The 57,671-nt window shown below is 55.2% G+C and carries 54 protein-coding genes, 1 pseudogene and 1 riboswitch (1 of these 56 running past the window's edge); of the genes and pseudogenes, 12 read left to right on the forward strand and 43 right to left on the reverse strand.

Annotated features, from left to right (window positions below):
- Positions 1–90: 90 nt before the first annotated feature.
- Both GTO91_RS14270 and GTO91_RS14275 read right to left on the reverse strand, forming a co-directional pair.
- A complete protein-coding gene (locus GTO91_RS14270) occupies positions 91–804 on the reverse strand; it encodes a hypothetical protein (protein WP_161259410.1) in 714 nt (237 codons plus the stop codon).
- Positions 805–835: 31 nt separating this feature from the next.
- The gene (locus tag GTO91_RS14275; protein ID WP_161259411.1) at positions 836–1,927 is read right to left on the reverse strand and encodes a site-specific integrase; all 1,092 of its coding nucleotides are present in this window, start codon (positions 1,925–1,927) and stop codon (positions 836–838) included.
- Positions 1,928–2,134: 207 nt separating this feature from the next.
- Between GTO91_RS14275 and GTO91_RS14280 the strand changes: the two genes are divergently transcribed.
- Positions 2,135–3,040 carry a tyrosine-type recombinase/integrase gene (locus GTO91_RS14280; RefSeq protein WP_161259412.1) on the forward strand — a complete coding sequence of 302 codons (906 nt, stop codon included), beginning with the start codon at positions 2,135–2,137 and terminating at the stop codon, positions 3,038–3,040.
- Positions 3,041–3,339: 299 nt separating this feature from the next.
- Here GTO91_RS14280 and GTO91_RS14285 read toward each other — a convergent pair whose 3' ends face one another.
- From GTO91_RS14285 to GTO91_RS14335, 11 genes and pseudogenes are all read right to left on the reverse strand, one after another.
- Positions 3,340–6,432, reverse strand: coding sequence for a DEAD/DEAH box helicase family protein (locus GTO91_RS14285; RefSeq protein WP_161259413.1), 3,093 nt, complete (start codon positions 6,430–6,432; stop codon positions 3,340–3,342).
- Positions 6,433–7,597: 1,165 nt separating this feature from the next.
- Positions 7,598–8,554: a tyrosine-type recombinase/integrase gene (locus GTO91_RS14290; RefSeq protein WP_161259414.1), complete on the reverse strand. Its 957-nt coding sequence runs from the start codon at positions 8,552–8,554 to the stop codon at positions 7,598–7,600.
- A gap of 148 nt (positions 8,555–8,702) precedes the next feature.
- A complete protein-coding gene (gene guaA, locus GTO91_RS14295) occupies positions 8,703–10,244 on the reverse strand; it encodes a glutamine-hydrolyzing GMP synthase (protein ID WP_161259415.1) in 1,542 nt (513 codons plus the stop codon).
- Positions 10,245–10,331: 87 nt separating this feature from the next.
- Positions 10,332–10,871, reverse strand: a complete 540-nt coding sequence (gene hpt / locus GTO91_RS14300) for a hypoxanthine phosphoribosyltransferase (protein WP_161259416.1) — start codon at positions 10,869–10,871, stop codon at positions 10,332–10,334.
- Between the two features lie 153 nt (positions 10,872–11,024).
- Positions 11,025–11,336, reverse strand: coding sequence for a CC/Se motif family (seleno)protein (locus GTO91_RS14305; RefSeq protein ID WP_161259417.1), 312 nt, complete (start codon positions 11,334–11,336; stop codon positions 11,025–11,027).
- 98 nt (positions 11,337–11,434) lie between these two features.
- A complete protein-coding gene (locus tag GTO91_RS14310) occupies positions 11,435–12,142 on the reverse strand; it encodes a hypothetical protein (protein WP_161259418.1) in 708 nt (235 codons plus the stop codon).
- A 185-nt stretch (positions 12,143–12,327) separates the two neighbouring features.
- Positions 12,328–12,819 carry a MogA/MoaB family molybdenum cofactor biosynthesis protein gene (locus tag GTO91_RS18240; RefSeq protein ID WP_161259419.1) on the reverse strand — a complete coding sequence of 164 codons (492 nt, stop codon included), beginning with the start codon at positions 12,817–12,819 and terminating at the stop codon, positions 12,328–12,330.
- A gap of 80 nt (positions 12,820–12,899) precedes the next feature.
- Positions 12,900–13,328, reverse strand: a pseudogene (locus tag GTO91_RS18245) (MOSC domain-containing protein); the annotation flags it as partial.
- A 2-nt stretch (positions 13,329–13,330) separates the two neighbouring features.
- Entirely contained in the window at positions 13,331–13,810 is a 480-nt protein-coding gene (gene moaC, locus GTO91_RS14325; RefSeq protein WP_161259420.1) for a cyclic pyranopterin monophosphate synthase MoaC, read from the reverse strand.
- Between the two features lie 83 nt (positions 13,811–13,893).
- Positions 13,894–14,877 carry a GTP 3',8-cyclase MoaA gene (gene moaA, locus GTO91_RS14330; RefSeq protein WP_161259421.1) on the reverse strand — a complete coding sequence of 328 codons (984 nt, stop codon included), beginning with the start codon at positions 14,875–14,877 and terminating at the stop codon, positions 13,894–13,896.
- A 63-nt stretch (positions 14,878–14,940) separates the two neighbouring features.
- Complete coding sequence (locus GTO91_RS14335) at positions 14,941–15,153, reverse strand: hypothetical protein (RefSeq protein ID WP_161259422.1); 213 nt, start codon at positions 15,151–15,153, stop codon at positions 14,941–14,943.
- A gap of 214 nt (positions 15,154–15,367) precedes the next feature.
- Between GTO91_RS14335 and GTO91_RS14340 the strand changes: the two genes are divergently transcribed.
- Positions 15,368–16,369, forward strand: a complete 1,002-nt coding sequence (locus GTO91_RS14340) for a patatin-like phospholipase family protein (protein ID WP_161259423.1) — start codon at positions 15,368–15,370, stop codon at positions 16,367–16,369.
- Between the two features lie 102 nt (positions 16,370–16,471).
- On the opposite strand, the gene GTO91_RS14345 is transcribed toward GTO91_RS14340, so the two are convergent.
- The 3 genes from GTO91_RS14345 to GTO91_RS14355 form a co-directional block, all read right to left on the reverse strand.
- Positions 16,472–17,806: an ammonium transporter gene (locus tag GTO91_RS14345; protein WP_161259424.1), complete on the reverse strand. Its 1,335-nt coding sequence runs from the start codon at positions 17,804–17,806 to the stop codon at positions 16,472–16,474.
- Positions 17,807–18,057: 251 nt separating this feature from the next.
- Complete coding sequence (locus GTO91_RS14350) at positions 18,058–18,396, reverse strand: P-II family nitrogen regulator (RefSeq protein WP_161259425.1); 339 nt, start codon at positions 18,394–18,396, stop codon at positions 18,058–18,060.
- Between the two features lie 26 nt (positions 18,397–18,422).
- A complete protein-coding gene (locus GTO91_RS14355; RefSeq protein WP_161259426.1) occupies positions 18,423–18,998 on the reverse strand; it encodes an ANTAR domain-containing response regulator in 576 nt (191 codons plus the stop codon).
- A 345-nt stretch (positions 18,999–19,343) separates the two neighbouring features.
- Between GTO91_RS14355 and GTO91_RS14360 the strand changes: the two genes are divergently transcribed.
- Complete coding sequence (locus tag GTO91_RS14360; protein WP_161259427.1) at positions 19,344–20,144, forward strand: sulfite exporter TauE/SafE family protein; 801 nt, start codon at positions 19,344–19,346, stop codon at positions 20,142–20,144.
- 89 nt (positions 20,145–20,233) lie between these two features.
- Here the strand turns inward: GTO91_RS14360 and pyk are convergent, their stop codons facing one another.
- The 8 genes from pyk to GTO91_RS14400 form a co-directional block, all read right to left on the reverse strand.
- Positions 20,234–22,024, reverse strand: a complete 1,791-nt coding sequence (gene pyk / locus GTO91_RS14365) for a pyruvate kinase (protein ID WP_161259428.1) — start codon at positions 22,022–22,024, stop codon at positions 20,234–20,236.
- Between the two features lie 128 nt (positions 22,025–22,152).
- Complete coding sequence (locus tag GTO91_RS14370) at positions 22,153–22,320, reverse strand: hypothetical protein (RefSeq protein ID WP_161259429.1); 168 nt, start codon at positions 22,318–22,320, stop codon at positions 22,153–22,155.
- Between the two features lie 35 nt (positions 22,321–22,355).
- Positions 22,356–23,318: a 6-phosphofructokinase gene (gene pfkA / locus GTO91_RS14375; RefSeq protein ID WP_161259430.1), complete on the reverse strand. Its 963-nt coding sequence runs from the start codon at positions 23,316–23,318 to the stop codon at positions 22,356–22,358.
- 146 nt (positions 23,319–23,464) lie between these two features.
- The gene (accA, locus tag GTO91_RS14380; RefSeq protein ID WP_161259431.1) at positions 23,465–24,472 is read right to left on the reverse strand and encodes an acetyl-CoA carboxylase carboxyl transferase subunit alpha; all 1,008 of its coding nucleotides are present in this window, start codon (positions 24,470–24,472) and stop codon (positions 23,465–23,467) included.
- Positions 24,472–25,266 (reverse strand): acetyl-CoA carboxylase, carboxyltransferase subunit beta, encoded by a 795-nt coding sequence (gene accD, locus GTO91_RS14385; RefSeq protein ID WP_161259432.1) that lies wholly within the window; start codon positions 25,264–25,266, stop codon positions 24,472–24,474. Before accD ends, accA begins: the two co-directional genes overlap by 1 nt.
- Before the next feature lie 108 nt (positions 25,267–25,374).
- Complete coding sequence (locus tag GTO91_RS14390) at positions 25,375–25,575, reverse strand: putative signal transducing protein (RefSeq protein ID WP_012281256.1); 201 nt, start codon at positions 25,573–25,575, stop codon at positions 25,375–25,377.
- 27 nt (positions 25,576–25,602) lie between these two features.
- A complete protein-coding gene (gene mtrB / locus GTO91_RS14395) occupies positions 25,603–25,836 on the reverse strand; it encodes a trp RNA-binding attenuation protein MtrB (RefSeq protein WP_012281257.1) in 234 nt (77 codons plus the stop codon).
- A gap of 135 nt (positions 25,837–25,971) precedes the next feature.
- On the reverse strand, positions 25,972–29,709 hold the full coding sequence (locus GTO91_RS14400) for a DNA polymerase III subunit alpha (RefSeq protein WP_328793819.1): 3,738 nt from the start codon (positions 29,707–29,709) through the stop codon (positions 25,972–25,974).
- Positions 29,710–29,913: 204 nt separating this feature from the next.
- Here GTO91_RS14400 and GTO91_RS14405 point away from each other — a divergent pair, with 204 nt between their 5' ends.
- A complete protein-coding gene (locus GTO91_RS14405; RefSeq protein ID WP_161259434.1) occupies positions 29,914–31,146 on the forward strand; it encodes an AAA family ATPase in 1,233 nt (410 codons plus the stop codon).
- Complete coding sequence (locus GTO91_RS14410; protein ID WP_161259435.1) at positions 31,143–31,646, forward strand: hypothetical protein; 504 nt, start codon at positions 31,143–31,145, stop codon at positions 31,644–31,646. The genes GTO91_RS14405 and GTO91_RS14410 overlap by 4 nt, the downstream gene beginning before the upstream one ends.
- A gap of 94 nt (positions 31,647–31,740) precedes the next feature.
- Here GTO91_RS14410 and GTO91_RS14415 read toward each other — a convergent pair whose 3' ends face one another.
- The gene (locus GTO91_RS14415; RefSeq protein ID WP_161259436.1) at positions 31,741–32,274 is read right to left on the reverse strand and encodes a YbaK/EbsC family protein; all 534 of its coding nucleotides are present in this window, start codon (positions 32,272–32,274) and stop codon (positions 31,741–31,743) included.
- Between the two features lie 383 nt (positions 32,275–32,657).
- On the opposite strand from GTO91_RS14415, the gene GTO91_RS14420 reads away from it, so the two are divergent.
- Genes GTO91_RS14420 through GTO91_RS14430 form a run of 3 tightly spaced genes read left to right on the forward strand, consistent with a single transcriptional unit; the run spans position 32,658 to position 35,146 of the window.
- On the forward strand, positions 32,658–32,894 hold the full coding sequence (locus GTO91_RS14420) for a FeoA family protein (protein WP_161259437.1): 237 nt from the start codon (positions 32,658–32,660) through the stop codon (positions 32,892–32,894).
- 24 nt (positions 32,895–32,918) lie between these two features.
- Positions 32,919–33,731, forward strand: coding sequence for a FeoB small GTPase domain-containing protein (locus GTO91_RS14425; RefSeq protein WP_235919617.1), 813 nt, complete (start codon positions 32,919–32,921; stop codon positions 33,729–33,731).
- Positions 33,719–35,146 (forward strand): ferrous iron transporter B, encoded by a 1,428-nt coding sequence (locus GTO91_RS14430; RefSeq protein ID WP_161259439.1) that lies wholly within the window; start codon positions 33,719–33,721, stop codon positions 35,144–35,146. Before GTO91_RS14425 ends, GTO91_RS14430 begins: the two co-directional genes overlap by 13 nt.
- Before the next feature lie 86 nt (positions 35,147–35,232).
- On the opposite strand, the gene GTO91_RS14435 is transcribed toward GTO91_RS14430, so the two are convergent.
- Together GTO91_RS14435 and GTO91_RS14440 are read right to left on the reverse strand one after the other, a co-directional pair.
- On the reverse strand, positions 35,233–36,228 hold the full coding sequence (locus GTO91_RS14435) for an MBL fold metallo-hydrolase (RefSeq protein WP_161259440.1): 996 nt from the start codon (positions 36,226–36,228) through the stop codon (positions 35,233–35,235).
- A 102-nt stretch (positions 36,229–36,330) separates the two neighbouring features.
- Positions 36,331–37,737 carry an aspartate ammonia-lyase gene (locus GTO91_RS14440; RefSeq protein WP_161259441.1) on the reverse strand — a complete coding sequence of 469 codons (1,407 nt, stop codon included), beginning with the start codon at positions 37,735–37,737 and terminating at the stop codon, positions 36,331–36,333.
- A 129-nt stretch (positions 37,738–37,866) separates the two neighbouring features.
- On the opposite strand from GTO91_RS14440, the gene GTO91_RS14445 reads away from it, so the two are divergent.
- Positions 37,867–38,361 carry a GNAT family N-acetyltransferase gene (locus tag GTO91_RS14445; RefSeq protein WP_161259442.1) on the forward strand — a complete coding sequence of 165 codons (495 nt, stop codon included), beginning with the start codon at positions 37,867–37,869 and terminating at the stop codon, positions 38,359–38,361.
- Between the two features lie 18 nt (positions 38,362–38,379).
- Here the strand turns inward: GTO91_RS14445 and GTO91_RS14450 are convergent, their stop codons facing one another.
- From GTO91_RS14450 to GTO91_RS14470, 5 genes are all read right to left on the reverse strand, one after another.
- The gene (locus GTO91_RS14450; protein WP_207709034.1) at positions 38,380–39,252 is read right to left on the reverse strand and encodes an NAD-dependent deacylase; all 873 of its coding nucleotides are present in this window, start codon (positions 39,250–39,252) and stop codon (positions 38,380–38,382) included.
- Positions 39,253–39,664: 412 nt separating this feature from the next.
- Positions 39,665–41,341: an AMP-binding protein gene (locus GTO91_RS14455; protein ID WP_207709035.1), complete on the reverse strand. Its 1,677-nt coding sequence runs from the start codon at positions 41,339–41,341 to the stop codon at positions 39,665–39,667.
- A 182-nt stretch (positions 41,342–41,523) separates the two neighbouring features.
- On the reverse strand, positions 41,524–41,820 hold the full coding sequence (locus tag GTO91_RS14460) for a DUF3784 domain-containing protein (RefSeq protein ID WP_161259443.1): 297 nt from the start codon (positions 41,818–41,820) through the stop codon (positions 41,524–41,526).
- Positions 41,821–42,005: 185 nt separating this feature from the next.
- Complete coding sequence (gene metX / locus GTO91_RS14465; protein WP_161259444.1) at positions 42,006–43,181, reverse strand: homoserine O-acetyltransferase MetX; 1,176 nt, start codon at positions 43,179–43,181, stop codon at positions 42,006–42,008.
- 15 nt (positions 43,182–43,196) lie between these two features.
- The gene (locus GTO91_RS14470) at positions 43,197–44,492 is read right to left on the reverse strand and encodes a homocysteine synthase (RefSeq protein WP_161259445.1); all 1,296 of its coding nucleotides are present in this window, start codon (positions 44,490–44,492) and stop codon (positions 43,197–43,199) included.
- Positions 44,493–44,597: 105 nt separating this feature from the next.
- A riboswitch (SAM riboswitch) is annotated at positions 44,598–44,719 on the reverse strand.
- A gap of 276 nt (positions 44,720–44,995) precedes the next feature.
- On the opposite strand from GTO91_RS14470, the gene GTO91_RS14475 reads away from it, so the two are divergent.
- The gene (locus tag GTO91_RS14475) at positions 44,996–45,904 is read left to right on the forward strand and encodes a ComEC/Rec2 family competence protein (protein WP_161259460.1); all 909 of its coding nucleotides are present in this window, start codon (positions 44,996–44,998) and stop codon (positions 45,902–45,904) included.
- A gap of 255 nt (positions 45,905–46,159) precedes the next feature.
- Positions 46,160–47,359 carry a VanW family protein gene (locus GTO91_RS14480; protein ID WP_161259446.1) on the forward strand — a complete coding sequence of 400 codons (1,200 nt, stop codon included), beginning with the start codon at positions 46,160–46,162 and terminating at the stop codon, positions 47,357–47,359.
- Between the two features lie 141 nt (positions 47,360–47,500).
- On the opposite strand, the gene GTO91_RS14485 is transcribed toward GTO91_RS14480, so the two are convergent.
- The 3 genes from GTO91_RS14485 to trmL form a co-directional block, all read right to left on the reverse strand.
- Positions 47,501–48,358: an MTAP family purine nucleoside phosphorylase gene (locus GTO91_RS14485; protein WP_161259447.1), complete on the reverse strand. Its 858-nt coding sequence runs from the start codon at positions 48,356–48,358 to the stop codon at positions 47,501–47,503.
- Between the two features lie 228 nt (positions 48,359–48,586).
- Positions 48,587–49,687, reverse strand: a complete 1,101-nt coding sequence (locus GTO91_RS14490; RefSeq protein WP_161259448.1) for a 6-phosphofructokinase — start codon at positions 49,685–49,687, stop codon at positions 48,587–48,589.
- Positions 49,688–49,839: 152 nt separating this feature from the next.
- On the reverse strand, positions 49,840–50,301 hold the full coding sequence (trmL, locus tag GTO91_RS14495; RefSeq protein WP_161259449.1) for a tRNA (uridine(34)/cytosine(34)/5-carboxymethylaminomethyluridine(34)-2'-O)-methyltransferase TrmL: 462 nt from the start codon (positions 50,299–50,301) through the stop codon (positions 49,840–49,842).
- 578 nt (positions 50,302–50,879) lie between these two features.
- Here trmL and GTO91_RS14500 point away from each other — a divergent pair.
- The gene (locus GTO91_RS14500) at positions 50,880–52,805 is read left to right on the forward strand and encodes an aconitate hydratase (RefSeq protein ID WP_161259450.1); all 1,926 of its coding nucleotides are present in this window, start codon (positions 50,880–50,882) and stop codon (positions 52,803–52,805) included.
- A gap of 58 nt (positions 52,806–52,863) precedes the next feature.
- Here GTO91_RS14500 and GTO91_RS14505 read toward each other — a convergent pair whose 3' ends face one another.
- The 8 genes from GTO91_RS14505 to GTO91_RS14540 all read right to left on the reverse strand — a co-directional run.
- Positions 52,864–53,286 (reverse strand): GNAT family N-acetyltransferase, encoded by a 423-nt coding sequence (locus GTO91_RS14505; protein WP_161259451.1) that lies wholly within the window; start codon positions 53,284–53,286, stop codon positions 52,864–52,866.
- Between the two features lie 188 nt (positions 53,287–53,474).
- Positions 53,475–53,924 carry a GNAT family N-acetyltransferase gene (locus GTO91_RS14510; protein WP_161259452.1) on the reverse strand — a complete coding sequence of 150 codons (450 nt, stop codon included), beginning with the start codon at positions 53,922–53,924 and terminating at the stop codon, positions 53,475–53,477.
- 236 nt (positions 53,925–54,160) lie between these two features.
- Positions 54,161–54,619 carry a C-GCAxxG-C-C family protein gene (locus tag GTO91_RS14515; protein ID WP_161259453.1) on the reverse strand — a complete coding sequence of 153 codons (459 nt, stop codon included), beginning with the start codon at positions 54,617–54,619 and terminating at the stop codon, positions 54,161–54,163.
- 44 nt (positions 54,620–54,663) lie between these two features.
- Complete coding sequence (locus GTO91_RS14520) at positions 54,664–55,161, reverse strand: metallophosphoesterase family protein (protein ID WP_161259454.1); 498 nt, start codon at positions 55,159–55,161, stop codon at positions 54,664–54,666.
- A 281-nt stretch (positions 55,162–55,442) separates the two neighbouring features.
- Positions 55,443–55,820 (reverse strand): hypothetical protein, encoded by a 378-nt coding sequence (locus tag GTO91_RS14525; protein ID WP_161259455.1) that lies wholly within the window; start codon positions 55,818–55,820, stop codon positions 55,443–55,445.
- 170 nt (positions 55,821–55,990) lie between these two features.
- Positions 55,991–56,272 (reverse strand): DUF503 domain-containing protein, encoded by a 282-nt coding sequence (locus GTO91_RS14530; protein WP_161259456.1) that lies wholly within the window; start codon positions 56,270–56,272, stop codon positions 55,991–55,993.
- Between the two features lie 137 nt (positions 56,273–56,409).
- Positions 56,410–57,498 (reverse strand): PRC-barrel domain-containing protein, encoded by a 1,089-nt coding sequence (locus GTO91_RS14535; RefSeq protein ID WP_161259457.1) that lies wholly within the window; start codon positions 57,496–57,498, stop codon positions 56,410–56,412.
- Positions 57,495–57,671 carry part of the coding region annotated (locus tag GTO91_RS14540) for a hypothetical protein (RefSeq protein WP_207709036.1) on the reverse strand (this coding region is incomplete at its 5' end). 747 nt of the annotated region lie beyond the right edge of the window, so 177 of the 924 annotated nt are shown. The genes GTO91_RS14540 and GTO91_RS14535, both read right to left, overlap by 4 nt.

The following is a 57,671-nucleotide window of genomic DNA, read 5'->3' on the forward strand; positions in this document are numbered from 1 at the left end:
ATACAAAAAAAGAAGAGAAACTCTCTTCCTTTTTCACACGTACTTATTCTATTGAAGCCTGATTTTGTGCATTAACAATTATTTTTTAGTTCATTGTTTTTTGTTGTCAGGAAATCTAAGTCCAAACTCTTTGTATTTTTTTGATATTTTTGTGTTTAAATCACGAGTTTCATTACTGTAACTTTGCAATGATCCAGTTGGATTTATGGCTAAATTAATATATTGATCGTAATCAGAGTACAAATCCATAATAGCATTGTATGATTGTTTGTACTTTTCAGGTGGAGCATCTAAAGACTTAATGTCTTTATAAACTGTTTCTTTTGTATTTTTAAGTAGATCTACGTTGCCGTTTTTATCGTAGTATTTATACAAGATTTTCAGTGATTCGTTAAAGTCGCTGGTATAAAGAAAGTATTCTCCTGTCTTATTCTTCAGTTCCGACTCAGGTACACCTATATCACTTGCCATTTTGCTCATGTCCATCTTGTTCCATATCGTATCATGCCAAACTTTCTGATATGAATTACACATCTTTTCAGCTAATGCAGCACTAAAAATCATTTCGTTAGAAATAAGGTCTAGTTTTTGACCATATTCTTTTTCTCTTTGATTATAATTAAACACAATTCCAAACGTTGCGATTAACACTAGAATTACTCCACCAATAATAAATAATTTTGTTTTTTTCTTTTTATCTCGTTCATTAACCTCTATGTCAAACGACTCTTCTGCTGTTGCTATAGATGCTGCTTGTTCATCGTTAGTTGTTAATGGCAAATTATCTAACTGTTCATTTCCCATTATTAATTCCTCCTGCACTTTCTAATTCTAATTACAAATAATCAAATATATCCAAGCTTCGAATTTTAGAATCCAGATACCTGCTTTTTGTTAAAAAATCATTTTCTTTGAAAACATAACCTAAACACTGATAATAAATTGTTTCTTTGTATTGTGTAAATTCCTGAATGATTTCCTGATTAATATTACTCTTAATCATTTTAATTATCGTATATTTACTAATTCCTTTGATATCATCCCTCCCTATATGCCTAATTAAAAATTTTACAACAAAAGCGGGGCTTGTTATTTGATTAGATCCATTAGATAATTTTCCATTTCTAAATACAAACAAGTTGTCAAAGTCCGAATTAATGTTTTTTCTAACTAAATAGTACTTCTGTAATTGACTACATAACTTATTAGGCAGGTGCACGGTGTAATTATTTATTTTAAGTACATTACACTGTACATTGAAATCCTTAATAGTAATGTTGGTTAATACAGAATATCTTGCCCCAGTAAAAAGTAATAACTTTATAATTAGTGCTCTAACATATTTATTGTAGTATTTGTCATCTTCTAATAATCTTTTTTCGTTTAAAGCTAATCGATTAATGTCATTATCACATACATCACATAATAATCTAAAATCCTCGTCCAAAATTGGCTCTTGTGTTTCTACTTTTTCTATTAAGTCTTTGCCCTCACAAACTTTTTCTATTATTTTATTAAATTGTTCATCGTCTTCTTCCCACAAATCAAATGTATATAATAGTTTTTGGTTCTTATGGTCTATCGATGACAAATATTTAAAAAATTCGGTTACAACAGTTACGTAATTATGCAGTGTGCCTTTTTTTCTAACCCAGAACGCCGGATTAAAGTGTTTACGACTTTCATCAATATAAAAAACCATACTTTCTTCTATGTCTTTGGGTTTGAATTCCATTAATAAATCTTTCCAAGAGTCATCTTTTAAATTCCGTTTTTCTAATAGATAATCATAAAACGCTTTGATTTTAGGATAATAAACTCCATCATTTTGATTGGTGTTTATATAAACCCCATTTGCATCTACACCTTTTTTTAACAAAAAATCATCAATGGCAGCCAGAAGTGTTAACCTAGCAACATCACTCACTACATTCACCCTCCGCTACAGTTATTTTCATAAAATAATTCTTCTTTAGATGTAAAATTCCTCCTTCATATCACTCGCAATTTTTAGGCGCAGAAATATGATTCTGTCTTGAATTTTTCCTTGAAACCAGCTATATTTATCGTAGAACACCTACATTCCTACCTTTTTATTCATCGTAGAATACTGTTAAGAGGAGTGTTATGAGAGATGGACACTATTGCTTCCTTTCTAGACTGGCTTCATTCAGAAGGAAGAGATCCCAAAACAATTCAGGCGTACAAGATCATTTTGAACCAATATATATCATGGTTCAGTGGCACTTACGAACATAGCCACATTCAAACGTCTAAGCCTATTGATATCAAGGAGTTCATCTCTTATCTGAGACACCAAAAGAATCGCTCCCAAGCCACGATCAATAAATCCACCGCAGGGTTAAAGACCTTCTTTAACTTCCTGGCCGATCAAGGCATCATTACGGACAACCCAACCACACGTATTAAGATCCAAAAGATTAGTGCTGCTGTCTCCTCCCATAGCGGACAAACCAAATGGTTGACAAAGCAAGAGCAGGAGAAGTTCCTCTCTTACGTTGACTTGGAACGCAATGAGTTTAAGCGGCTGAGAAACCTAGCTGTAGTGGATATATTGCTTTATTGTGGTTTAAGGGTTTCTGAGGTACAGGACTTAAAGCTAGATGACATTAGGGTGAATGGAAACATAGAGATTACCATTCGTGAAGGCAAGCATGGGAAATATGCTGTCGTGACGATGCTAGCCAAACACGCAAAGAATCTTCGACAGTGGATAAGGCTTAGACAGTCCCTTACAGATGGGAGATACGAGGGTTCCCCCTATGTCTTCGTTAGCGAACGCTCTGGACAATTCACGGTTAAAGGCATCCAACAGATGATTGACAAATACGCTGCTCTGGCTGGAATGGACAATGTATCTCCTCACGCATTCAGACACTCATTCTGCAAGAATCTGGCTAATGCTGGCGTGAACATCGAAACGATCAGAAAGCTGGCTCGTCATGAGAGCATTCAGACAACATCCATTTATATCGATCCAAGTAAAGAAGAACAAATAGTAGCGTTGAGTATGATGTAAATTGATTAGAGGAATAGTCACACGACTACTCCTCTAACTTATGTCCAAAATAAGCCGTCTGATTTATTTAGTCTCTAATTTTCTCGCTGATTCTCTCATTTACTGTTGATTCAACAGTATTTCATCGCTGTTGTGTTCTGGTAACAGACTTATTTAGGTAAAAGTGTTCTTTACGCTTCGTCAATCAACACCATATAACCCCCCTGCCCCCTGCCTGTAATTATTATTCTATCATTAGAACATGCCGTATGCAGCCATCTCCAAGATACCCCCCCTATTTCTGATCTCTATATATAGGGTTAGGGGGAGTATTTTTTTACAATAACATTTTTCCTTCCATCTCTTTTATGATTATCTATTGTGTAACTATAGCTTTCCATCAACGCTACCGCTTTCTTTCCATTAATCATTTTTGAAAAGGCTTTATCCTTAATTCCAAGTGCCTCTGCAACTTCTGCATATGTTAATACTTCTGCTTCAGTGTTTGCTAAGAACTCGGCAAATAATTGAAGGTTTTTAGCTCTACCATCCGAAAAAATTTGTTTATTAAGCCTGTTCTTTGGATTCCATTTCTCAACTCTTGCCTCAGGAAAGTAGTTACTAAGTAATTCAAGAATGATCTTATCTTTTGATGATATAAACACTTTACAGGATACATCCCTGCTGTTATCTCTCAGTGCCGTTCTGGTAATCTCTTGAACATAATCAGATAGGGTATCGAGAACCTTAAATTTCTCTATTTCTTCGTTGTCGAATCTTCTGGTTTGATCAATAGGAGTTACTGTAAATAGTTCTGTTTCATTTGGTTGTGATATATCGTATGCATTGGAATAAAATATCTCGGATTTGTGAAGAAATCCTTCGATAATGCAAATCGTGCAATCTCTGAATTCATTCGATCCTTTAGTTCCACCGAAAGTACCTATTTTAATTCTTTTCTTATCAATATACTTCCCTAGCTTTTCTTTGATCTCGCTTTTAAGCGTTTTTGTGCCTGCATAATACGCATGATCCCTGAACATGGCTAAGTAAATGTTTTCCTTCGGATAGTCTAGCGCAATATCTTCTACATCGCATAAGAACGCATTAACATCGTCGTTATCCATGTTGCTTTTTGTTCCGGTAAGATAATCACACTTATAGAAGGTCAAGTTTTTATATTCTTTGATCATCGGAAAATTAGTAAATGTGCAATACTCATTGTACTTATACAATGGACTTACTAAAGCCGTTCCATCGAATATGATTGTAGCGAAGTTTTTCTCTGAGGTATAATCTACGTAATGAGCGGCTGCAATAGATTTTTTGTCTCTTTCGATGATTCCTCCGTTAGTTAGTAAATCGCTTATAAATATTGGCACATTATACAATTCCGTTTGTAACTCAAATACTTGTCGAAATTGCTTTGTAAACGAATGGGAAAACGAGAAATCACAATTAACTGGTTTGATTTTTTCACGATCTCTTTCATAGTTTCTTTGAAATATATTTGCAACGATTAAAGCAGCTTCCTGTAATTCTGCTAAAGCCTTTTTATACGGATTATTGTCATCATGTGATTCCGAGGTAAAATACCCATTTGCAAGTTCATTAAACTTATCGGTGATCAACCTCATGTAGTGATAGAACATTTCTTCTGTTAAAGTATTATTGCTTATTAAATGTGGTTGTTCATCAATGATTAATGTTTCTCTTGCGAATTTTTGCCCCAATAAGTTAAAAGAATTGTAGTTGGAGGATATCTTATTATTTCTCGCGTCTTCATAAAGTCTCTTATGTGTAAGGACTACTATAGGATATTTCTTTTGTTCCTCAAATTGATTATAGTACCGACAATTCTTTTTATGTCTACATACATAATTACCTTTCCTTACGGGACAACTTTTGTGCTTTTTTTGATTGCGATTAGCGTTATCTAGACAATCTAGTTCATCAAATCCGTATAAGGGATAGGCTACTTCTTTGCCAATATAGTTGTTAAGTTCAGTAGCAAAGTCAATAACATCGTCGCGTCGCTCTTTAACAACTAAACAACCGAACGAACCATCGCTCATAACCTTATGTTTAATATACACTTTTATGATCGTTGACTTCCCTGAACCAGTAACCATATTGATTAGCATTGGTTTATCATCCCGCTTCGCTTTAAGCAATATATTAAAAGCACTGTATATCTGTTCCTTATGTACATCACTGATCCATTGCTGTCTGTCGTTAAATAGATTAACCGTCTCATTAAGTAATTGTTGAACGATGTTTTCTTCCTCGTTTGTTAGCACGAACTTTTCTGATTGTTTAATATCAATCGAGTTCTCTTTCCATTCAGCTAATTGTTGTTCAGTATCTATGTCATAAAGGAGATTCGACCATCCAAGAGATTCCGCTAGTTCATCTAAGAAAAATGTTGCGCCACATCCAGCACAGTGGAATAAGAGGTTTTCCTTAAACAATACTGCGGACGGATTATTATCTTTATGCTCTGGCATACAACAGTGGCATATAACTTTGTGTTCGTTTTCACTAACAACCATTACCCTTTCTTTAAATCGCTGAATAATATTTGTTATATTTGGTAAATCTGATACGCTATTATTTCGGTTTTGTTCATAACTTTTCATTGCATCAATAATTAACTTATCGTCGCCTATTGGTGGTAACAAATCAATGAATTCTTTTTGATCGTAAATCACATCATTTTTGGAAACTAAACGTATTGGAAATGGATCATACATATCCTTTCTATGAATAGAATATGGCAATCTTAGCAATCTGACTTCATTTACACATTTCGGATCGGCGTCAAATTCTTTAATAAGTCGAAGCTGAATATCTCTGAATAGCTTTATGTCAGCATCTTTAACCTTCCAATATACATGAAAACCGTTTTTTGTTTCAATAAGCAGAGTTGGTTTTATTTTATGGTTATTTATTTTGAGAAATACATCCATCTTCCATTCCTTAATCGCTTGTTTATCTTTTTTTATTTCGTTAGGTGCATCTATGTCCACAAACTGGCAAATTATCTTTCCCCCATTTATAATATCCTTGTTTGTCGCAAAGGAATTTTTAGATTCCCAACTTGGACTGTTTGGTGTCCAAAACACGCCAAAAAACTCAGGAATACCATCCGTACAAGAATTAATAAGGTCAGCTATAGTAGAATAATGTAATTGTTTCTTATCCTCCGGTTTGTAATATTTTCCACCCTTACATATGACGCTTTTCTTGTATTTATACTCCTTCCATTTGCCTTTTCTGAATACCATTCTTTTTTCTTCTTGAAGAAAACATATCTGAAAAGGGTTTTCTTCAAAAAACCACTGTAATAACTCTTCGAAAGGAAAATCCCTGTTTTGAACTAACAACAACGTATCTTCTGAAAGGAAATTCATTAATAACCCTCCTGTTTAACACATTAAATTTTTGAAATATATTATTTATTATACGGATTACACCGCAATATGTCAAGTATAAAATTTATTTAGGCAGTCTTTAATCAATGTAATATCTTCTTAGTTGAGAAAAAGCAACGTGAACCACGACAAAGCTATATTATTTTTGCATTGTAAAAACGTATTTTAAGGCAACGACTTAAATAAAAATCCCTGCCTTAACGGCAGGGAAGATCAAATACTTATCTAGTGTACCACTTGATATTGATACCAACAGTTCTTCCAACAAGTTTCACTTTAAGTTTTCTTAAAAATGGAGAAGAATTTCTCTAGAAAAACCCTTTTAAAATCTCGCCTATTGAACATTCAGGACATGGGCAGCCACACAGGTTTGTAGTCGATTTCCGATATTATTCTTATCTCCTTTTCAACAACCTGGGCGCATGTAAAATTTTGTAAATACATGTGTTGCGAATTTTCGAATGGGAAAGTCCTGACATGATAAAGTTGATTATTTTTCAGGTAGGTAGGTTTACCCCTCCCCTTTCATTCGAAAGGCTTAGAAAGGATTCTAGAGCCTTTTAGAGTGCATTTCACATAGGCGATACCTTAAATAAAAAATCCCTGCTCTATGGGGAGCGTCAACCTTAGATTGTTACATGCGTGAGATAACAAGAACAAATAGAGCAGAAACAATAAAAAATCACTATCTTTTATTGTTATCAAGATAAAAAGCTTTTTCTTACTACCGATCTTGACAATCACTAGTGAAATCACTTCCTTAGAGATGTTTTACCCAACCAACCAAGAACAACGATTTTTTATTAAATATTACACCTCCATTTTAGAGTTTCATTTGTGCTTTATGCATTAATTTTATCTTAACCAATTAGCTTTTGTCAAGTAATTTTTATGCCTTTTTTATTTTTTTACCAGCACAAAATAATGTTTATCTTTTGTTTTTTTAATTCTCTTTTATTTTAACTTAGTTATTTTTAATTAAATCGTTAAAATAATGGTTCTTAAATCGTATTTTTACTGTATTTATAAATTGTTGTGTTGGTTTTTAGAATTTATGCTCAAACCCTTCTCCGCACCAACCACACCAAATCAAAGCACTAATTAAAAAGATACCTGCCTTCTTTTACGGCAGGTAAATTATCATTTATCTGTTTATTTTTATTCTTTCACGTTCAACGCGTATGCTTTCTAGGGGGCAAAATTCATCGAAATTCTTCTTCAAGTCATCTCCGTAGAGGTTTAAATAGTGATTTACCATTTTTAACGATGAATGACCTAAAATTTTTTTAAGAGTAAATATATCACCTTTATTTAAGATCCACCTTTTCGCAAAGGTATGTCTAAATAAATGTAACGAGAACTTTGTTACTCCTCTTTTGAGACAATATTTTTTAATTCCATTCTGAAGGGTTGTTCTTGGCATCTGTTGTCCAAATTCATTACAGAATAAAAATTCCTCTGAAGAACTTGGTTTTCTGAACAAAATATATTCCCCTATAATTTTTGACAATGACTTGCTTATCGGAATATATCTTTGTTTTTTGCTTTTTGTCTTCTTTAGTAAAATCATTTCGTTTTCTAAATCAATGTTTTCAACCTTTAAGCACCGAAGTTCCAATGCCCTAACTCCTGTTGCTATTAAAAAGTTAATAATAACCCAATTTCGATATTCAGCAAATGAATCGGTAACAGGTTTTTTTAATAAAATCATTAATTCCGAGTCCGTATATACTTCCTTTACACATTCCTCTGTTCTTATTGATCGAATCATAAACTTTGGTATTATGTTTAGTTCCATTCCATGGTGTAAAATTGGAGAAAGATTTCTTAAATATGTATTTACTGTGATAGGCTTAATTCCTGTCTCTTTCAGCCAACATGTATAATCTTGAATAACGTCACTTGATATTTCACTTGCTTTAACATCTTGATTTCCTAGAAACTTCATGAATTTCTGGAATCCATATTCATAACCAAATATGGTGTACTCAGTTAAGTTTATTACCTTGCATTTCTTTACAAAATGATCTTTGAGCTGTGTTAAAGTCATCTCCGATGTTTTAGTCATCGTCATCCTTTTTAATCCGTTTTTTGAATTCATTTACCCCATCCTCTCCCTTTTATTGAGTGAGTCGGGAAAAAAATAGTGGTCTAAGACTTCCGCAAAACCAGCGAGAAATCAAAGACCACTACTTTTAGTGGATGAGGGCTAAAAACCCAATAAAATCAAGCCAGACAAGACTTAAAACTTACTCCCACTCAATCGTCCCCGGCGGCTTCGACGTGATGTCGTAGACCACCCGGTTAACCCCCTTGACCTCATTGACGATCCGGTTCGAGATCTTTTCCAGCAGTTCATAAGGCAGCCGCGCCCAGTCGGCCGTCATGGCGTCGTCAGAGGTGACGGCGCGCAGGATGGCCGGGTATTCGTAGGTGCGGCAATCGCCCATGACGCCGACGCTGCGCACGGTCGTCGGCAGCACGACGAAGGACTGCCAGATCTGCCGGTAGAGACCGGCTTTTTTGATCTCCTGGAAGACGATATCGTCAGCGTGGCGCAGGATGTCCAGGCTTTCCTTGGTGATCTCGCCGAGAACGCGGATGGCCAAGCCCGGTCCGGGGAAGGGCTGACGCCAGACGATGTCTTCGGGCAGACCCAGTTTTTGGCCCACTTCCCGCACCTCGTCCTTAAAGAGGGTGCGCAGGGGCTCGATCAGTTCGAATTTCATGTCCTCCGGCAGGCCGCCCACGTTGTGGTGGGTCTTGATCGTCTCGGCCGTCGAGGTGCCGCTTTCGACCACGTCGGGATAGAGGGTGCCTTGCACCAGGAAGTCCACCTGGCCCAGTTTGGCTGCTTCCTCTTCGAAGACGCGGATGAACTCGTTGCCGATGCCTTTGCGCTTCGTCTCCGGATCGGAGACGCCGGCGACCTTGGCCAAGAAGCGTTCCGACGCTTCGACGGCGATCAGGTTCATGCCCAGTTCACCCCGGAAGGTCTTGACGATCCGCTCCGATTCGTTGAGACGCATAAAGCCGTGGTCGACGTAGACGCAGGTCAGTTGCTCGCCCACGGCCCGGTGAACGAGGAGCGCGGCTACGGAGGAGTCGACGCCGCCCGAGAGGGCGCAGAGGACCTTGCCGCCGCCGACGCGGGCGCGGATGGCCTCCACCTGCTCTTCAATGAAGTTCTCCATGGTCCACTCGCCGGTGCAGCCGCAGACGCCGAAGAGGAAGCTCCGCATCATGTCCATGCCTTGGGGCGTGTGACGCACCTCGGGGTGGAACTGGACGCCGTAGAAGCGGCGCACCGGATCGGCCATGGCCGCGAAGGGGGCGTGGTCGGTCTTGCCGGAACTAACGAAGCCGTGGGGCAGGACCTCCACCTTGTCGCCGTGGCTCATCCAGCACTGCACATCGCCTTCCATGCCGGCGAAGGGGCCTTCGGAAGCGGTGATGGTGAGGGCCGCCTTGCCGTACTCGCGCGAATCAGCCCGTCCGACCTTGCCGCCCAGTTGGTTGACCATCAGTTGCATGCCGTAGCAGATGCCCAGGATGGGGATGCCCAGGTCGTAGATGGCCGGGTCGACAGCGGGGGCTTTTTCTTCATAGACGCTAGCCGGGCCGCCGGTGAAGATGATTCCTTTCGGATTCATCTCCCGGATGGCGTCGACGCTGATCGTAAAGGGGTGCATCTCACAGTAGACGTGCAGTTCCCGGACGCGGCGGGCGATCAGTTGGTTGTACTGGCCGCCGAAGTCGAGGACCAGGATGGTTTCATGGGGCTTCGTCAAGGTGTTCGCTCCTCTCAAAAAGTCCTACCGATTCATTGTTTCTCGGTAGATTGTTTCCTTAACAAATTGTTCTGTCGATGGCTTGTCCTACTTCTCGTAAACTTCCCGCTTCAGCACGGCCACGCAGGGAATGTGGCGGTACTGTTCGGCATAGTCGAGGCCGTAGCCGATGACAAACTCATCGGGGATGGTGAAGCCGTTGTAGTCGGGGGCGACGGGTGTCTTGCGGCGGCTGGGCTTGTCCAGGATGGTGCAGACCTTCACCGATGCGGCGCCGCGGGACTTCAGGTTGTCCACCAGGTAGTTGAGGGTCAAGCCCGTGTCGACGATGTCCTCGACGATCAGGATGTGCCGGTTTTCGATGGCCCGGTCCAAATCCTTCAGGATCCGCACGGCGCCAGAGGATCGGGTCCCTTGACCATAACTGGAGACGGCCATGAAGTCGATCTCGATGGGGATGCGGATGGCCCGGATCAGGTCGGCCATGAAGACGAGTGCGCCCTTGAGGATGCCCACGACCAGGAGATCCTTGTCTTGGTAGTCGGTCGAGATTTGTTCGCCCAGTTCCCGGACCTTGGTTCGGATTTCTTCTTCGCTGACCAGTACGCGATCGATGACCTTGTCCATTGCTGAAGCCGCCTCCTGAAATACGAAAATAAGGCCGGCTCTCAAGACCGGCCATGCAGACGTGACTATCAGGTATACTCTTTGTCGAATCTCTAAAATTATACCAACGAATGAAAAATCATGTCAACAGAAAAAGCCCTGTTGCCCTACCCCTTACGCCAACCGCCAACCCTTCACCGCCAGTTTCGTCCGGAGGAGGCCCCGCGAGAGGTCGATGGAGAGCGGATGGCTGCAAGCAAAGCGTTTGTCCTGGTAGACGGTGACGCCGTCTTTTTCGAAGCAAGCGTACTCGGCAGGATCCTGCGGGCGGGGCGGCCCCACCTCGATCTCCGGCGGCGCGTCCAGGTGGATGCAACAGCCGACAGAGAGGTTCATGGGGATATGGATGATGCCGCCCTTTTGTTCGATGAAGGCCCTTGCTTCCGGCGTGAAGGACCAGTCCTGGAAAAAGCCTCGCTGCTGCATCGGTGAATCGCCCCTTGTGTCTTTTGCCACTATTTTGACACCCATTCGGCATTCGCACAAGTCCCGCAACCAATCCTGCTTCAAGCCACTGTCCGTTTCTACCGTCCCGCCGCCGGCGGCAGGTTGATGGTCTGTTTGCCGTCGTAATCGGTGAACTGCAGCATGAGGATCAGCCGGTCGCGGGGAGCGTTGCGGCTGGTGGCTTCGACGACGACCTTGCGGATGAGGTTCTTCTCGGGGTCGACCCAGATGCGGTAGTAGAAGTCTTTCCATAGGGTGGTCAGGAGGCGGTTGGACACCTCGGTGCGGCACTCCATGAGCAGGCACTTGTCTTCACCCACGCTATCGATCCCCGTCACGGTGACGCCTTCGATGTTTTTGATATCCAGGGCGGTCAGCGGGCTGATCTCGGAGAGCAGCAGGTCCTGGGGACCGAAGCGGCTTTTCTCAATGGTGTACCAGTTTTTCTTGACGGGGTCCCAGAGGTAGAACAGGTTGCCGGACGTAAAGATCTCCGTCGACGACTGGAGGAGCGTCCCTTTTAGGTGGAACTTCTCCCCTTCGGCCCGGTCGCCGGAAAAGCGGCTGATGACCTCTTCCCGCCCGTCGACGCGGATGAGGAAGGTGCTCTCAAAGGAAAAACTGGGGCTGTGCAAGGTGCCCGCCACAGCGCGCTTGACGACAGTCATGGGATCCTTGGGATTCCAAAGCGCTTCATGGGCCTGCCACATCAGGTAGCCGCCGCCTGCGCCGAGGAGCAAAAACAAGACGATAAGGCCGGCGCTCCACCGCCACCAGCGTCTCATGGGGATCCCCCCTTCCGGAAAAAGCCTCCCTATGGGAAGGGTATTTTCCGTTCGAGGGGGGATAGAACCGGAGGAATTTTCCTTCGTCACCCGCAAAAAGGACTCGTCTGCAAAATAGGATCAACAAAAAAGAATCCCCCCGCGCGCAGAGAGGATTCTTTCGCCATCTTGCTTATGGGCCTCGTTTACTTGCGGGCGCACTCGCTCGCCTCGCCCTTGAGGATCTCGATGCCGTGGGGCAGCGCCGGCAGGATGATGTCGAGGCACTCTTGAACAGCCTTGGGGCTGCCGGGAAGGTTGACGATCAGCGTCCGGCCGCGGATGCCAGCGACGCCGCGGGTGAGCATGGCCCGGGGCGTGATCTTCATGCTCTCGGCCCGCATGGCCTCGGCGATGCCAGGCGCGAGCCTTTCCACCACGTCCATCGTCGCTTCCGGGGTCACGTCGCGGGGCGAGAAGCCTGTCCCGCCTGTGGTGAAAATCAGGTCGAGGCCGAGGTCGTCGGCCATTTCCCGGAGGGCGGCGGCGATCTGGTCCCGCTCGTCGGGAACGACCTTGTAGGCGGCCATGGCGCCGCCGATGGACTGGACGGCTTCGCCGATCAGCCGTCCAGACCGGTCCTCCCGTTCACCGCGGCTCCCCTTGTCTGAGGCGGTAAGGATGCCGACACGGATCATGGGCGCTCCTCCTCTCCGGCGGCCTTTGCACCTGGATTTTTCTCTTGCTGCGTCTTCACACCAGCCGCCGCTTCACTGGGCATCACTTCAATCGCATCGCCGACCTGCACAGGTCCGCCCGAGATCACCCGGATAAAGATGCCCTCTTTGGGCATGACACAGTCGCCGGCCTGGTAGTAGATGGCACAGCGGGTATGGCACTCCTTGCCGATCTGGGTCACCTCGCCGACGGCCTCTGCTCCTAATCTCAGCCGCGTCCCGACCGGGAGCACGGTCAGTTCGATGCCTTCCGTGGTGATATTTTCGGCGAAGTCGCCGGGATGGACGTCCAGGCCGAGGTCGCGCATCTTTTGGATGCTCTCGATGGCCAGCAGGCTCACCTGGCGGTGCCAGGGGCCGCCGTGGGCGTCGCCGGCCAGACCGAAATCGGCCGTCAGCATCCCCTGGCCCACATTTTTTTTGCGCATCCCTTTTTTCTCGCTGCTGCAAACGGCTACGATCGTTGCCACGGTCATTCCTCCCTGATGAAGTGCCCGCTCTTCCCCCCTGTTTTTTCGACAAGCCGGATGTCGCTGACAACCATGCTCTTGTCCATGGCCTTGCACATGTCATATATGGTCAACGCGGCCACGGAAACAGCAGTCAACGCCTCCATCTCGACGCCGGTCTTGCCGGTCGTTTTGACACGGCTCTCGATCTCCACCGTCGAATGGAGCTCGTCCAAGGTGAAGGTCAGATCGACACCGGTCAGAAAGAGAGGGTGGCAGAGGGGGATCAGGTCACTCGTCCGCTTGGCGGCCATGATGCCAGCCAGGCGGGCCACTGACAGCACGTCGCCTTTGGCGATCTGGCCGTCCCGGATCCGCCGGAAGGTATCCCGGTGCATGAGCACCCGCCCGCGGGCCACCGCCTCCCGCCGGGTGTCGCCCTTCAGGCTCACATCGACCATGCGGGCGCCGCCTTTTTCATCAAAATGCGTCAAAGGATCCATTCGCTACCTCCGCTGTTATCACTCATCATTAGAAAACAACTGCTAATGGGCTTCTAGGCCAGCCATATCGCCCGGCCCCCCCTTCAGCCCCCGATCTGGGACATCCGGCGTGTCCGATCGCCCCATCCCTCATCCAGCATGCTGTGTTGATAGGGTTTTGCCTCGACGGCTTTTTGAAAAATCAGGGACAGCAGGCTGTCGGGAGCGCCCCGCCGCATGGGGGCTTTCAGGTCGATCTCCTGGCGCGAGTGCAGGCAGGGGCGCAATTTGCCTTCGGCTGTCAGCCGCAGGCGGTTGCAGGCGGCGCAGAAGTGTTTCGACATGGCGCTGATGAAGCCAACCGTTCCGAGGGCGCCCTCCAGGGTGTGGTAGCGGGCCGGACCGCCACCCCGGATGCCGGGGTGGTTGCCCAGTCGCAGCCCTTCTCGGGCCATCTTCGCTTGCATCTGTTCAATGGAAACGAATTGACCGCGAAAGCGGGGGTCGCCCTCCCCGATGGGCATCAATTCGATAAACCGGACATGAATGGGCCACTGCAGGGTGAGGCGGGCGAAGTCAGCCAGTTCGTCGTCGTTGACACCGCCCATGACGACCACGTTCAGCTTCACCGGATGCAGGTCGGCCGCCAGGGCCGCCTCGATGCCTGTCCAGACATCGTCGACACACCCGACCCGGGTGACGGCTCGAAAGCGTTCGGGCCGCAAGGTGTCCAGGCTGATGTTGACGCGATCCAGGCCCGCCGCCTTCAGGTCGCCGGCGAAACGGGGCAGCAGAATGCCGTTGGTGGTGAGGGCCACGTCTTCGATGCCGGTGATCGCCTTCACCCGAGCTACGAAGGGGACGATCCCCTTGCGCACCAGCGGCTCGCCGCCGGTGATCCGCACGCGGCGGACGCCCTGTGCAGCGGCGATGGCGATCAACCGTTCAAACTCTTCGAAACGGAGCACCTCCCGGTGGTCGACCAGGGGGAGTCCCTCTTCCGGCATGCAGTAGACACAGCGGAGGTTGCAGCGGTCGGTGACGGAGACACGCAGGTAATGGATATCCCGGGCGAAGGCGTCGATCATTTCGGCCACCCCGTCTCTTGTCATTATTTCAGCAGCAGAGAGAACGCCGGGGGCGTGCGCATTTTAGAAACAGCCCAGTTCACAGTGGCGGATCTTGATCTTCAACTCGTTGGCCAGTCGTCCGATAAGACTGTAGGGGACGCCAAAGGACTCGGCGATGTCCCGGGCGTCGGTGCAGGTCAGCCGGTTATCGGCGACCGCTTCGCCCATGGCTTTTTTGATTGCCTCGATCGGCGCGCCGCCTGCCGGCGTCGTTTTATCTGCATTCTTGGTCATATCGATCCTCCTAGAGCCTTCTGCGACGGCTCGTCCGACTCGTGCAGCGAAAAATTTCCAATATTCTGAAGCGCACTTGTGATGTTTTTAGCATACGTGCTGAAGGCCTGTTCGTCAAGGCTTTCCAGTTCTGGACCTGTTTTTTCAGATCCCCTGGAAACACATTTTTCCCCTCTCTGCTACATAAGAATCTGACGTGGAGAGGGTGATGGCGATGGACTGGGCATTGGTGCTCAGCGGCGGCGGTTCTCGCGGCGCCGCCCATATCGGCGTGATCAAGGCACTGGAAGAGGAAGGCCTGCGGCCACCCCTTGTCGTCGGCGTCAGCGCCGGCAGCATCGCCGGCGCCCTCTACGGCACAGGCTATAGCGCCGATGACATGATAGCCATCGCCAAACGGGCCTCCCGGCATTTTCTCTTTGACTTTGACTGGCGCTGGCTCACCGCCGCCTTGCTCGGTCTCTTTCGTCTGCTCCAGGGACGGCCCAATGCGGCGCTCTGGCCTGGGCTCCCGACAGGCCTCCTCGTGGGTAACCAGTTGGAAAAACTGTTTCGCCAGATCTGGGGGCAGCGGACCTTTGACCAAACAGAGCCCCGTGTCGTCGTGACGGCTGCCGATCTGATCACCGGCGCATCGATCTGCTTCCTGCCGAAGGACCTGGCGCCGGTAGATCCCCTTCCCTACCGGCGTTTCCTCACCGGCGTCCCCATCGCCCAGGCCGTCCGCGCCAGTTCGAGCATCCCCGGCGTCTTTCATCCCGTCCGGTTGAAGGAGTATTGTCTCGTTGACGGCGCCGTGCGGGCCAACCTGCCGACCGACCTGGCCCGCAGCCTCGGCGCCAAGGCGGTCATCTGTGTCAGCCTGCGCGATCCTGACACACCGGCCGTCCCGCCCGACAACCTGATCGGGACGATGCTGCGTTCCATCGACATTATGGGCTATGAGATCGACTTGTGCACCATCTTAGGCGGCGCCGATCTGGTCATTGAACCTGCCCTGGGCCGCATGGGTGTCTTCGACTTCAACGCCATCGACGAGGCCGCCCAGGCGGGATATGCCGCCGCCATGGAGGTCATGCCGTCGATTCGGCGGATCCTGCAGGCGCCTCCCGTTCAGCCGGAAGCCCCCTCGGTGACAGAGCACCGGACAGGGCAGGGGCTCGTCATCCGCATCGGCAGAGGGAGTCAAGCCAGTGAGAATAAAAACTTTTCATGAAAAAAGGGAGCGGCATCCGGCGATGCTTCACTCCCTTTTCCTTTGGAAATATTTTCATTTCGACTTCCGATTACGATTAGCTGACCAGATTACGCTATGCCCCTATGGCTTGGAGGAACTCAACTGAGCCGGTCCGGCGGAGATTTCCGGAAAGCCCGGAAGACTGCCCACTGGCAGGCCGCCCGCATGGGCGCCGGTGAAGTTCGGCACGTCCGAATAGGCGGCGATGCCGTGTTCCGCCAGGTCCATGCCGTCGATCTCCTCCTCGGGGCTTACTCGGATGCCGACGGTGGCCTTCAGCAGGGCAAAGACAAGATAGGTGGAGGCGAAGGCGAAGAGGGACACGGCGAGGACGCCGAGGGTCTGAACGCCGAGCAGTTCCATGCCGCCGCCGTAGAAGAGACCTCGTTCGGTGTGGAAGAAACCGACGGCGATGACGCCGAAGGTGCCGCAGAAGCCGTGAACCGCCACGGCGCCGACGGGATCGTCGGCACGCAGGTGATCAACCCAGCCGACCGCCTCAACGACGAGGACGCCGGCGATGGCGCCGATGATGGCGGCGGCGACGGGCGAGACGCTGCCGCAACCGGCGGTGATCGCCACCAGACCGGCGAGACAGCCGTTGATGACCATACTGGGATCAGGCTTGCCCCATTTAAACATGGTGTAGATGGCGCCCATAGTGCCGCCGGCAGCCGCCGCCAGGTTGGTCGTCACGGCCACACGGGCGATGTTCATATCAAGACCGGAGAGGGAACTGCCGGGGTTGAAGCCGAACCAGCCGAACCAGAGCATGAAAGCGCCCAGCGCGGCCAGGGGCAGGTTGTGACCGGGGATGACGTTGGGGCTGCCATCGGCGTTGAACTTGCCCATGCGGGGTCCCAACACCAGGATCGCCGCCAGGGAGGCCCAACCGCCTACGGCGTGAACGGCGGCGCTGCCGGCGTAGTCGACCATGCCGAGCTTGGCGAGCCAGCCGTTGGCGTTCCAGACCCAGTGACCGGCGAGGGGATAGATGATGGCGGTGGCCAAAAAGCTAAAGACGATATAGGGGCCGAATTTCATCCGTTCCGCCACGGCGCCGGAGACGATGGTCGCCACGGCGACGGCGAAGGCCGCCTGAAAGAGCCAGTAAGCGTAAAGGGGAATTTTCAGACCCAGGTGCTCCGCTTCCCCTTGCAGGAAGAAATCGCTGACTCCAATGATACCGGCCTTGTCCAGGCCATACATGACGCCGAAGCCGACGGCCCAGTAGCCGAGCATGCCGACGGTGCAATCCATGAAGACCTTCATGATGATGTTGATGCTGTTTTTGGCCCGGATGAAACCCGCCTCGAGGGCGGCAAAACCGGCTTCCATGAAAAAGACAAGTGCGGCGGCCATCAACACCCAGATGGTGTCGATCCCCATGGCCAGTTGTTCGGGCGTGGGCGTCATTTGTTACTCCTCCTCTGAATCACTAAGACCGCTAAAAAGTGATTTGAACCCTGCAAAAACAAAGACGCCCTAGACCCCGCGAAAATGGTTTCGCCGGGTCTAGGGCGTCTCTGCCCCTGCATCACTATACCTCTTGTGCCATTATAGGTCCCGAATCTGGCTTTTGCAAGCAGATTTTTCCGCACTATCTCTGCTTTTTCTAAGCAATACGTCAGTGACAAGCAGGGCGCCGATGATTCGCTGCAAATCCCCTACAGGGCGACGGCTCCCCGCTCGCCTGTCCGGATCCGCACCGCCTCTTCGATGGGAAGGATAAAGATCTTGCCGTCTCCCACCTGCCCTGTCCGGGCGGCTTCGACGATAGTCTGCACCACTGTTTCCACTTCGCCATCCGATACGGCCAGTTCCAGTTTCACTTTGGTCCGCAGTGTGATGGCATACTCCTGACCGCGGTAAACGCCAGTCTCTCCCTTTTGTCTCCCGCATCCCATCACCTGGGTGAGGGTCATGCCCCGGATGCCGATGGCCTCGAGGCGTTGTTTGACCAGATCCAGGCGTTCTGGGCGAAAGACCGCTTCAATCTTTTTCACTCGGTTCACCTTTCCTACGAAATTCTTTATTGCATGTCGTAGGCGACGACGATCGCCTCCGCCACGGCTTTTAGACTCATCCGCTTGTTCATGGACTGCTTCTGGATGCGCCGGAAGGCCTCGGCCTCGTTGATACCCAGGTTGCGCATCAAGATCCCCTTGGCTTTTTCGACGATTTTGCGCGTTTCGATGGTGTTCTTCAACTGCCGGATTTCCTTTTCCAGCCGGCTGACTTCCCGGAAACGGCTGACGGCCAAGTCGATGATCGGCTGCAGGGACATCTCCTGCAGCGGTTTGATCAGGTAGGGCAACAGGGTGTCGGCCTCACGGCTCCGGTGACTCTCCCGGCCTCGTTCCAGGAGCAGGACGACCGGGCAGAGCCGTTCATCTTCAATCATGTGTGCAACACTTTCACCATCCTTCATCGCCGGTTGAACGGAGATGAAGACGAGATCAGGGGTAAGCCGGCGGATCAGTTTCAATGTACCGAGACCGTCTTCGGCTTCGCCAACGACCATCTGACCCAGGGCGTGCAGAAGTTTTTTCAATTCCACTCGCTGCGTCTCGTCGGGATCCCCGAGTATTACGCGAAGTCCTTGCATGGCCTTGCCTCCAACTTATGCCTCTCTATCACTATGTCCCTAAAAATATTCTGTTTCCCCCGCATCATCATCATCAAATGCTAATTAACATTGGGCAGTACTTATATTGTAACGACCTGCGCCGTAGGCGTCAAAGGGTGTCTTCCATAAAAAGGCCGCCCAAGGGTCTTTTCTTATGGAAAAGCGAATCACATCCTCACCCATTCCCTCGTGGCGAGCATTGTTGCGCTCGCGCTTTTTTTCGCTTATATGGCTTTTCGCGTGGACGAATATTGCCGTTCAGGGATATAATGATACCGTCGTCTTCCCGTACAAAAAGATAGAACTGCAATAGGAGTAATGGTCATGGACTTCGCGCTGCTTTTCATCACAGGCCTGGGAGCCGGAACACTTGGCTCTCTGATCGGCGTGGGCGGCGGTTTCATCGTCGTTCCCGTGTTGCTGCTCCTCTTCGCTTATCCCCATACGTGGACAGTGGCCACGTCCCTCTTCTTCATTTTTATCAACTCGCTCGTGAGCAGTTACAACTACTCCCGCCAAAAGCGGGTGGACTTCGCCACCGGGATCCCCTTTGCCGTGAGCACGATTCCCGGCGCCCTCGCCGGCGCCTACCTGGTGCCCTATCTGTCGGGAAAGGCCTTTGACACGGCCTTCGCCGTGCTGCTGCTGCTGGTGTCTCTGTTCATGCTCTTTCGCCCCCAGGGACCGGCAAGGGACCGCACGCCCGACTGGCTGGGAAAAAAGACGACGCGGAAATTCACCGACGCCCATGGGGTGGAACACGAATACAGCTTCAGCCTGCTCTTCGGCATCATGGTCAGCTTTTTCGTCGGTTTCCTATCGAGCATCTTCGGCATCGGCGGCGGGATCATCCATGTGCCGGCCATGACCTTGATCATGGGCATTCCACCCCACATCGCAACGGCCACGTCCATGTTCATTCTCACCGTCTCGTCCTTCTTCGGCACGCTGCCCCATATCCCCGCCGGCGAGGTGCAGCCTGTAGCTGCTTTGGCCCTCGCTCTCGGCGCCATCGGCGGCGCGCAGATCGGCACCCGCCTGGCCCCGAAGGTAAATGCCCGGCGATTGATGCAAATCTTCGCCGTGATCATGTTCATGCTGGCCCTTCGCTTGTTTTTGCGGTAATTGAGAGTTTTTAAAACGCCAAGCCTGTCTGATGTTATATTCAGACAGGCTTATTATCATTTTAACCAAGTTTTTTCATTTCCACCGGATCAGAGCACTCGCGCCGTCCCCTCGTAGATCATCCCCCGCTCGGTGGCGTCCATGGTGACGACGGCGCCGTCGGAGAGCGCCTCGAAGGCCTTGTCGACACCGACGATGACAGGAATGCCGAACTGCAATCCCACGATGGCCGCGTGGGAGGTAAGGCCGCCTTCGACGGTGATGATGCCGGCGCAGCGTTCGATGGCCTGCACGTAATCTCGGTCCGTCCCGAAGGCCACCAGGATCTCGCCCTTCTCCAGCCGGGCGGCGTCGGCGGCGGAGCGACAGAGGCGCACCTTGCCGACAGCCTTCCTCCGGCCGATGCCCATGCCATGGGCCAACACCCGACCGGCCACATGGACCTTGAGCAGGTTCGTTGTGCCTGATACGCCGACCGGCACGCCGGCGGTGACGACGACGAGGTCGCCTGAGGCGATGCGCCCTTCCTGCAAGGCGCAGTCGATGGCGTCACCGAGCATCTCGTCGGTGCCCGCCGTTTCCCGCACCTTCATCGGCTCAGCGCCCCAGACGACAGCCATCTGGCGCATCACCCTCGTTTCCGGCGTCGCAGCGATGATGGGACAATCGGGACGGTAGCGGGAAACCATGCGGGCTGTTGATCCGGCTTTGGTTAAGGTGATGATCGCCTTCGCCCCCAGGTCGGCGGCGATGCTGCAGGTGGCGTGGCTGATCGAGTCGGTGACCGAACCGAGGCCGGCTTTGCGGCGGCGGTCCAGTTCCTCGTCATGGCGAAGCGCCTGCTCGGTGCGCATGGCGATGCGCGCCATCATCGTGACGGCCTCGACAGGGTACTTGCCGGCCGCCGTCTCGCCGGAGAGCATGATGGCGTCGGTCCCATCGAGGATGGCGTTGGCCACGTCGGTCGCCTCGGCCCGGGTCGGCCGGGGATTGCGGATCATCGAGTCGAGCATCTGGGTCGCCGTGATCACCGGCTTGCCGGCGATGTTGCACTTTTCGATGATCAACTTCTGGACGAGGGGGACGTCTTCCGTCGGGATGGCTACGCCGAGGTCGCCCCTGGCCACCATGATCCCGTCGGAGACGGCCAGGATCTCGTCGATGTTGTCGACGCCCTGATGGTTCTCGATCTTGGCGATCAACTGCATGGAAGCGCCGCGGTCCTCCAGGATCTTGCGGATGCCGAGCACATCGGAGGCGTCGCGGACAAAGGAGATGGCGACGAAATCCATGTCCTGGGCGATGCCGAACTCGAGATCCTTCACTTCCTTTTCGCTGATGGCCGGCATGCGCAAGGCCACGCCAGGGACGCTGACACCCTTGCGGCTGCTCACATCCCCGCCGTTTTTTACGAGGCAACGGATCTCGCCGGGCCGGATGTCGGTCACTTCCATTTCAATGTTCCCGTCGTCGATGAGCACGCGCACGCCCGTTCGCACATCCTCGACAAGCCCGGCGTAGCTGATCGGCAGGCGCTCCTTCGTCCCTAAGGACCCATCGTCGGGAAAAAGGGTCACTTCGGCGCCTTCCTCCAGGGTCGTTTTGCCGCCGGCCACCTGGCCGAGGCGGATCTCGGGGCCTTTCGTGTCGAGGAGGATGGCGATGGGCTGTTCCAAGGCCTGCGCCGCCTGGCGAACGGCGGCGATGCGGGCGGCATGCTCTTCATAGGTGCCGTGGGAAAAGTTTAACCGGGCCACCCGCATGCCGGCCCGGATCATCTCGGACAGGATGGCTGGGTCGGAACTGGCGGGTCCGACGGTACAGACGATCTTGGTGCGGGGCGTCCCGGACGGAGAAGCCTCCTGGGAAAATGCATGCATGAATTCGAACCTCCCATGGGAGCGCCTGGGCGCCTCCCCTTTTACCCCTTGCCTTTCTGCTGGGTCGTCGAATACTTCTTCAGCCCGCTGCCGGCTTCCTCCCGTGCCCGGAAAAATTGACCATACATTTACCTTCTCGTCACCAGCAGATAGACGAACCAGGCGCCCCCGCCGATCAGGAGCAGGGAGCCGAGCCGTGACTGATAGCCATAAAGGAGCGCCCCCAGAAGCAACACGATGACGGCGGCGCCATACAATCCCCCGCGTACCTTGGCCCAGTTTTGATCAGAGAACACATCGCTCACCCCGAGGGTAGTTTACCCCCGGCGTATTAAATGGATAACACCCCAGCCAGACGGTAAAGTTCTTCGTCGAGGCCGTTCCGTTCCGTCAACGCCTTGTCCAGGTTCTCCTCGACCAGTTCTCCCTTGCGCACGCCGAGCATGATGTTGCTCTGGCCGCGCAGGAGCGCCTCCACCGCCTGGGCGCCCATGCGGGAGGCCCAGATCCGGTCCGTCGCCGTGGGGTTGCCGCCGCGCTGGATGTGGCCCAGGATGGTCACGCGCGTCTCCAGTCCTGTCTTCTCTTCGATACGCTTGCCGATCTCAACGGCGCTGCCGGCGCCCTCGGCGACAAGGATGATCGAATGGAGCTTCCCCCGGTCATGGCCGCGCAGCAGGCGAGCGCAGACATCATCCAGATCAAAGGGAACCTCGGGGACGAGGATCGATTCGGCGCCGCCGCCCAGACCGGCCAGCAGCGCGATATGGCCGGCCCGTCGGCCCATCACCTCGATCACATTGGTCCGGTCGTGGGAGGTGGCCGTGTCCCGGATTTTGTTGATGGCGTCGAGAACCGTGTTCACGGCCGTATCGAAACCGATCGTGTAGTCGGTGCCAGGGATGTCGTTGTCGATCGTGCCGGGGATGCCGACGATGCGGATGCCGTGGCGCATCAAGGCCTGGGCGCCGCGAAAGGAGCCGTCGCCGCCGATGACGATGAGGGCGTCGATGCCGGCGTCCTTCAGTTTGGTCGCCGCCAGCGCCTGGTTTTTGGGTTCAAAAAACTCCTTGCTACGGGCCGTCCGCAACATCGTGCCGCCCCGGTGGATGATGTCGCCGACAGACCCCACATCGAGGGGGCGCATCTCGCCCGTTAAAAGCCCCGCAAAGCCGCGCAGGATGCCCGACACCTTGATCCCCCGGTAAATGGCCATCCGGACGACGGCGCGCACACAGGCGTTCATGCCAGGAGCGTCGCCGCCCGAGGTGAGGACGCCGATATGTTGGACCAACGCAATCCCTCCAACTGAAACCGTTCTTCAAAACAGAACCCTCTTTTTCCGCTGCTGAAAACTAGATTGCCCCCAACTCCCTGCCGGCTTGCGATCACAGAAAAAAAGACGCCGCCGGTTCTTCCGCCGGGGCGTCTTTGATACGATTACATCTCCGCCGCTTCTCGCGCGCCGGTTGCCAAGGGGCCGAAAGGTTCATCTTCGATGCAGTGCATCCCCAGGTTGCGGTACTTCCCGTAACGACCGTCGACCAGCTCCTGGGCGGAAAGGACCATCAACGACTCCAGTTCGTCGCTGAGCGCCGCTGCCAGCTCTTTGGCCGTGCCGATCGGGTTGCGGTGGGCGCCGCCGGAGGGCTCAGGCACGATGCGGTCGATCAGCTTCAGGTCTTTCAGCCGCTCGGCCGTGATGCCCATGGCGGCTGCGGCCTGCGGCGCCAGCGTGGCGTCTTTGAAGAGGATCGATGCGGCCGATTCCGGAGAAGCGACGGAGTAGACGGCGTGCTCCAGCATCAGCAGGCGGTCGGCCACGCCGAGGGCCAACGCGCCGCCGCTGCCGCCTTCGCCGATGATCACGGAGATGATCGGCACGGGCAGCGCAGCCATCTCCAGGAGGTTGCGGGCGATCGCTTCGGCTTGTCCCCGCTCCTCGGCGCCGATGCCGCAGTAAGCGCCCGGCGTGTCGATGAAGCAGATGATGGGCCGGCCGAACTTGGCCGCCTGGCGCATCAGCCGCAGGGCCTTGCGGTATCCCTCAGGATGGGGCATGCCGAAGTTGCGGTAGATGTTCTCTTTCGTATCCTTGCCCTTCACATGGCCGATGACGGTGACAGGACGTCCCTGGAAGCGGGCGATGCCGGCCATGATGGCCGGGTCGTCGCCATAGAGGCGGTCGCCCTTCATCTCATAGAACTCCTCGAAGAGGAGACGGATGTACTCGATCGTGTTGGGACGGTCCGGATGGCGGGCCAATTGGGCCTGCTGCCACGGTGTCAGGTCGCGGTAGATCTTTTTGCGCAGTTCCTCGGCCTTCTGTTCCAGCGTGGCGATCTCGCTGCTGAAATCCAGGTCCTTTTCTTGGGAGAAGGTGCGCAGTTCGTTGATTTTCGTTTCCAGTTCAAAAAGCGGTTTTTCAAAATCCAGCGGCAGCGCCATTAGCCTTCCACCCCCTCGACGGAATCACAGTTGTGCAGCGCCAGCAGCGCGGCCATTTGCTCGCGCATCTTCGGGCGCTCGATGATGATGTCGACCATACCGTGTTTTTGCAAAAATTCAGACCGCTGGAATCCTTCCGGCAGTTTTTGACGGATCGTCTGCTCGATGACGCGGGGGCCGGTGAAGCCGATCAAGGCGCCGGGCTCGGCGATGATCAGGTCGCCCAGCATGGCAAAGCTGGCCGTAACGCCGCCGGTCGTCGGGTCGGTGAGGACCGAGAAAAAGGGCAGCCCGGCCTCGGAGAGGCGGGTCAGGGCGGCGCTGGTGCGGGCCATCTGCATCAGCGAGAGGACGCCTTCCTGCATGCGGGCGCCGCCGGAAGCGGAAAACAGCACCAGCGGCAGGCGCAGCTTCAGCGCCCGTTCGGCGGCGCGAACGATCTTCTCGCCGACAACGGCGCCCATGGAGGCCATGATAAAGCGGGGATCCATGACGCCGAGGACAAAGGGGATGTCACAGATCCTTCCTTGCCCGGTCGTGATGGCCTCGCCCATTGACGTTTCAATCTGACACTTCTGAATTTTTTGTGCATAGCCAGGGAACTTGAGGGGATCTTTCGATACCAGTTCCCGGTCCCACTCGATGAAGGTGTTCTCGTCGACCAGCATATCGATCCGTTCCCGCGCCGTCATCCGAAAATGGTAACCGCACCGGCATACCTTCAGATTCTTCTCCAACTCTTTCGTCAACAGGATCTGCTGACACTGCTTGCATTTCACCCACAAACCATCCATTTGTTTATCGCGCCCCTTAATCGATAGTGTATCCAGTTGGTACGGTTACGCTGGGGACCTGCCCGCGGCGTGACATCATGGGTGGCGTGGGCCGAGGCTTGGGTGTGCTTACCCTCCCAAGGCCCCGCTCAGAATCTCATGGGCTTCTTCGGCTTCTGATTCGGGTACGAGGATTTCTACGGAACCTGAGTCGCCAAGATGAGGCACCCCGACAGGTCGCAACATGACGAGCAAACCTTCGTTCGTGAGTACGTTCTTCAACATTTCTGCGGTGGTGCGGTTGGGTGCGATGTAAACGACGGTCCACATAGGGAATCACCTCTCTCTTGTCTCCATTCAGATTCCGGCTTCAATTTCACCGTGCTTGGTAAAGATCGTGGCCCGGCCGCGGATCTTCATGGCCGATGTGTGTTCTGTGAACTGGGCAACCATGACCTCACCCTTGTCCAATTTCTCTGAATGGTGAAACCTCGTATCCTTGCCCCGGGTCAGGCCGATGATGGTTACGCCGTTTTCCAAGGCTTTGATGACGATGTACTCGCCACCGATGGCCGTTTCCTTTTCCAGCATAAGAGCACAACCTTCCCTGAGATTATGTCAATTTCCGTGTTGTCGCACGCTTGGAGACCCAGATCAGAACTAGAATAACACAATTTTTCCCTCCGATGCAAATAGTATCGAAGATCAATCGGTTATTCGTCATTCCTAGACGATTTTCATGCGAATCTCCTGGAAATGCTCCTTCAGCGCTGACCGCAGTTCCGGGGACGGGGTCACCCCAAAGGCCGAGTTCGGGGGATCGACTTTCCGATCGACCAGGAAGTTCAGTTGGACCGGCGTCGCTCCTTCATGGGCGCGGAGTATGGCGTTGAGCTTTTCCCGGACGGCCATGTCTGTCGAGGCCTCAGAAATCCATAGATGCAACACCGGGCGAGGGATTTCGCCGTTGGGTTCGCCCTCCCCATTCGCGCTGATTCCGTTTGCCGTCTCCCTGTTCCGACCTGTCAGCGCCATCGCAAGATCGGAAGCGGCGCTGGTCTGGGCCGCCGTGACTGGATCGACAGGCGCAGCCGGTTGGGTCGGATCGAACATCGTCGGATTGATTACCTTGAGATTCTCACAAAAGATTTTTTTGTTTTCTTCCTCGTAGTGGATTTTTCCTTCTAATATAACCGCGGCGTCGTCCTGAATTTTTTCGGCGCACTTTTCGAAGGTGCGCGGGAAGACGAGCACATCGACGCCGCCGCTCCAGTCTTCCAGGGTGAAATAGGCCATCAACTGGCCCTTCTTGGTCGTTGTCCGCCTAAGGGCGTGGATCAGCCCGCCCAGTGTCACCCGCTGCTGGTCGTTGTCGGGCTGGATGCGAGCGATCGTCATGGTGATCTGCTGCTCCAGCCAAGGTCGGAGTTCTTCCAGGGGATGGCCGCTGAAGTAGATGCCCAGCAGTTCTTTCTCCATGGCCAGGATCTCGCGGTGCGGGAAGTCGGCGATCTCCGGCAGGGGGACGGCCATTTCTGCCGATGCGCCGCCAGAAAACCCGGAGAAGCCGGAAAGCGCTCCGCTTCCATCTGACTCGCCCCATCCCTCTTCTCCCCCGCCGAAACCGCCAAAGTCAAAGAGGTTCATCTGTCCCGTCGCCAGGTCGCGCTGGCGGCGGGCGGCCACCTCCATGCACTTGTCCAGGACCTGCAAGAGAGGACGGCGCTTGCCCAGGGAAGAGAGCGCCCCCGCCTTGATCAGGCTTTCCAGGACGCGCCGGTTCGCCTGGCGGTTGTCGATGCGGGTACAGAAATCGTCAAGGGAGGTGAAGGGGCCGCCCGTTTCGCGGGCCAGCAGGATAGAGTCAATGGCCCCCCGGCCCACGTTTTTCACGGCCGCTAAGCCGAAGCGGATCTGCAGGCCGCCAGCGAGCGGGTCGGCGACAACGGAAAAATCGATCTCCGAGGCGTTCGCATCGGGCGGCAGGACGCGGATGCCGAGGCGCTGGCACTCGTCCACGTACTGGGCCACCTTTTCTGACGAATCGGCGACGCTCGTCAGGAGGCCGGCCATGAACTCGACAGGGTAGTTGGCCTTCAGGTAGGCCGTCTGGTAGGCGATGAGGGCGTAGGCTGCCGAGTGGCTCTTGTTGAAGCCGTAACCGGCGAAAAACTCCATCAGGTCGAAGATGTCGCCGGCCGTCTTATCGGAAATGTGATGGGCGACGCAGCCTTCGACAAACTGCTGGCGCAGGCCGGCGATGACCTCGGGCTTTTTCTTACCCATGGCGCGGCGCAGCATGTCGGCTTCGCCGAGGGTGAAGCCGGCCAGTTCGCTGGCGATGCGCATGACCTGTTCCTGGTAGAGGATGACGCCATAGGTGTCCTTCAGGATCGGTTCGAGGGCCGGGTGAAGATACTGGACCGTGGTTTGGCCGTGTTTTCGGCGGATGAAGTCGTCCACCATGCCTGACTGAAGAGGGCCCGGACGGTAGAGTGCCACCAGGGCGATGATGTCATCGAAGCTGTTGGGCTTTAGTTCCCGCAGGATCGCCCGCAGCCCCGAACTTTCCAATTGAAAGACGCCGAGGCTGTCAGCGCGGCTCAGCAGTTGATAGGCTTTCGGATCATCGAGGGGCAGGTCCTTGAGCGCCAGATCCAGGCCCCGGGAGCGGCGGATCTTATTGATCACGTCGCCGATCAGGGTGAGCGTCTTTAGCCCCAAAAGATCCATTTTTAAAAGGCCGATCTCTTCGACGGTGTCTTTCGGAAACTGAGTGGTGACGCCCTCTTCAGAGCCGCGCTGGACCGGCAGGTAGTCGATCAGGGGCGACGGCGCGATGACGACGCCGGCGGCATGGGTCGAAGCGTGGCGGGGCATCCCTTCGATGGCCCGGGCCGTCTCGACGAGATGGCCGATGCGCTGGTCTTGGCAGAGGGTCTGTAGTTCGGGACTGATCTCGACGGCTTTTTCGATAGTCATGCCCAGTTCGGCCGGGATGGCCTTGGCTACCTTGTCCACATCGGCCAGGGGCAGGTTGAGCACGCGGCCCACATCGCGGACGGCGGCCCGGGCGGCCATCGTTCCGAAGGTGATGATCTGAGCGACCCGGTCGGATCCGTACTTGTGGACCACATAGTCGATGACCTCGCCGCGCCGCACGAAGTCGAAGTCGATGTCGATATCAGGCATGGAGACCCGTTCGGGGTTTAAAAACCGCTCGAAGAGCAGGTTGTATTCGATGGGGTCGATGTCGGTGATGCCCAGCACATAGGCGACAAGGCTCCCCGCCGCCGATCCCCGGCCGGGACCGACGAGGATGCCCTCGCGGCGGGCGAAGGCACAGAAGTCCTGAACGATGAGGAAGTAGCCGGCGAAACCCATCCGGCAGATGGTCTGCAACTCGAAGGCGAGGCGGCGACGGTAGTCCTCGCGCTTGGCGCAGCCGCGCCAAGCCATCCCCTGGCTGCAGAGGTAGGTCAGGTACTGCTCCGCATCACTCCAGGGAACGCCCGGCCAAGGGGCGCGATCGTGCTCCCGCCGCCACTGGACGAAGGCCGGCTCGTCAGGAATCGGGTAGGCTGGCAGGTGATGCTTGCTGAAATCAAATTGGAGATCGCAGGCCTCGGCGATAGCAAGGCTGTTGGACAGCGCCCCAGGCACTTCCCCGAAGAGCGCCGCCATCTCGCGAGCGCTTTTCAGGTAAAACTCAGCGCCATCAAACTTCATCCGGTCCGTGTCCTGGAGCGTCTTGCCCATCTGGATGCACATGAGCACATCCTGGATGTAGGCGTCCTTGCGCTCCACATAGTGGACGTCGTTCGTCGCCACGAGTCCGAGCCCCAGTTCGCCGGCGAGGCGGATGAGGCTGCGGTTGGCCTGCTTCTGCTCGGGGATGTCGTGATCCTGCAGTTCGATATAGTAGTTGTCGCGGCCAAAGATGTCCCGGTAAAAGGCGGCCCGCTCCCTCGCCTGTCGTTCCTGACTGTTGAGAAGCAGCCGGGGGATCTCGCCAGCCAGGCAGGCGCTGAGGGCGATGAGGCCTTTGCTGTGGCGGGCCAGGCGGTCATGGTCGACGCGCGGTTTATAGTAGAAGCCCTCCGTATGGGCCTGCGAAACGAGGGCCGTCAGGTTGCGGTAGCCTTCGAGGTCCTTCGCCAGTAGCACCAGGTGGTGCTGATCGCTGTCCTTCTGGGGATCGCGGTCCAGCATGGTCCGTGAGGCCACATAGACCTCGCAGCCGATGATCGGCTTCACACCGCGCGCTTTGGCTTTTTTATAAAAATCGATGACGCCGTACATGACGCCGTGGTCGGTGATGGCCAGGGCGGGCATGTCCAGTTCAGCGGCGCGATCGACCAGCCTGCCGATGCGGGCCGCCCCGTCGAGGAGGCTGTATTCGGTGTGGACGTGGAGGTGGACGAATGTGGAGTTGTTTGGCTTACGGATATCGCTCGTGATCACGCGGCTTGACATCCTTTTCCTTACGGCTTGCTTAGAAATGAAATCGAAACTTACGTTTATTGTAATGCGGCTTCGACCTTTTGTTAACTCGCATAATGAGGAGGAACAGCAATCCATATTAAGTCCAAGCAGACAAGCGCGGTTTTTTGTGCTATACTGGTAATTGGATTTAATTGCCAAATCAAACACAAGGGGATAAACCGTATGTTAAAAGAAGTACGTTTTATTCATTGGAAAAGCTTCGGCGATACTACTCTTTATATTGATCCATTGACGGTTTTAATCGGCGCAAACGCGAGCGGAAAAACAAATGTGATCAACGGCCTTGACTTTTTAAGCCGGATTACAAGCGGGAAAGATATTCTGACATCATTAAAGGGAGACATGCAGTCCGACCCCATTCGAGGCGGCGTCGAATGGGCTACGCTTCTGCCCCATGACCGGTTTACCCTGAAAGCCTTGGTCTATGGTCGAGAAAACATCGATTATCTTTATAGCATCACTGTTTTAACCAAGCCCACAGTCGAACTTTTTTCAGAATCGATTGTAAAGATACAACGAGACGCTACCAAAAACAGGGAAATAGCTATCTTTATTACTGAGCTTCCTAATACGGAATCTTCGGGGATAACAGTGCAGTTAAACAACGAAAACTTTGGTATCGAATGGAATTTTAAACGTTCTTATTCAGTGTTGAGCCAGCTCAACGGATCTCAGTTCGGTCAGGAATTTGATGTCGCCGTTGACACCGTATCCAAAACACTTTCAAACATTTTTGTTTTAGACCCTTTTCCAAAACGCATGGGAAATTATACCCCACTCTCGAAAGACTTAGCAAATGACGCTTCTAACATTGCTGGCGTATTGGCCGGGAGAGCCGATAAAGATGCAATCGAAAGGCTCTTGTCCAGTTATGCCAGTCGGTTGCCCGAATGTGAAATTAAAAGAGTCTGGACGAAAACCGTCGGAGAGTTTAAGAGCGATGCCATGCTTTATTGTGAGGAACAGTGGAGCCCGGACCGAATTATTACCCTCGATCCGCGAGGAATGTCTGACGGAACACTTCGGTTCTTGGGAATTCTTACTGCGTTGCTAACAAAACCTTCAGGCTCACAAATTGTGATCGATGAGGTTGACAACGGCCTTCATCCCTCTCGCGCAGGGTTACTCCTCACCGTACTGAAGGAGATCGGTCAAAAACGAAACATTGATGTGCTAGTAACAACACACAATGTAGCGTTGTTAAACGAGTTAGGCCCGGAACTAATTCCTTTCGTCATGGTAGCGCACCGTGAATCCAAAAGCGGTCTAAGCAAATTATCGCTGCTTGAAGAAATCGAACAGTTTCCCAAACTTCTCGCGTCCGGGCCTCTCGGATTTATTGTAAGCAAAGGACGCATTGAGCACGCGCTCCGTCAGGAGGGCAAGTCTTCATGAACAAGGTTTTGATTCTTGACACATCATTTTTATGTTGTATGCTCAATGTTCCCGGAAAGAATACCTGCGGAAAAAACAACGAGTGGAACCATAAAACTGTTAATGAATATATCGAAAAAGCGATTCAGGAAAAGTACACAATCGTGCTGCCTCTAGCCACGATTATTGAGACTGGAAATCATATCGCACAGGCCTCAAGCTTTCGTTATGAGAAAGCGATGGAACTCGGTAGTCTGATGAGATTGGCTGCTGAACACCACTCGCCTTATGCTGCTTTCACGGATCAGTCAGCTTTTTGGAATGATCAGGGTCTAACGGAGTTGGCTTCGCATTGGCCTGTTCGCGCCAACGAAGGCCTTTCGATTGGAGACGCCTCCATTACAATAATCGCCGACTATTACGCAAAAACAGGTATCATTGTGGATATTGCTACGGGTGACACGCAGCTAAAGGCATACGAGCCGGCAAGACCAGCCAACGTGCCAAGGAGGAAACGGTAAAATAAATTGAAAATTTTTAGGCGGCCAAAGGCTACCTCAGACTGTCGACAAAAGTTCGTTTTCGGCAGTCTTTTTTATTTTTCTTTTTTTGAGACTATGATCGCTCAGGATACTCCGCCAAGTCAGCCACTTCCCCACCCGTTGTCACCACAAGTTGGTCAACCGTGATCGGCAAGGCCGAGTTGGCCGTCCCGGCGGCGATGTAGACGACGGGGAATCGGCGAAGGCTCTCATCAATGAAGATGCGCATCGGCGCTGGCAAGGCAAAGGGGCAGACACCGCCGGCCCGGTAGCCGGTGAGGGCAAATGCCTTGTCAGGGTCAACGAACTTGGGCCGACCGCCAGCCAGCGATTTTAACTTTTTCAAATCCACCCGAACATCGCCGCTGGTGACGACAAGGACGGGATCGTCTTTGATTTGAAAACAAATGGTCTTGGCAATCGCTCCGACTTCAACGCCGACGGCCTCGGCGGCCAGTTGGGCGCTGGAGGTGGAAACGTCGAAGAGCATGGGTTTGAGACCCAACTGAAACGTATCGAGGTGCCGGCAGACCCGCTCCAGCGCATCTGACTGCGATTCCGGGTGTACAGGTTCTTGCGTCAGGGATTCCGGGGCAACGACAGACATAAGACAGCCTCCTACCGTTTAACACGTAAGCGCCGTCAAGCGCATCGCTTTCATTATAAGAAAAAAGCCGTCTATCGTCCAATCGGCTCAATCGTCCAGTCTGCATCGATATTCCATCTTCGGCATTACTGTATTTGTTTTTTGATGTTAGCTTATCGGCGGTCGGTTCATTGGCATTGGTATGCCGATATCGGCTTATCAATCTCAGTTCATCGATTTAAGCTTGTCGGGCATCTGCTAATCAGCCGAGCAACGCAACTATGGCTTCCCTCGAAGGCCCAACCGGACCGTTAAGACAAGCACCTATGGGCCATCGCCCCATATTTTAAAGCAGGCTAACATGATTAGCCGAATGAAACAATCGTCTCGAAGGAGGAACGGCCATGGGCGATTGCTTCCCCCTCTGCAACGCCCCGGTGGGCCATAGGGTGCGCGTCACCGACCTTCAACTGGAGGGATTTCAGCGGCGACGCATGCTGGACATCGGACTGGTCCCGGGAACTGAGGTGAAGGTCATCCGACGGAGCCCTATCGGCGATCCGACGGCCTATCTCGTCCGGGGCGCCGTCATCGGCCTACGCAAAAATGAGGCGTCAAAAGTCTTGGTAGAAGAAGAATAGCCCGGAAGGAGCGAAAAACGGGTGATGAAAAACCGATGCCGGTCCTGCGCCAGTGGCGCCCTTTCTGTGGACGTGATCATGCGCAGCCGGTACAATGTTCGGCAAGATACGGAGCGGGAAAAGGTGATCGCCCTGGCCGGAAATCCCAACGTGGGCAAGACGACCGTCTTCAACAGCTTGACCGGTTTGCGTCAGCACACAGGCAACTGGCCCGGCAAAACGGTCACCCAAGCCCAGGGGCGATTTTTGCACCGCAATCAGCCCTTTCTGCTTGTCGACCTGCCGGGGACCTACTCCCTCCTGGCTCACTCCGCCGATGAGCAGGTGGCGCGCGATTTCATCTGTTTTGGCCGCCCTGACGCCACCATCGTCGTCATCGACGCGACCTGCCTCGCCCGCAACCTCAACCTGGCCTTGCAGGTGATGGAGATTACCGGCAAGGTGGTCCTCTGCGTCAACCTGATCGATGAGGCCGAGTGCAAAGGGATCCGCATCGACCTGGACACGCTGTCACAAAAGCTGGGCGTGCCTGTCATCGGTACGGCCGCCCGCTCGGGCCGGGGGCTTTTCGAGTTAAAAGAGGTCCTTTACGGCGTCGCCATGGGACAGATCGAACCGGCGCCCCCGCCTGTAAAATATGACGAGGAAGTGCAGTCAGCCGTCGATCAGTTGCTGCCCCGGCTTGGGCCCCTCCTGCAAGGGTTGCCCCACCTCAATCCCCGTTGGGTAGCCATGCGGCTCCTCGACGGCGACGATCCCTTTCTCGATTCCCTCACCGAGTGCGATTGCGCCTTCGAGATGGCGGCAAAGGGGGAGATGGCCCTATGCGCCCAGTGATCTCCCCTGTCGCTCCCCCAGCGACGCCTCCGGAGGGCCACGGCCGCATCCGCAACCTGGCCAAGGAAGCGCGACAACGCTTCGGAACGTCCATGGCCGATCGTATCGTCGGCAACATTTACCGGCAGGCCGAATCGATCGCCGCCGATGTGGTGCAGGTGTCTCCGGAAGCGGGGCGATCCTGGGATCGCCGGCTTGACAACCTCCTGACCTCGCGCTGGTTCGGCTACCCCGCCATGTTGGCCTTGTTGACGCTCGTCTTCTGGCTGACCATCGAAGGGGCCAACATTCCCTCGGCCATACTTGCTTCGGTCCTCTTTACCGGCCAGGAATGGCTGGCCGAACTGTTCGTATGGCTTCACGCGCCCCTGTGGCTAAAGGGGCTGCTTGTCGACGGCGTCTACCGCTGTCTGGCCTGGGTGATCTCGGTCATGCTGCCGCCCATGGCCATCTTCTTCCCTCTCTTCACCCTGCTGGAGGATCTCGGTTACCTGCCCCGCGTCGCTTTTAACATGGACCGCCTGTTCCAGTGGGCCGGCGCCCATGGCAAGCAGTCCCTGACGATGAGCATGGGCTTCGGCTGCAATGCCGCCGGCGTCGTCGCTTGCCGCATCATCGACTCGCCGAGGGAGAAGATCATCGCCGCACTCACCAATAATTTCGTCCCCTGCAACGGACGCTTCCCCACGCTGATCGCCCTTTCCACCATCCTCACTGGGGGCTACCTGGGGGTCACCCTGGGTCAAGGTCTTGGTTCGCTGATCATCGTTGGCCTGGTGGTGCTGGGCGTTGCCGTCACCCTGGTCGTATCATGGCTGTTGTCGAAGACGCTGCTCCAGGGCGAGGCCTCTTCTTTTTCGCTGGAACTGCCGCCCTTTCGCAAACCTCAGGTGGGCCGGATCATCATCACGTCCATCATCGACCGGACCTTCTTCGTCCTCTGGCGCGCCGTCAAAGTAGCCGCGCCGGCTGGCGCCCTCATCTGGCTGTTGGCGAACATCCCCGTAGACAACCAGAGCCTACTCGCCGCCCTGGCGGGACTTCTCGATCCTCTCGGCCTGTCTCTCGGCATGGACGGTTTTATCCTCCTGGCCTTCCTCCTCGGCCTGCCGGCCAACGAGATCGTCCTGCCTATCTTGATCATGGGCTACCTTGCCCAAGGCAGTCTCGTCGAAATAGAGGAGGTCGGCGAACTGGCCCGGCTCTTCGTCGATCACGGATGGACCTGGCTGACGGCGGTCAACGTGATGCTCTTTTCTCTCCTGCATTTTCCCTGCGCGACGACGTTGCTGACGATGGGTAAAGAGACAGGTTCCTGGCGCTGGCCTGCCCTCTCTTTTTTCTTAAATACAGCCTTGGCGATGGCGGTCTGTTTCATCGTGGCGCTAACGGCGCGGGGCTTGCATCTCGTTTAATTCGGATAATCCTCGTCATCTTATGACCCATCTCTCTGCGGTTTCACCTTTTTTGGGCATATTCAACTAGGGGCTTATCGCCTTACTCATCTTGTCGCATATGTAAGCCACGGATCCAGCGCATCGGCCGGATTCTTTTTTTCACTTTCGCCTGCAGCTTGATAGTAACCATTCTCCCCCTGCGACCGCACCAGACCCGCCCGCTCCAACAGGTCCAGGCAGCCGAGGGTCTTGCTTATGACCATATAGGGCTGGCTCTCGATCTGCCGGGGATAGAGGCGCGCGGCGATCTCGCGCAGGGGCGACGGTCCCTGTTCCCTCACAATGGCATGGACCTCCAGCGCTTTCTGGCGGTAATGGTCGACGGTGGCGTCTAGTTCCGCCGCAAGGTCTGTGAAAGGTTGACCATGGCCGGGATAGAGGGTCTCGGCATCGAGGCGGCGCAGCCGGTCGAGGCTCTTCAGGTACATGGGGAGCGTGGGCACCCGTTCCCCTTCCACATGATAGATGAAAGGATTGGGCGCCAGCCCGGGAATGACCGTGTCGCCGGTGAAAAGCCAGCGATTTTTCTTTTCCCAGAGCGCCACATGGCCGAGTGAGTGGCCCGGTATGTCCACCACGTCAAAGCGCAGGCTGCCTGTAACGATGGTCTCCCCTTCTTCAAGGGGCTGGAAGGTCACGCCAGCGGGGCGATACTTCTCGGGTATCCAATGGTTGGTGTCGAATTGGCTGGGGTCCCAGCCGGGGGGCAGATCCCATCCGTCAAAAAAGCCGATCGCCTTCTCGCTGCTCAGGCGCAGCGTGTACAGATCGAGGGGATGGAGGCGCACAGGAATGCCCGCCTCCTTCGCCAGGACCTGGGCGAGGCCGACATGGTCCGGATGAAAATGGGTCACCACAATCTCCTTGAGCGCTGCCACAGGGCAACCCAGGGCCTCCAATCGTTCCGTCAGGATGGTGTAAGCCTCCCGCGTCGGCGGACCGGTATCAATCAGCATGGGCCGTTCGTCATCGACAAAAAAGACATTCACATCGCCGACCATATAGGGGGTAGGCAGGGCGATGGGGATGATCTGTGCCATCAGACATTCACTCCTTACAACGTGAACCGCCGGACCGTTATTCAGGCAGTCCCCCCCCAAAAGCCTACCACATCCGATGCCGTCGCGTCGACCAATTCGTTCCTATGACGAGGCCCGACCCTTAGCCAGTCCGGGCCGCGCCAGTTCCTCTGGCTTCAACAGTTCATCCAACTCCCTTTCCGAGAAAGCGCCCGATTCGAGGAGAACCACTCGGATGGACCGGTTTTGGGCGATGGCCTGCTTGGCCAAGGCGGAGGCCTGGTCATACCCAAGCCGGGGCAAGAGCGCTGCAATCAGGCTGACGCTGTTCTGCAAGTGATGGAGACAGCGGCCCTCATCGGCGGTAATGCCCCGGATGCAGCGCTCGGCAAAGAGCCGCATCGCCCGGCTCAGCGTCTCCATGGCCGGCAGGAGGCTGTCGGCAATGAGCGGCAAAAAGGCGTTCAACTCCAACTGACCGGCCTGAGCCGCCAGGGTGACGGCCAGGTCGCGGCCCATCACATCATAGGCCGCCTGGGTGAGCATCTCAGCCATGACGGGGTTTACCTTGCCAGGCATGATCGTCGACCCGGCCTGCACGGGCGGAATCCGGATCTCCGCCAGGCCGGCCCGCGGGCCTGAGGAGAGGAGGCGCAGGTCGGACGAGAGCTTGACCAGGCTGGCCGCATTCGTCTTCAGCAGTCCCGAGACCTCGACAAAGACGTCGGCGTTTTGTGTGCCGTCAACCCGGTCATCCATGGCAAGCACATCCAAACCGCTCAAATCGCGCAGCCGTTCCATCACCAGCAAGAGGTATCGTCGATCGGCGTTCAGGCCGGTGCCGACGGCGGTGCCACCCAGGTTGACATAGCGCAGCCTCTCTCCGGCCTGAAGATAGCGCAACCGGTCCCGGGCGATGGCGCCGGCCCAGGCGGAAAACTCCTGGCCCAAGGTGATCGGCACGGCGTCCTGCAACTCCGTTCGCCCCACCTTGAGGACGCCGTCGAACTGAGCCTCCTTTTCCCGCAAGGCGCCGTGCAGCGCCGCGCAGGCATCGGCCAGGGGGCGCTGCAGGCGGAGCACGGCAAGTCGCAGCGCCGTCGGGTAGACGTCATTCGTTGACTGGGACAGGTTCACATGGTTGATCGGGTGGATCCGGCTGTAATCGCCCTTTTGACCACCGAGGATTTCTATCGCCCGGTTGGCGATGACCTCGTTCATATTCATGTTGGTTGAGGTGCCGGCGCCCCCCTGGAGGGCGTCTACGATGAACTGTTCCTTCCGCTCCCCGGCGGCGATTTCCGCGGCAGCCTGGATGATGGCCTTGCCCCGCGCCTCATCGATGAAGCCCAATTGCAGGTTGGCCTCTGCGGCCGCTCTTTTGACGACAGCCAAGGCCTTGATCAGTTCGGGATGGACGGTCCGGCTGGAGACGGAAAAATTCTCATCGGCCCGGGCCGTATGAATCCCGTAATCGGCGTCGGCGGGGATTTCCTTTTCTCCGATCAGATCTCGTTCAATTCGGTGCAATGTGATCATCCCCCATCAATGAGAGGTTGCCCGAGCTGAACGGACCTCATGAACGGCTTGCGTCCCCGCCGATAAAACCTCTGGTATAATGGGTGTATGATCGAATTGAAAAAACAGGAGTGGACAACCATGTTGCTGCGCGACGCCGTAGAATCGGATCTGCCTGCCATCGTCGCCATTTACAACTCCACCATCGCCAGCCGGCTGGTGACAGCCGATACGACGCCTGTTTCCGTGGAGAGCCGCCTACCCTGGTTTCACGACCACTATCCCAATGGCCGCCCCCTCTGGGTCCTGGAAGTGGACGGGGTCATCGCCGGCTGGCTCAGCTTCCAGTCCTTTTACGGCCGACCCGCTTACGCCGGAACCGTCGAGGTGAGCATCTACATCGCCGAGTCGTTCCGCAGCCGGGGGATCGGCCGCTTCCTGCTGCAAAGCGCCATCGAGGCGGCGCCGGCCATGGAAGTACATACCCTGCTCGGCTTTATCTTCGCCCACAACCTGCCGAGCCTCGCCCTTTTCGAGGCGCTGGGCTTTGCGCGCTGGGGACACCTGTCCCGTGTGGCCGTTCTGGATGGTGTGGAGCGGGATCTGGTGATCTGCGGACGGCGCGTCACGGGCTAGGATCTTACGCAGGTTTTGTCAGGGGCCGACGGACGCTTCAGCGGGATTTTCAGCGCTGATCAGCACTTCATCGGCGATCCGATCGAGCGCTTCCGCCGCCGGCGTCCGGATCACCCAGTCAGCGCGGTCATCCAGCGGTGTCGGCTCAGCGTTGATGATCAGCAGCCGCGCCCCGCGCTCGACGGCCCAGAGGGGACAGAGATTGGCCGGGCTGACAGCCAGCGAGGAGCCCACAACGACGAAAAAATCGGCCTGCCGGCTCCAGCGGACGGCTTCAGTCCAGGCTTCCTCAGGCAGCCCCTCGCCGAAGAGCACCACATCGGGCCGTAACATTCCCCGGCAGCGGGGGCAACGGCATTCGTCGCCCCGGCGGTAGCGCCCCTCCTGGTAATCGGCTTCCCAGTCGGAACGCGCGGGCAGCATTTGCCGACTGTCGTATCCGGCGCGGCAGGAGAGGCAACTCACCGTCCGCAGCGTGCCGTGCAACTCGACGACCCTCTCCGAACCGGCGCGCTGGTGCAGGCCATCGACGTTCTGCGTGATGACTTTTTGGAGAAAACCGGCCTGTTCCAACTGGGCCAATCGAAGGTGGCCCAGGTTGGGCGCCACCTCCCAGAGACGGGCGATGCGCCACTGATAAAAAAAATAGAAGGCATCGGGCTGCCCAAACATCGCCTCCGGCGTGGCTAGGCTCTCGGGCTGCTGTTTCCACAGCCCCCGGGCGGAGCGGAAGTCGGGCAGGCCTGATTCGGTGCTCATCCCCGCGCCTGAGAAAAGGACGGGGCATTTGGCCTTTTTCCAGGCAGCGGCGATGCGCCCGAGCATCCCTTCCTCGCTGATCCAATCCTCACTGTTCCTTTCCTCTTGGCCGATGTTTTTTCCCTTGACCAACCGGCGACACGCCCTTTCCATTCTATATTCATCATTCATCGTAAGGAAAAGCGGACGGAAAAACAACGCGCTGATTCTCCCTTCAGAACCTCTTCCACGGCGCTTCCCCACCCTCTATCATACCGAATAATTTGCTCGGAGCCTGCGGCTTCGGGTCTTTTGGTTTTCGTTCATTTTGAGATTCTGCTTGGAAACTCTATGTGAAAATTCGTCCATCCGCTGTCTCGATCTGCCAGCGATGAACCGCCTCTACGGCATCTTCCCTGGGCGCTTCCGCCCTGGTCAGCGCCGCTGATGTATGGTAACGGCGATGGACAAGAAAAGACTGCCTCAGCGGGCAGCCTTTTTGCTCATCATATACCTTTTGTTGCTTATCGGCACGCTTCCGTAACGGCGCTTCTTACGCCGTTCCTTACGCCGTTTCTATCTTCGCCGCATCCTCCAACCCCAACTCCTTGACAAAGATCTCTTGAAGCTTGAACTTCTGGATCTTGCCGGAGGCGGTCATCGGGAAGTGATCGACAAAGCGGACGTATTTGGGGATCTTGTAGCGGGAGATCTTGCCGCGGCAGAAGGTGCGGATCTCCTCTTCTGTCGCCTCTTCGCCCTCCTTGAGGATGATGCAGGCCAACGCCTCTTCGCCGTACCTGGGATCGGGCACGCCGACGACCTGCACGTCCTTGACCTTCGGGTGGGTGAAAAGGAACTCCTCCACCTCGCGGGGATAGATGTTCTCACCGCCGCGGATGATCATGTCCTTGGCCCGCCCGGTGATCCGGCAGTAGCCTTCCTCGTCCATGGTGGCCAAATCGCCCGTGTGCAGCCAGCCTTCGGCGTCAATCGCCGATTCCGTCGCCTCGGGGTTGTTGTAGTAGCCCTTCATGGTGCCGAAACCGCGCGCGCACAGTTCGCCCTGGGTGCCGCGAGGGATTTCCAGACCCGTGTCGGGGTGGACGATTTTCACCTCCACATGGGGGAGGGCTTTGCCAACGGTGCAGACGCGGCGCTCCAGGCTGTCATCGGTGCTCGTCTGAGTGATGACCGGCGAAAACTCGGTCTGTCCGTAGGCGATGGTGATCTCGCGGATGCCCATCCGGTCAATCACCTTGCGCATCACCTCAATAGGGCAGGGCGAGCCGGCCATGATGCCGGTCCGCAAGGAGGTGAGGTCGTACTTGGCAAAATCGGGATGGTCCAACTCGGCGATGAACATGGTGGGCACGCCGTAGAGGACGGTGCCGTGCTCCTGCTGGACCGCTTCCAGGACGCCTTTCGGCGTAAAGTACTCCAGCGGCACCATGGTGGCCCCCTTGCAGACACAGGCGAGGGAACTCATGACACAGCCGAAACAGTGGAAGAGCGGCACAGGGAAGCAGAGCCGATCTTCATGGGTCCACTTCTGGCAGTCAGCCACCATGTTGGCGTTGTTGATGATATTGGCATGGCTCAGCATAACCCCCTTGGGAAAGCCCGTCGTCCCGGAGGTGTACTGCATATTGATGACCTCGTCGTAGTGGAGGTCACGCTGGCGCTCAGCCAATTCCGCATCGGAGACAGCGCGGCCCATGTCGATGAGATCCTGCCAACTGTACATGCCGGGATGCTTCGCCTGGGGATCGCGGCCGATAAAGATGACGTTTTTCAGTTTGGGCAGCCAACGGACGTTGAGCCGGCCCGGCTCGGAATCGCGCAGCCCCGGACAGAGTTCGTTGACGATCTCCACGAAGTTGTTGTCTCGGAACCCGTCGATCAGGATCAGGGTAGTGGCGTCCGACTGGCGCAGCAGGTACTCCAGTTCAAAGGAGCGGTAGTTCGTGTTCACCGTCACCAGGACAGCGCCCATCTTGGCGCTGCCGAACTGGGTGTAGATCCATTCGGGATAGTTGGTCGCCCAGAGAGCGATATGTTCCCCTTTTTGGACGCCTAAGGCCATCAGTCCCTTAGCCACCTCGTCCGCCTTCTCGCGGAACTGGGTGTAGGTCAAGCGTAGATTGCGGTCGTCAGTGTAGACCAGAGCTTCCTTTTCGGGATAGCGGGCCGCTGTCTGATCCAGCAGGTCCCCAATCGTGATTTGCAACAATTCGGACAAGTACGTCACTCCTCGATTCGCGATCCGTTCCACTTACTCCCGAAAAGGGTGTAGAAAAAGCCAGGGTTCCGCAGGGAATCCTGGTCTGAAACGGTCTTCCTATTCGCGAATGAGGCAGAAAAATCCTTCGCATGTTCAAATGTTTTTTATGTTTTATTCAATTGATGTGCAACGTTCCCCCACTAATACTTCCGCGCAACATCAGAAACACGGCTCAACCAGAGCGCCAGCACCAGGAGATACCCGAAGAAATAGACATAGGCAAAACGTTCGGGAATCACCGGCCCTGCCAGGATCAGCAGCAGCGAAACGGCGCCGATAGCGATAAATTGGTTTGCCACCCAACGGACGAGGCCCTCCTTGTCCTTCGCCTCATCGTAACCGGCCAGCCATTCCACCGTCTGTCCCTTTTTAAGAGCGAAGCCCCAGGCGAAAAAAAAGACCATGTTGAAGAGCGGGAGCAGGGTGTTCACTTTCATGACCGTTTCCTCCCTTCCCATAGGAAAAGGGGCGCCCCGGCGCCCCTTCTTGCTGATGTTCTGCTTCGATTGCTGCATGGTTTGGTTTCTATCGACGGGGCTCCCCTTGGATTGCGCCGGCATAACGCCCTGAATATCTGAATAAGCGAACCGCATTTCATGCCGCCCGTTGAGACCCGCCTCCGCTACACCTGCCTCATATCGGCGATCCCATTGACAAAGGACGCCACAACGGGGCGCATCCGTTCAAACTCGACCAAGAAGGCGTCGTGACCGTGGGGGCTTTTCAGTTCCCAGTAGCCGGCGTCACAGCCGGCTTTTTTCATGATCTCGGCCATCTCGATCATATAGACGGGCGGGTAGATCCAGTCGGAATCAACGCCGATGAAAAGCGTCCGGGCGGCGATGGAGGCGAGTGCCTTCTCGTAGCCGCCGCGGCCGCGGCCTACATCAAGCAAGTCCATGGCCTTGCAGAGGTACATGTAGGTGTTGGCGTCAAAACGTTGGACCAGTTTGTCGCCCTGGTAGTGCAGGTAGCTCTCGATCTCGAAGCGGTTGTCAAAATCAAAGTATGCCTTCGGCTGGTTGTTCGTCATCCGTCGTCCGAACCGGGCGGTGAAGAGTTCGTCGCTGCGGTAGGTGACCATGCCGAGCATCCGGGCGATGGCGAGGCCCTGGGCCGGCCCTTTTCCGGGCGCGTAGTCACCGCCGTTCCAGGCGGGATCGAGCATGATCGTGCGGCGCATGATCTCGTTGAAGGCGATGCCCATGGCCGTCATGCGGCCGGCCGTGGCGATGGGCAGCAGGCCGTCCATCATGTCCGGGTAGGTGACGCCCCATTCGAGGACCTGCATGCCGCCCATGGAACCGCCAGCCACGAGCAACAGCCGTTCGATGCCCAGGTGATCGATGAGCGCCTTCTGCACCCGCACCATGTCGCGGATGGTGTAGACAGGAAAGTCCATCCCATAGGGACGTCCCGTCTCCGGGTTGATGCTGGCCGGCCCCGTCGTTCCCCGGCAGCCGCCGAGGACGTTGGAACAGATGATGAAAAAGCGGTTCGTGTCAAAGGGCTTGCCCGGGCCGATCAGGTCGTCCCACCAGCCCGGCGCCTTTTCGGCCGGGTGGTTCTTGCCGGCGGCGTGATGATCCCCCGTCAATGCGTGGGCGATCAGGATGGCGTTGGAGCGTTCCCGGTTCAGGACGCCATAGGTCTCATAGGCCACCGTGATGGGGCCGAGCCGGCTGCCCGATTCCAGCACAAAGGCGTCGGACCCCTCGGCGAAGGTAAACGTTTGGGGTTGGACGATCCGTTCGCGGCTTCCCATCAACCCCCAGTTGGCAACGGCCCCAGTGCTCATTCGGATCCCGCCTTCTTACGCCCGGCCTTCGGCGGCCCGCAGCGCCTGATCAAGGTCTTCTATCAAATCGTCCGGGTCTTCCAGACCGATGGAGAGGCGCACCAGATCGGGGCTGACGCCGGCGGCGCGCAAAGCCTCCTCGGAGAGTTGGCTGTGGGTCGTCGACGCCGGGTGGATGACGAGGGACTTGGCGTCGCCCACGTTGGCCAGGTGGGAGAAGATCTGCAGGCTGTCGATGAAACGACGCCCCCCTTCGACGCCGCCTTTGATGCCGAAGGTGAGGATGGCGCCGGCGCCCTTGGGCAGGTATTTTTTCGCCAGATCGCAGGAGGCGTGGTCGCTGCACTCGGGGTAGGAAACCCAACTGACCAGCGGGTGGTTCCGCAGGAAGTCGACGATGTGGCGAGTGTTGCTCACATGGCGATCCATCCGCAGGGAGAGGGTCTCCACACCGTGGAGCAACAAGAAGGAGTTGAAAGGGCTGATACAGTTGCCCATATCGCGCAGGAGTTGCAGACGCGCTTTGACGACGAAGGCCGCCGGGCCGATGTCCTTGGCGTAGACGACGCCGTGGTAGCTCGGGTCGGGGTTGATGAACCCGGGGAACTTGTCGTTCTGAGCCCAGTCAAACTTGCCCGAATCGACGATGACACCGCCGATGGAGGTGCCGTGACCGCCGATGAACTTGGTGGCCGAGTAGACGACGATGTCGGCGCCGAAGTCAATGGGCCGGCAGAGGGCGGGCGTGCCGAAGGTGTTGTCAACGATTAGGGGGATGCCGGCTTCATGGGCCACAGCGGCGACAGCCTCGATGTCGAGCACGTCACACTTGGGGTTGCCGATGATCTCGCCGTAGATGGCCTTCGTCTTTTCGTTGATGGCAGCCCGAAAATTGTCGGTGTTCGAGGGATCGACAAAGCGGATCTTGACACCGAGACGAGGCAGCGTATGGGTGAAGAGGTTGTAGGTGCCGCCGTAGAGGCTGGTGGCAGCGACGATCTCGTCACCGGCAGAGCATATGTTCAGGATGGACAGGGTGATGGCCGACTGGCCCGAGGAGAGGGCCAATGCGCCGACGCCGCCATCGAGGGCGGCAAGCCGTTTTTCCAGCACGTCAGTCGTCGGGTTGTCGATGCGGGTGTAGATGTGACCGGGCTCTTTCAGGGCAAAGAGGTTGGCGGCATGCTCCACATCACGAAACACATAGGAAGTGGTCTGATAGATCGGAACCGCCCGGGAAAGGGTGTCCTGGTCGGGCACATGGCCTTCGTGCAGGGCGATCGTGTCAAAGCGCCATTTTTTCTCTGTCATGGCTGTGCTCCCTTCTCGTCTTTCATAACGTTATAACACCCTTCAAGGGGGTACGGGCGGGATGCAAAAACCCCCTGCGCAGACGCAGGGGGTATACTTCTATCCGCCTCATCTGCCAGGACGAGTCCGTCCTGAAGGAATTGGCACCATGTCGCATCAGTTCCCACTGTTTGCGACGGGTTGCCGGGTTTCATCGGGCCCTTTCCCTCCACCTCTCTGGATGAGTGTCTTCAATTTTCGGCCGGCTCCATAATGGGCAAGCGCTTGGAGTTTATTGTACCCGTGACAGCGGTTGCCGTCAATTGAAAAAATGAAAGGTAACAGAAAATTTACTGACTATGTTATCACCCACTACCGGTCGGGCAGCTTGCCTCGACCAAGCTTCTATTTATCTTCCACTCCGATGGAGGGAATGGCTTGTCCCCGTGGAATACATCATCGTTGTCGGATCGACATTAAGATTCCATGAAAAAGAAGGAGGCCTTCTGTTGCGCAATCGCTGGTTGAAACCGCTTTTTCTGTGCCTGCTGGTCCTCGCCTTGGCGCTGACGGGCTGCTCCAAACCGTCGCCTAGCGCAAAAGCTCCCGGCTCGGGAGGATCGCCATCCACAACGACGACACAGGCAGCCTCACCCCAAAGGGCTGCCCAGGACGTATTGCGCGTTCATTTCATTGATGTGGGACAGGCGGATTCCATCCTGCTCCAATCCCCCGGCGGGCGTTTCGTCCTTGTTGACGGCGGCAATGTAGATGACGGCCGGCTGGTTGTCGATTACCTGAAGCGCCAAGGGGTCAAAGAACTGGCCGCCGTCGTGGCCACCCACCCCCATGAGGATCACATCGGGGGACTTGATAAAGTCCTCAAAAGCTACCCTGTCGGCCAGGTGTACATGCCCAAGGCGACGACAACCACGAAAACCTTTGAGTATTTTTTAAACGCCGTAAAGGCGAGCGGCGCCAAACGGGTGGAAGCGAAAGGCGGCGTGAAACTGGATGTGCCCGATATGGACGGCGTCTTCCTCGCGCCGAACGGGACCGGTTATGAAGAGATGAACGATTACAGCGCTGTCCTCAAGGTCAACTACGGCAAGACCTCCTTCCTGCTGACCGGCGACGCCGAGGCAAAATCGGAAGGTGAAATGCTGGCCCAGGGATATGATCTGAAAGCAGATGTGCTGAAGGTGGGGCACCACGGCAGCACCAGTTCCACCACAAGCCCCTTCCTGAAGGCGGTATCGCCGAAATACGCCTTCATTCCGGTGGGCGACGGCAACGACTACGGCCATCCCCACAAAAAAACCCTCGACAAACTGGCCAAAGCCAGCGTGGAGGTCTTCCGGGCAGATAAAAACGGCACTGTTGTGGTCACCAGTGACGGGAACAAGGTCAACTTCGAACTGGAAAAACGGTAAAAACAAAAGCATTCGCTCATAACGCTAATCGCGTTAATAAGGATGAGCATCATCATCTGTCCGCTTCACGCGGACAAGGAGACTTATGAGTCGGGATAAAGGCCCGGCTCTTTTTTTGTTTTCGCCCTTCTATTCTTTTGGGAACTAGCCCTTCTATTTTCAGTTTAATTTGAATAAATAGGTATAGTAGGATATTTTTTCCATTTTTTCTTTTTGGTCTTCTTCGGTTGACCCATTATTGGCGGAGGTGGTTCTTTGAAACGTTCGGTCCGATCCTGCCTGTTGGTCTTCGCCCTCGTTCAGGTCTTCGCCTGCAGTGAGGCGGAAGCGCTGCCATTGCGCAAAGCGCCCGCGTCGATGCCGCCGCCGGCGGCGCTGGCAGCGGTTTTGCCTGGCGCGACGACTACGTCTACGCCTTCCGTCTTGACACCGTCTAACCCGACTTCGACTGCGACAACCCCTCCGGGGAAAACCCCGTTGACCGCTGCCTCCTCGGGCGCGGGATTGACAACGCCATCTACATCAACACCGTCCAGGGTCATTCCGTCCACACCTACGGCGCCGAGCACAGTTGATCCGGTTGCTCCCGCTGTCCCCACTAGCCCTGCTACCTCAGTTGACCCGGTCCCGGCTAATTCGGCCGACCCAGCTATCCCAGCTAAACCGGCCAACCCAGCTAATCCCGCTACCCCAGATAACCCCAATACCCCGGGGACGACCGACACCACCCCTGTCGCTCCTGTTTTATCGGGTGGAACCATCACCCTGTATATCGGAGAAGAGACGTTCGCCTTCCTCCCCAATAAAGAAATCGCCGCCGTAGATGTCAACAACTGGACCTACATACCCTCCAAGGATCCCAAAGAGGCCCGCGTTGCCGCCGTTCGCTTTGCCGATTCGCTCCCCAGTCACATCCGGCTCCGCGAGGGCGCCGTCAACATGATCACCGATGCCCTGACCGCAGCAACGGACACCGAAGTAGCCGTCCCCTCCTGGCGCCTCGCCTCCGATGTCCTGCTTTCCATGGCCCATGTCAGCGTAGCCGGCGGGCAAAACGCCTCCGTGGCCCTTGACCACATCGACGGGCTGGTGCTGCAACCCCGTGAAGTCTTTTCTTTCAATAAGGCCGTGGGCCCCCGTGAGGCTCACAACGGCTTCGGACCCGGTAAGGTCCTCGTCGGCACTCGATACATCACCGAAATGGGCGGCGGCGTCTGTTTCTCTTCTACCATCGTCCACCAGGCTGTCGTCCATGCCGATGAACAAAGCGGCCTGAAAGTCATCGAACGCCACCGGCACACCCGCCAGGCGCCTTACGTGGAACCGGGCGGCGACGCCACCGTCTATTACGGTGCCATGGACTACAAGTTCCGCAACGGCGACTATATGATCGCCATTGAAAAACAGAAGACAGACGACGGGATGGGCCTCCGTTTCTGGCGGGCGGTCAACTAATCGAGGGCAGGGACGACAACTTTCAATGAAAGCCCATTCAAAAACCATATTAATCCAATCAGTTCGGACTGACCATGCAGCCGCTGGTTTCCACTGGAATCCAGCGGCTATTGCTCATGGTGGCCAGCGATCAAGTCGATGTTACTCGTCGTTCCGATCGCGAAGCAAGGTCGTCTTGCGAAGGGTGGCGCACTCGCACCCCGGATGCGCATCGCCTTGTTTATCCGGCAAGGACTCGAGCGCCATGAGCAAACGACGCGCGGCAGGCTCCGACTCCTCATAAAAGATGTCCTTCAATTCCTGGTGGGACCAGTCGGTGATCACCCCTTCGGCGTAGTTGACCACCAGTTCGAGACGGGCGTAGCAGGCGCCGATCTCTCGAGCCAGGTAGACCTCCGGCGCCACACTCTGGCCGATCACATCACCGCCGGCAATGCGAAAAAAGCGCACCTCGGCCGGGCTCTCGAAATGGCGGCCGTCGGTGACAACATAGTTGGAACGGTCAAAGACGCGTCCTTTGCCGGGCAGCGCCTCGGAAGCGTCGATGAAAGCGCGGCGCAGGATCGGGCAAAAGGGTTGGCGCATGATGCAGAGGGTCGGCGTCCCCAGATCGACATCCTTGCGCATGGAAAAGTCGATGTAATCATGGGGGATGACGAGGTCACGCGGGCGCAGCAGTTCATTGATCGCCCCGACGCCGCCCTCGGAGAGGATCTGTTTGACGCCGGCCTGCTGGAAGACCCAGAAGATCTGCCGCGAGGCGTCGGCCCGCTTTACCCCAGGCCTCCATCCGTGCATGACACAGGTGAGGGCGCGCCGCCCCTTTAATTCAAAGTAGACAAAGGCGGGGCTAGGGCCGAAGGGCGTCTCCCACCCCGGGTATGTCTCCAGAACCGTAAGGCCTGGCACATTGAGGGCTTCCGGGAAGCCGAGCGAATTGGTGCTAGAACCGCCGATGATCGCAAAAGGAGCGGCGGGGATAGACGCGGGAGAATGCATGGGCGATAACCTCCATCGGCATCTAAGATTTCCGTTTCGTCGTCTCGTTCGTGTCTCGTTCGGTTGACTTTCGTCCTTATGAAAGTTTCACCGGAAGACCGCCGAACTATGGGGCGGCAAGGCAAGAGCCGGGCAAAAGCCCGGCTTGCGCTGTTTTCCAGAACCCATTTTTATCATGTTTCATAAAGAAACCATTGTTAATAAGACATCCCTGTTTTACTGCCTCGATCAATCGCCAAAGGAGATCCCCACGGACTTGGCTGCCTGGACGATCTGACCTTCCGTTTTCACCTGCTTGGCTGTGCCGACGGCCTCTTCGAGGGGCACCGGCAGGATCTTCGGCGTCCGCAAGGCTACCATCTTGCCGAACTGTCCGCTCATGATGGCATCGATGGCAGCCGAACCATAGCGGGTGCTGAGGATGCGGTCCTCCGCCGTCGGCGAGCCGCCCCGCTGGACGTGACCGAGGACGGTGACGCGCGTCTCCATGCCGGTGCACATCTCCAATTTCTGGGCCACCACGTGGCCGATGCCGCCGAGACGGACAGGGTCGTGGCTCTGGGCAACCAACTTCTGGACGACCAACTCGCCGCCGATCTCCTTGGCCCCCTCGGCGATGACGACGATGGAGAACTTGCGTCCCCGCTCAGCCCGGGCGCGGATGTGTTCACAGACCTTGCCCAGGTCGAAGGGGATTTCAGGGATTAGGATCACATCAGCGCCGCCTGCCAGCCCTGAGTAGAGGGCGATCCAGCCGGCATAGCGGCCCATGACCTCCAGGATCATGATCCGGTGGTGGGACTCGGCGGTGGTATGGAGCTTGTCGATGGCCTCGGTCGCCGTGGTGACGGCCGAATCGAAACCGAAGGTGACATCGGTGGCCGAGAGGTCGTTGTCGATCGTCTTGGGCACACCCACAACGGGGATGCCTTTTTTATGAAACTCAAGGGCGATGGACAGGCTGCCGTCGCCGCCGATGATGACCAGGGCGTCGATGCCCCGCTTTTTCATGTTGGCGATGCACTGCTCCGAGCGGTCTTCAAAAGTCAGCTTGCCATCCTTTTCGACGGCGTAGCGAAAGGGGTTGTCCCGGTTGGTCGTGCCCAAGATGGTGCCGCCCCGGTGCAGGATGCCTGATACGCTCGACTCGGTGAGCGGCTCCATCACGTCATTGACGAGTCCGTAAAAACCGTCGATGATGCCGACAACCTCCAGGTCGTAGCGCCGAATGGCTGTTTTGACAACCGCGCGGATGACCGCATTCAGTCCCGGACAATCGCCGCCGCCGGTCAGCACCCCGATGCGCTTGATCTGGCCTTGCATCCACATACCCCTTTCTTCATTCCGGTTCCCCGAATCAACGGGAAGTCGCTGTGCCGCACCAAATCCGCTTTGCTGCACCCGAACCGATTTTAAGTCAACCACTTCTGTTTTTACAATCCAATCATGCCATGGGCCGACCATGCCCGATTAGGCGCCCTTTACACCAGTCCCGCAAATCCGTTTTGGCGCAATCCCTCAAAGACGACGACAGAGACCGCGTTGGACAGATTCAGCGAGCGGGCGTCCGCCACCAGCGGGATGCGGGCCACCTGTTGGGGCCGTTCGTTCAGGATCTCTTCCGGCAACCCCTTCGTCTCCTTGCCGAAGACGAAGAAATCGCCAGGCCGGTAGTGGAACTCATGGTAGGCCTTTTTCCCTTTGGTGCTCAACAAGTAGAGGTTGGCCTGCCCGTGCTTTCCGAGAAAGGCGGCCCAGTTATCATGGACATGGACCTTGACCAGATGCCAGTAGTCCAGTCCGGCCCGTTTGAGTTGCTTGTCGTCAATGGAAAAGCCGAGCGGTTTGATCAGGTGCAGTTCGCAGCCGGTCCCGGCGCAGAGCCGGGCCACATTGCCCGTGTTCGGGGGGATCTCCGGTTCTACCAATACGATGTGAAACAATGTTGTCGACACTCCATCTGCTTTGGTAAATTGGCAAAAAGTAGCCGAATGGCACGAGGTAACAGTTCTCCCCGTTTTGTGAAAAATCCTTCCTGCCATTGGTTTGGGGGGTCCTTGTTTGTTATATTCTCACGAATAGATAGTTAACTCTATAAATCGTGAGCGTCATCAACCATTTCCTCGTATTGTGCCACACTACAAAGATATCTTGTATCGGCCCGCCGATTGCCCGCTGGGGTGCATAGATGAAGAGGAGATATCGGCTCTGTTGCTTTTTCCTCTATTTCAGGCTGACCTTATTGTTAAAATCACTCCCGGCGCTACCAGTATAGCCCTTCCTTCATGTGTCTTGGGGACGGCACCCTTGCAAGGATAAGTCCATCTTCTCCATCAGTTTTGGCGCTCTTCATGTATAGTGGATACACGCCCGAAGCGCCTTGTCCATCAAGCCTTTCCAATGATATACTTTCCTACTGTAACGGACACTGCGACAACAGCGTCGTCATTCATATTTACTTCATCGCGTCGCTTGCATACCCAGAGAAGCAGTGACTGAGCACTATGGAGGAGGGAAATCCGTGGGCAAAAACCTTGTGCAAAAAATCCTCGCAGCCCATCTGATTGAAGGGGAACTGGTTCCCGGCAAAGAGATCGCCATCCGCATCGACCAGACCCTGACCCAAGACGCCACCGGCACCATGGCCTACCTGCAGTTTGAAGCCATGGGCGTTCCCCGTGTCAAAACCGAACTCTCCGTCTCGTACGTCGACCATAACACCTTACAGAGCGGCTTCGAAAACGCCGACGACCACCGCTTCTTGCAGACGGTGGCGGCCAAGCACGGCATCCGCTTCTCCCGCCCCGGCAACGGCATCTGCCACCAGGTCCATCTGGAGCGCTTCGGCGTGCCCGGCAAGACCCTGCTCGGCTCTGACTCGCACACCCCCACCGGCGGCGGCATCGGCATGATCGCCATCGGCGCCGGCGGCCTCGACGTGGCTGTGGCCATGGGCGGCGGCCCCTTCTACCTGACCTGCCCGAAAGTGGTCGGCGTCAACCTGGTGGGCAAGCTCTCCCCCTGGGTCTCGGCCAAGGATGTCATCCTGGAAGTCTTGCGCCTGCTCTCCGTCAAGGGCGGTGTCGGCCGGATCATCGAATACTGCGGCCCCGGCGTGGCCACCCTCTCTGTTCCGGAGCGGGCCACCATCACCAACATGGGCGCCGAACTGGGCGCCACCACCTCTGTCTTCCCCTCTGACGAAGTGACGAAAGCTTTCCTGAAGGCGCAAGGCCGCGAGGACGCCTGGGTCGAACTCGGCCCCGACGCCGACGCCACCTATGAAGAGACGCTGACCATCGACCTGTCGGCCCTCGAACCGGCCGTTGCCTGTCCCCATATGCCCGACCTCGTCAAAACGGTCCGCGAAGTCGGCCCCATCAAGGTCGATCAGGTCCTGATCGGCTCCTGCACCAACTCCTCCTACACCGACCTGATGCGCGTCGCCGGCATCCTCAAAGGCAAGACGGTCCACCCGACGGTCAGCCTCGGCATCGCCCCCGGCAGCCGCCAGGTCTTCGAGATGCTCGCCCGCAACGGCGCCCTGGGCGATCTGATCGCCGCCGGCGCCCGCATCCTCGAATCGGCCTGCGGCCCCTGCATCGGCATGGGCCAGTCGCCCAACTCGGGCGCCGTCTCCGTGCGGACCTTCAACCGGAACTTTGAAGGCCGCAGCGGCACCAAGGACGCCTCCATCTACCTGGCTAGCCCCGAAGTGGCCGCCGCCGCCGCCCTGACGGGCCTTCTTACTGACCCTCGCGAACTGGGCGAGGCCATCGACGTGCCCATGCCGGAGCAATTCCTCATCGATGACCGCATGGTCCTCGAACCGGCCGCCGATCCCGCCGGCGTGGAAGTCCTGCGCGGACCGAACATCAAGCCCCTGCCGATCAACCAATCCCTGCCCGAGAGCCTCCGGGCCGGCGTCATCCTCAAGGTGGGCGACAACATCACCACCGACCACATCATGCCGGCCGGCGCGAAGATTCTGCCCCTGCGCTCCAACATCCCGGCCATCAGCCAGCACGTTTTTGCCGGTGTCGACGCCACCTTCGCCGAGCGGGCCAAAGCGGCCGGCCAGGGCTTCATCGTCGGCGGCCAGAACTACGGCCAAGGCTCCTCGCGGGAACACGCCGCCCTGGCGCCCATGTACCTGGGCATCAAGGCCGTCATCACCCAGTCCTTCGCCCGCATCCACCGGGCCAACCTGATCAATTTCGGCATCCTGCCCCTCACCTTCGCCGATGAGGCTGACATCGCCAAGGTCAGCCAAGGCAACGTCCTCGAAATCGCCGACGTGGCCGCTAAGCTGGGCGCCAGCGAAACGCTGGAGGTCCGCAACGTGACCACCGGAGAGACCTTCCTCGTCCGTCCTGACCTGACGCCGCGTCAGGTGGCGATTATCAAGGCGGGCGGGTTGTTGAACTATACGAGGGAACAGGCGTAAGCGAACACATCTGGATTTGTGCCCCTTGGGTAAAAACCCAAGGGGCTTATTTTTATTTCTAAGCGAATACCCTTCTCCGCATACACCTCACCTTCCCCAACCGCTCACCAAACCCCCACTTCTCATAAAACTGCACCAATTCCGGCGCGCAAAAGAGTTCAAAGATATGTACCGATTCCAGTTCCGGATGGCGGATGATCCGCTCCATCATCTGCCGCCCCAGTCCCCTGCCTCTGTATCCCTCATCCACAACGATGTCGACCAGCATGGCCTTATAGGTAAAGTCTGTGATCACCCGGGCAAAGGCGATGATTTTCTCAGACTCCAAGTCGCGAAAGGCCAAAACGACGCTGGAATGACGAACGGCCTTTTTGAATTCGTCCAACTTGCGCTCCTTCCCCCACCATTCCCGCTTGCACAGTTCATAGGCTTCCTCTATCTGTGTATCTGTCAGTGTTTCCACCACGTCATAAGCCGTCATTTCAGATACCGCCCTTCTATTCTTATCCATCCCACGCATCCTTGCTCGATTTTTCTCTTTCCACCCAATATATCCCTGCCAGCGGTATTAAAGGAATATAAAATGGCCCCCAATGCTTTCATCAGAAGCCTAGGAGCCATTTTCCTTCATGCCACTCTTCATGGCGTGGCGTCAACAGCACGGTCAACTTACCTGAGCTGTTTCCGGTACAGCACTTCATCATACCCTTTTTGATAAAGGTCCTGCATGATTCCCACTTGAGAGAACCCAAATGCTTCAACAAAAGCGCAGGCCTCTTTATTCTCCACATGGCATACGCAAAAAACGCTACGCGCGTAAGGCTTCACGACACGGATCGCGTGCTCCAACAACGCTTTGCCGCTCCCCTGCTTTTGAAAGGATTCCTTTACGGCAGACATCCGGAGATAGGCGCCAAACTCCCCCATCCCATTCCGCCGCACCGTGATAAAGCCGGCCAACTCCCCCTCTTTTTCAGCCACATAAATCTTATCCGGCATATTCAAAAGAATTTTCTTGGCCCGTTCATCATTGATGCCGTAATCGGCCCAAGGTGCTAAAGAAGAAATCAATTTGGCCAGGGCGGGGATGTCCTTGCGCGTGCCCATACGGATCTTCACGGAGGTCAGCCTCCCTGTTTTCCATCTTCCTTTCAATTCCCATACTCCCACGGGAATTAATGCAACCATGAATGGAAAAATGGTTGGACATTTTCATTCTATGGTCCTATAAATGGGAACGTTCTGAAAAAAATCATAGCCATAATCGCTTTTGACCACGATGTATCTTCGTCGAAAAATAAAAAACGCCTCCGCATTACCGGAAGCGTTTCAATGTCTGAGTGTATAAAAGGGACCTATCGGTCTTGCAACCGCCATTCCTGGAGGAGCGATTCGAAGATCTCCGCTGAATCACGCACAAACTTGGGACAGCGCGTGTTGTGGTAATCAGCCTCCTTCGCCTGCTGCCGTCCTTCCGGCGTGCTCACATCGCAGCCCAGCAGTTCTTTGCACCGGAGAAGACCGTTCCGCTCTTGAAAGCGCTCCAAGAACGCATGGACCCGCTCATAGGTCTTTTCCTTGTTCTCGCTGTCGTCGCCGCTCTTTTGTCCGTAGAGAAGGCCGATGGCCATCATCGCGCCAGTGACTGCGCCACAGGTCTCTCCCGTCCGAGCGATGCCCCCGCCAAAAGCCGCAGCCATCCCTTTCGCAGTTTCCTCATCGACACCGCACTCCTCAGCAAAGGCGGCGATCACAGCCTGGGCGCAGTTGTATCCTCCAAGAAAAATCGCTGCTGCTTTTTCTGCTTTTTCCATTGTGCTGTTCCCTTCTTCGTTTATTACTCATTTGTTAGCGCAAATCAATCAAAAAACCGGATATGATTCGCCAATATGGACTGCCCACAGACCTCCAAGCGCGCTGCCGTCACGGGCAGGTGGAAACGGCGGGGTCCTGCGCTCCCCGGATTCAGGTAGAGGACACCCCCTTTCCATGTCTCGTCAGGACAATGAGAATGACCGTAAATCACGGCCCCATACCCCTGCGCAACCGGATCGATATCGAGTTCGTTGATGCTATGGAGGACATACAATCGGATATTGCCGATCTGCACGGTCTCCCTTTCCGGCAATTTCTCCTGCAGTTCTCCCCGGTCGCAGTTTCCTCGCACGGCGATGACCGGCGCAATGCGGCCCAATTCCCGGAGCGTTTCTGCGCTGCCGATGTCACCGGCATGGATGATCAGGTCTACACCCGCTAAGGCCTGAAACAACTCCGGCCGGATGAGTCCGTGGGTATCGGAAATGACGCCGATGCGCTTCGATTCCCTTCCTTTTGATTCAACACGGTCGGATTCCATGGCGATTCATCCCTTCGGCTTCGCCGTGATTTTCCTCTGACCTGTCAGCGATTGTTCGGAACAGCGCCCTCAAGGATCGTTATTCTCAATGTATCACGGAAAAAAACGCAATGGAAGAAAAAAAGATCTTGTTCAATCCCGAAAGAGATCAACCCCGCCGCCTCCGGAAACCAGATGGCAGCGGGGTTTTTCGCCAAGGGACTTCTCCCATATATACGATTGGCGCCCCAGGGCCGCGTATCGAGACAAGCCCAATTATCGGAATAAGGCCACCTAAGGCCCTATTGCGGTGCGACAGACGGCGCTTGCAGCGGTGATAGATACAGGGTGATGACGATCCCCTGGCCCTTCGATTCTTCCACGATTTTTTGACCGACGGTGACGATTGCCTGGGCAGCCAGGTTCAACAGGACGCCCGGTATCGTCGGGAAGGTCTTGCTGAGAAAGTCTTTTACCGTTCCGGCCTGTTCCGTCACGAGATTTCCCAAGGCTTGGGTAAGCGATTCGGCAAGGTATAACTGGGCTGTTTGGGGAAGTGACAAAACAAATTTTGTTACCCCGCCATCGGCGGCTTCATGGTTGACGACAGCCCCTTGTTGATGTTGTTCCAACAACTGCGCAACCGCTTCACCGCTTTTTTCGAGAAGTTCCTTAAACATGAGAAAAACCCCCTTTTTCCTGCATTTTATTACAAGTAAGAGCTTTACTCAATGCTACCATAAGGAGGTTTTTTGACTATTTGAGGTTTTTAATAGAAACTTCCTTCGAACACGCTTCTCTACGGCTCCATGGTTCTCCATCTTTCATCAGGGCAACGATTTGCCGTTGTTCAAAAAACTTCCGTATCGACAGCGACAACATCCACCTCGCCCGACCCCTCGATCTGCCGGACCGCTGCGTCAAGAACCTGGCGGATATGGGTGCGGTCATTGCTGACGACAGCCAATCCGATGACCGACGCCTGCCAGAGGTCGTGCTGATCCACCTCGGCAACGGAGATGTTGAACTTCCCCCGCAGCCGCTCGACGATGCTCTTCAGCACCCGGCGTTTCCCTTTCAAAGAGTCGACGCCATGGATATGTAGGCTCACTTCGCTGTAGCCAACAGACACCTTCGCTTCCCCTACCCTTCCACGATTCAATCGCCAAGAGGCGCCGGCAGACATTTTTTATTATCGTCCCTTTTTGCTCGCAAAGAAAAACGCGGGCGGAACACCCTTCTCTAGCGCGTCCGCCCGCTTGTTTTTCGTTACTCTTTGACGTTCATGATCATTTCCAGATACTTGCCGGACTGGCGAACCTTCTCGATCAGTTCTTCCGTGACGAGGTCACCCTCTTCGGCGACCGTCTCACCCAGGTTGTTGGTGATCGTCTTAGTGAGCACCTTGCCCACATAGTACTTATGCTGCATTTGGCCGAACAAGGGGCCCCGTTCCTGCCCGTCGCCGCCTTCCGGCTTTGCCTCAGCATCCTCATTTTTCTCCAGCGCCGGGAAGGTGAAGGGTTCCGCTTCGTTGGGCTTGTCCTCCCGTTGCGGGCGAAGCGAACCCGGATCGATATCCTCGAAGGGCTGGGGGTTGACGGAAAGGTCTTCAATCACCCGCAGGACCGGCGCCTTTTCCACCAAGGGCTCTTTAAAAGGGCGAATCGGTTCAGGAACTACCTTCGGCGCCTGCGTGATGGAAGAGGTCATTGTCGTAACCGGAGCGGCTGGCGCCGGTGACGCCGGGACCGGCGCCGCTGAAACAGGCACAGAAGCAGGGGCAGCAACCGGAGTTTTAGGCGAGTCAACACCGGGAACGGAGCGAACGGCCGCAACAGCATTGGCGACAATATGGCCGTCGTATTCTTCCAGTCTGGCTTCGTCCAGGTCTTCTACGACGATCAATACGTCACGGCCGAAAGTGACGACACTCTCCGCCGGGATGATGCGGGCCCCCAGCGTTTCCTGGGAGGGCAGGAGCAGGCAGCCGGTGATTTTGCCAGAAGCCACATCAACGAAGTACTCGTTGACAACGCCGATCAGTCGACCCCGCTTGGTCAACACCTTCGTCCCTTTGACCTTGACCTGACGTTGGATCAGTCCCTGCACTTCGGGCAAATCGGTCAGGCGCTGCAGCGCCTCTTCGCTCTCAATGGTAACGGCATACTCGCCAACCCCTTGGAGCCGTTCAAAGGGAATAACCTGCGCTCCGAGATACCAAGACTCGTTTTCCACCATCAGGTATTCGACAGCGCCTTGGTCAGGATTGATGATCAGGTCACGGACCAAACCGAGTTCTCGACCATCGTTGATGCTGATGATGGCCAACCCGACAATGTTCTGGCTCTTGGTCACACAGCCGTCCTCCTTGTCACATTTCTATCAGCCGCCGTTCGCGGCGCGCGATACGTTTTCAGGTAGTTTTCAATCTCCGCCAGGATGGGGGCGGGCAGATCTCCCCGGTGCTTTTCCCAGTATCTGGTGATCTGATGGTAGGCTTCGTCATGTTTGTCCATCAGTTCGTATAT

Source organism: Heliomicrobium undosum, assembly GCF_009877425.1.
Classification (GTDB): domain Bacteria; phylum Bacillota; class Desulfitobacteriia; order Heliobacteriales; family Heliobacteriaceae; genus Heliomicrobium; species Heliomicrobium undosum.

Coding starts and splice junctions, on each gene's coding strand:
- GTO91_RS14310 (WP_161259418.1), bottom strand. CDS start 12,142: ATGAGACGCTGGTGGCGGTGGAGCGCCGGCCTTATCGTCTTGTTTTTG.
- GTO91_RS14470 (WP_161259445.1), bottom strand. CDS start 44,492: ATGACAGAGAAAAAATGGCGCTTTGACACGATCGCCCTGCACGAAGGC.
- GTO91_RS14505 (WP_161259451.1), bottom strand. CDS start 53,286: ATGACGGCTTATGACGTGGTGGAAACACTGACAGATACACAGATAGAG.
- GTO91_RS14405 (WP_161259434.1), top strand. CDS start 29,914: ATGTTAAAAGAAGTACGTTTTATTCATTGGAAAAGCTTCGGCGATACT.
- GTO91_RS14280 (WP_161259412.1), top strand. CDS start 2,135: ATGGACACTATTGCTTCCTTTCTAGACTGGCTTCATTCAGAAGGAAGA.
- GTO91_RS14525 (WP_161259455.1), bottom strand. CDS start 55,820: ATGTTTAAGGAACTTCTCGAAAAAAGCGGTGAAGCGGTTGCGCAGTTG.
- GTO91_RS14520 (WP_161259454.1), bottom strand. CDS start 55,161: ATGGAATCCGACCGTGTTGAATCAAAAGGAAGGGAATCGAAGCGCATC.
- GTO91_RS14485 (WP_161259447.1), bottom strand. CDS start 48,358: ATGCATTCTCCCGCGTCTATCCCCGCCGCTCCTTTTGCGATCATCGGC.
- moaC (WP_161259420.1), bottom strand. CDS start 13,810: ATGGATCCTTTGACGCATTTTGATGAAAAAGGCGGCGCCCGCATGGTC.
- GTO91_RS14445 (WP_161259442.1), top strand. CDS start 37,867: ATGTTGCTGCGCGACGCCGTAGAATCGGATCTGCCTGCCATCGTCGCC.
- moaA (WP_161259421.1), bottom strand. CDS start 14,877: ATGATCGACGCCTTCGCCCGGGATATCCATTACCTGCGTGTCTCCGTC.
- GTO91_RS14430 (WP_161259439.1), top strand. CDS start 33,719: ATGCGCCCAGTGATCTCCCCTGTCGCTCCCCCAGCGACGCCTCCGGAG.
- GTO91_RS18240 (WP_161259419.1), bottom strand. CDS start 12,819: ATGATCCGTGTCGGCATCCTTACCGCCTCAGACAAGGGGAGCCGCGGT.
- GTO91_RS14490 (WP_161259448.1), bottom strand. CDS start 49,687: ATGTGGATGCAAGGCCAGATCAAGCGCATCGGGGTGCTGACCGGCGGC.
- accA (WP_161259431.1), bottom strand. CDS start 24,472: ATGGCGCTGCCGCTGGATTTTGAAAAACCGCTTTTTGAACTGGAAACG.
- GTO91_RS14415 (WP_161259436.1), bottom strand. CDS start 32,274: ATGTCTGTCGTTGCCCCGGAATCCCTGACGCAAGAACCTGTACACCCG.
- pyk (WP_161259428.1), bottom strand. CDS start 22,024: ATGCATGCATTTTCCCAGGAGGCTTCTCCGTCCGGGACGCCCCGCACC.
- GTO91_RS14435 (WP_161259440.1), bottom strand. CDS start 36,228: ATGGCACAGATCATCCCCATCGCCCTGCCTACCCCCTATATGGTCGGC.
- accD (WP_161259432.1), bottom strand. CDS start 25,266: ATGGATGGTTTGTGGGTGAAATGCAAGCAGTGTCAGCAGATCCTGTTG.
- GTO91_RS14360 (WP_161259427.1), top strand. CDS start 19,344: ATGGACTTCGCGCTGCTTTTCATCACAGGCCTGGGAGCCGGAACACTT.
- hpt (WP_161259416.1), bottom strand. CDS start 10,871: ATGGACAAGGTCATCGATCGCGTACTGGTCAGCGAAGAAGAAATCCGA.
- GTO91_RS14305 (WP_161259417.1), bottom strand. CDS start 11,336: ATGCAGCAGCGAGGCTTTTTCCAGGACTGGTCCTTCACGCCGGAAGCA.
- GTO91_RS14460 (WP_161259443.1), bottom strand. CDS start 41,820: ATGAAAGTGAACACCCTGCTCCCGCTCTTCAACATGGTCTTTTTTTTC.
- GTO91_RS14345 (WP_161259424.1), bottom strand. CDS start 17,806: ATGACGCCCACGCCCGAACAACTGGCCATGGGGATCGACACCATCTGG.
- GTO91_RS14515 (WP_161259453.1), bottom strand. CDS start 54,619: ATGGAAAAAGCAGAAAAAGCAGCAGCGATTTTTCTTGGAGGATACAAC.
- metX (WP_161259444.1), bottom strand. CDS start 43,181: ATGAGCACTGGGGCCGTTGCCAACTGGGGGTTGATGGGAAGCCGCGAA.
- mtrB (WP_012281257.1), bottom strand. CDS start 25,836: ATGCTGGAAAAGGAAACGGCCATCGGTGGCGAGTACATCGTCATCAAA.
- GTO91_RS14420 (WP_161259437.1), top strand. CDS start 32,658: ATGGGCGATTGCTTCCCCCTCTGCAACGCCCCGGTGGGCCATAGGGTG.
- GTO91_RS14340 (WP_161259423.1), top strand. CDS start 15,368: ATGGACTGGGCATTGGTGCTCAGCGGCGGCGGTTCTCGCGGCGCCGCC.
- GTO91_RS14355 (WP_161259426.1), bottom strand. CDS start 18,998: ATGCAAGGACTTCGCGTAATACTCGGGGATCCCGACGAGACGCAGCGA.
- GTO91_RS14285 (WP_161259413.1), bottom strand. CDS start 6,432: ATGAATTTCCTTTCAGAAGATACGTTGTTGTTAGTTCAAAACAGGGAT.
- GTO91_RS14410 (WP_161259435.1), top strand. CDS start 31,143: ATGAACAAGGTTTTGATTCTTGACACATCATTTTTATGTTGTATGCTC.
- GTO91_RS14270 (WP_161259410.1), bottom strand. CDS start 804: ATGGGAAATGAACAGTTAGATAATTTGCCATTAACAACTAACGATGAA.
- GTO91_RS14425 (WP_235919617.1), top strand. CDS start 32,919: ATGAAAAACCGATGCCGGTCCTGCGCCAGTGGCGCCCTTTCTGTGGAC.
- GTO91_RS14290 (WP_161259414.1), bottom strand. CDS start 8,554: ATGAATTCAAAAAACGGATTAAAAAGGATGACGATGACTAAAACATCG.
- GTO91_RS14335 (WP_161259422.1), bottom strand. CDS start 15,153: ATGACCAAGAATGCAGATAAAACGACGCCGGCAGGCGGCGCGCCGATC.
- GTO91_RS14390 (WP_012281256.1), bottom strand. CDS start 25,575: ATGTGGACCGTCGTTTACATCGCACCCAACCGCACCACCGCAGAAATG.